The 57,671-nt window shown below is 58.9% G+C and carries 51 protein-coding genes and 1 other annotated feature (1 of these 52 running past the window's edge); of the genes, 42 read left to right on the forward strand and 9 right to left on the reverse strand.

Annotated features, from left to right (window positions below; translation table 11 throughout):
- Positions 1-282 precede the first annotated feature (282 nt).
- The 15 genes from GXN74_RS07425 (at position 283) to GXN74_RS07495 (ending at position 16,648) form a co-directional block, all read left to right on the forward strand.
- Positions 283-921 (forward strand): redox-sensing transcriptional repressor Rex, encoded by a 639-nt coding sequence (locus tag GXN74_RS07425; protein WP_162370303.1) that lies wholly within the window; start codon positions 283-285, stop codon positions 919-921.
- Positions 922-990: 69 nt separating this feature from the next.
- Complete coding sequence (gene acpS / locus GXN74_RS07430) at positions 991-1,368, forward strand: holo-ACP synthase (RefSeq protein WP_162370304.1); 378 nt, start codon at positions 991-993, stop codon at positions 1,366-1,368.
- Positions 1,368-2,930, forward strand: a complete 1,563-nt coding sequence (locus GXN74_RS07435) for an NAD(P)H-hydrate dehydratase (protein ID WP_162370305.1) — start codon at positions 1,368-1,370, stop codon at positions 2,928-2,930. Before acpS ends, GXN74_RS07435 begins: the two co-directional genes overlap by 1 nt.
- 9 nt (positions 2,931-2,939) lie before the next feature.
- Positions 2,940-4,097 carry an alanine racemase gene (gene alr, locus GXN74_RS07440; protein ID WP_162370306.1) on the forward strand — a complete coding sequence of 386 codons (1,158 nt, stop codon included), beginning with the start codon at positions 2,940-2,942 and terminating at the stop codon, positions 4,095-4,097.
- A gap of 27 nt (positions 4,098-4,124) precedes the next feature.
- Complete coding sequence (locus GXN74_RS07445) at positions 4,125-5,486, forward strand: MATE family efflux transporter (protein WP_162370307.1); 1,362 nt, start codon at positions 4,125-4,127, stop codon at positions 5,484-5,486.
- Positions 5,487-5,575: 89 nt separating this feature from the next.
- Entirely contained in the window at positions 5,576-6,307 is a 732-nt protein-coding gene (locus GXN74_RS07450) for a YebC/PmpR family DNA-binding transcriptional regulator (protein ID WP_162370308.1), read from the forward strand.
- 56 nt (positions 6,308-6,363) lie between these two features.
- The gene (gene ligA / locus GXN74_RS07455) at positions 6,364-8,346 is read left to right on the forward strand and encodes an NAD-dependent DNA ligase LigA (RefSeq protein ID WP_162370309.1); all 1,983 of its coding nucleotides are present in this window, start codon (positions 6,364-6,366) and stop codon (positions 8,344-8,346) included.
- 45 nt (positions 8,347-8,391) lie between these two features.
- A complete protein-coding gene (gene gatC, locus GXN74_RS07460; protein ID WP_162370310.1) occupies positions 8,392-8,679 on the forward strand; it encodes an Asp-tRNA(Asn)/Glu-tRNA(Gln) amidotransferase subunit GatC in 288 nt (95 codons plus the stop codon).
- 17 nt (positions 8,680-8,696) lie between these two features.
- Positions 8,697-10,157, forward strand: a complete 1,461-nt coding sequence (gatA, locus tag GXN74_RS07465) for an Asp-tRNA(Asn)/Glu-tRNA(Gln) amidotransferase subunit GatA (RefSeq protein ID WP_162370311.1) — start codon at positions 8,697-8,699, stop codon at positions 10,155-10,157.
- 10 nt (positions 10,158-10,167) lie between these two features.
- Positions 10,168-11,610, forward strand: coding sequence for an Asp-tRNA(Asn)/Glu-tRNA(Gln) amidotransferase subunit GatB (gatB, locus tag GXN74_RS07470; RefSeq protein WP_162370312.1), 1,443 nt, complete (start codon positions 10,168-10,170; stop codon positions 11,608-11,610).
- A gap of 101 nt (positions 11,611-11,711) precedes the next feature.
- Positions 11,712-11,873, forward strand: a complete 162-nt coding sequence (locus tag GXN74_RS07475) for a CDIF630_02480 family spore surface protein (RefSeq protein WP_162370313.1) — start codon at positions 11,712-11,714, stop codon at positions 11,871-11,873.
- Between the two features lie 215 nt (positions 11,874-12,088).
- Positions 12,089-13,174, forward strand: coding sequence for an aspartate-semialdehyde dehydrogenase (asd, locus tag GXN74_RS07480; RefSeq protein WP_162370353.1), 1,086 nt, complete (start codon positions 12,089-12,091; stop codon positions 13,172-13,174).
- Between the two features lie 54 nt (positions 13,175-13,228).
- Positions 13,229-13,475 (forward strand) — a binding site (T-box leader).
- A gap of 53 nt (positions 13,476-13,528) precedes the next feature.
- Positions 13,529-15,181 carry a biosynthetic-type acetolactate synthase large subunit gene (gene ilvB / locus GXN74_RS07485; RefSeq protein ID WP_162370314.1) on the forward strand — a complete coding sequence of 551 codons (1,653 nt, stop codon included), beginning with the start codon at positions 13,529-13,531 and terminating at the stop codon, positions 15,179-15,181.
- A gap of 77 nt (positions 15,182-15,258) precedes the next feature.
- The gene (metA, locus tag GXN74_RS07490) at positions 15,259-16,182 is read left to right on the forward strand and encodes a homoserine O-acetyltransferase MetA (RefSeq protein WP_162370315.1); all 924 of its coding nucleotides are present in this window, start codon (positions 15,259-15,261) and stop codon (positions 16,180-16,182) included.
- 16 nt (positions 16,183-16,198) lie between these two features.
- On the forward strand, positions 16,199-16,648 hold the full coding sequence (locus GXN74_RS07495) for a signal peptidase II (RefSeq protein WP_162370316.1): 450 nt from the start codon (positions 16,199-16,201) through the stop codon (positions 16,646-16,648).
- Positions 16,649-16,693: 45 nt separating this feature from the next.
- Here the strand turns inward: GXN74_RS07495 and aroC are convergent, their stop codons facing one another.
- Positions 16,694-17,806, reverse strand: a complete 1,113-nt coding sequence (aroC, locus tag GXN74_RS07500) for a chorismate synthase (RefSeq protein WP_162370317.1) — start codon at positions 17,804-17,806, stop codon at positions 16,694-16,696.
- A 205-nt stretch (positions 17,807-18,011) separates the two neighbouring features.
- Between aroC and tgt the strand changes: the two genes are divergently transcribed.
- Entirely contained in the window at positions 18,012-19,142 is a 1,131-nt protein-coding gene (gene tgt / locus GXN74_RS07505) for a tRNA guanosine(34) transglycosylase Tgt (RefSeq protein ID WP_162370318.1), read from the forward strand.
- 72 nt (positions 19,143-19,214) lie between these two features.
- Positions 19,215-19,568 carry a preprotein translocase subunit YajC gene (yajC, locus tag GXN74_RS07510; protein ID WP_212505733.1) on the forward strand — a complete coding sequence of 118 codons (354 nt, stop codon included), beginning with the start codon at positions 19,215-19,217 and terminating at the stop codon, positions 19,566-19,568.
- Between the two features lie 79 nt (positions 19,569-19,647).
- On the opposite strand, the gene GXN74_RS07515 is transcribed toward yajC, so the two are convergent.
- Complete coding sequence (locus tag GXN74_RS07515) at positions 19,648-20,526, reverse strand: PHP domain-containing protein (protein ID WP_162370319.1); 879 nt, start codon at positions 20,524-20,526, stop codon at positions 19,648-19,650.
- Between the two features lie 127 nt (positions 20,527-20,653).
- Between GXN74_RS07515 and scfA the strand changes: the two genes are divergently transcribed.
- Genes scfA through hemZ form a run of 8 tightly spaced genes read left to right on the forward strand, consistent with a single transcriptional unit; the run spans position 20,654 to position 31,347 of the window.
- Positions 20,654-20,797, forward strand: coding sequence for a six-cysteine ranthipeptide SCIFF (scfA, locus tag GXN74_RS07520; RefSeq protein WP_162370320.1), 144 nt, complete (start codon positions 20,654-20,656; stop codon positions 20,795-20,797).
- 53 nt (positions 20,798-20,850) lie between these two features.
- A complete protein-coding gene (gene scfB / locus GXN74_RS07525) occupies positions 20,851-22,218 on the forward strand; it encodes a thioether cross-link-forming SCIFF peptide maturase (RefSeq protein ID WP_162370321.1) in 1,368 nt (455 codons plus the stop codon).
- Positions 22,215-24,380: a protein translocase subunit SecD gene (gene secD / locus GXN74_RS07530; RefSeq protein ID WP_162370322.1), complete on the forward strand. Its 2,166-nt coding sequence runs from the start codon at positions 22,215-22,217 to the stop codon at positions 24,378-24,380. Before scfB ends, secD begins: the two co-directional genes overlap by 4 nt.
- Positions 24,381-24,383: 3 nt before the next feature.
- On the forward strand, positions 24,384-26,450 hold the full coding sequence (gene recJ, locus GXN74_RS07535; RefSeq protein WP_162370323.1) for a single-stranded-DNA-specific exonuclease RecJ: 2,067 nt from the start codon (positions 24,384-24,386) through the stop codon (positions 26,448-26,450).
- A 13-nt stretch (positions 26,451-26,463) separates the two neighbouring features.
- A complete protein-coding gene (locus tag GXN74_RS07540; protein WP_162370324.1) occupies positions 26,464-26,976 on the forward strand; it encodes an adenine phosphoribosyltransferase in 513 nt (170 codons plus the stop codon).
- 22 nt (positions 26,977-26,998) lie between these two features.
- Positions 26,999-29,215 (forward strand): RelA/SpoT family protein, encoded by a 2,217-nt coding sequence (locus GXN74_RS07545; RefSeq protein ID WP_162370325.1) that lies wholly within the window; start codon positions 26,999-27,001, stop codon positions 29,213-29,215.
- A gap of 19 nt (positions 29,216-29,234) precedes the next feature.
- A complete protein-coding gene (locus GXN74_RS07550) occupies positions 29,235-29,876 on the forward strand; it encodes an MBL fold metallo-hydrolase (protein WP_162370326.1) in 642 nt (213 codons plus the stop codon).
- 22 nt (positions 29,877-29,898) lie between these two features.
- A complete protein-coding gene (hemZ, locus tag GXN74_RS07555; RefSeq protein ID WP_162370327.1) occupies positions 29,899-31,347 on the forward strand; it encodes a coproporphyrinogen dehydrogenase HemZ in 1,449 nt (482 codons plus the stop codon).
- Positions 31,348-31,440: 93 nt separating this feature from the next.
- Here the strand turns inward: hemZ and GXN74_RS07560 are convergent, their stop codons facing one another.
- The 4 genes from GXN74_RS07560 to GXN74_RS07575 form a co-directional block, all read right to left on the reverse strand.
- Positions 31,441-32,202: an amino acid ABC transporter ATP-binding protein gene (locus GXN74_RS07560; RefSeq protein WP_281355215.1), complete on the reverse strand. Its 762-nt coding sequence runs from the start codon at positions 32,200-32,202 to the stop codon at positions 31,441-31,443.
- Positions 32,203-32,211: 9 nt separating this feature from the next.
- Positions 32,212-32,862 (reverse strand): amino acid ABC transporter permease, encoded by a 651-nt coding sequence (locus GXN74_RS07565; protein WP_162370328.1) that lies wholly within the window; start codon positions 32,860-32,862, stop codon positions 32,212-32,214.
- A 147-nt stretch (positions 32,863-33,009) separates the two neighbouring features.
- On the reverse strand, positions 33,010-33,798 hold the full coding sequence (locus GXN74_RS07570; RefSeq protein WP_162370329.1) for an ABC transporter substrate-binding protein: 789 nt from the start codon (positions 33,796-33,798) through the stop codon (positions 33,010-33,012).
- Positions 33,799-33,831: 33 nt separating this feature from the next.
- Positions 33,832-34,212: a hypothetical protein gene (locus GXN74_RS07575; RefSeq protein ID WP_162370330.1), complete on the reverse strand. Its 381-nt coding sequence runs from the start codon at positions 34,210-34,212 to the stop codon at positions 33,832-33,834.
- A gap of 192 nt (positions 34,213-34,404) precedes the next feature.
- Here GXN74_RS07575 and zwf point away from each other — a divergent pair, with 192 nt between their 5' ends.
- The 7 genes from zwf (at position 34,405) to glyA (ending at position 43,049) form a co-directional block, all read left to right on the forward strand.
- Positions 34,405-35,883, forward strand: coding sequence for a glucose-6-phosphate dehydrogenase (gene zwf / locus GXN74_RS07580; protein WP_162370331.1), 1,479 nt, complete (start codon positions 34,405-34,407; stop codon positions 35,881-35,883).
- A gap of 22 nt (positions 35,884-35,905) precedes the next feature.
- The gene (locus GXN74_RS07585; protein WP_162370332.1) at positions 35,906-36,550 is read left to right on the forward strand and encodes a cyclase family protein; all 645 of its coding nucleotides are present in this window, start codon (positions 35,906-35,908) and stop codon (positions 36,548-36,550) included.
- Between the two features lie 85 nt (positions 36,551-36,635).
- A complete protein-coding gene (locus GXN74_RS07590) occupies positions 36,636-37,709 on the forward strand; it encodes an NAD(P)H-dependent flavin oxidoreductase (protein ID WP_162370333.1) in 1,074 nt (357 codons plus the stop codon).
- 285 nt (positions 37,710-37,994) lie between these two features.
- Positions 37,995-39,275: a histidine--tRNA ligase gene (hisS, locus tag GXN74_RS07595; protein ID WP_162370334.1), complete on the forward strand. Its 1,281-nt coding sequence runs from the start codon at positions 37,995-37,997 to the stop codon at positions 39,273-39,275.
- Positions 39,276-41,072 carry an aspartate--tRNA ligase gene (gene aspS / locus GXN74_RS07600; RefSeq protein ID WP_162370335.1) on the forward strand — a complete coding sequence of 599 codons (1,797 nt, stop codon included), beginning with the start codon at positions 39,276-39,278 and terminating at the stop codon, positions 41,070-41,072.
- 110 nt (positions 41,073-41,182) lie between these two features.
- A complete protein-coding gene (locus tag GXN74_RS07605) occupies positions 41,183-41,650 on the forward strand; it encodes a SoxR reducing system RseC family protein (RefSeq protein ID WP_162370336.1) in 468 nt (155 codons plus the stop codon).
- Positions 41,651-41,813: 163 nt separating this feature from the next.
- Positions 41,814-43,049, forward strand: coding sequence for a serine hydroxymethyltransferase (gene glyA, locus GXN74_RS07610; protein ID WP_162370337.1), 1,236 nt, complete (start codon positions 41,814-41,816; stop codon positions 43,047-43,049).
- Between the two features lie 87 nt (positions 43,050-43,136).
- On the opposite strand, the gene GXN74_RS07615 is transcribed toward glyA, so the two are convergent.
- The 3 genes from GXN74_RS07615 to GXN74_RS07625 are packed head-to-tail and all read right to left on the reverse strand — an operon-like array spanning position 43,137 to position 44,822.
- Complete coding sequence (locus GXN74_RS07615) at positions 43,137-43,772, reverse strand: lactate utilization protein (protein WP_162370338.1); 636 nt, start codon at positions 43,770-43,772, stop codon at positions 43,137-43,139.
- Between the two features lie 44 nt (positions 43,773-43,816).
- Complete coding sequence (locus GXN74_RS07620) at positions 43,817-44,125, reverse strand: AzlD domain-containing protein (protein ID WP_281355216.1); 309 nt, start codon at positions 44,123-44,125, stop codon at positions 43,817-43,819.
- Positions 44,118-44,822, reverse strand: coding sequence for an AzlC family ABC transporter permease (locus tag GXN74_RS07625; protein WP_162370339.1), 705 nt, complete (start codon positions 44,820-44,822; stop codon positions 44,118-44,120). Before GXN74_RS07625 ends, GXN74_RS07620 begins: the two co-directional genes overlap by 8 nt.
- Before the next feature lie 173 nt (positions 44,823-44,995).
- Here GXN74_RS07625 and GXN74_RS07630 point away from each other — a divergent pair, with 173 nt between their 5' ends.
- The 10 genes from GXN74_RS07630 to GXN74_RS07675 all read left to right on the forward strand — a co-directional run.
- On the forward strand, positions 44,996-46,780 hold the full coding sequence (locus GXN74_RS07630) for a DNA topoisomerase III (RefSeq protein ID WP_162370340.1): 1,785 nt from the start codon (positions 44,996-44,998) through the stop codon (positions 46,778-46,780).
- A 94-nt stretch (positions 46,781-46,874) separates the two neighbouring features.
- Positions 46,875-47,387 (forward strand): acetolactate synthase small subunit, encoded by a 513-nt coding sequence (gene ilvN, locus GXN74_RS07635; protein ID WP_162370341.1) that lies wholly within the window; start codon positions 46,875-46,877, stop codon positions 47,385-47,387.
- 86 nt (positions 47,388-47,473) lie between these two features.
- Positions 47,474-48,463 (forward strand): ketol-acid reductoisomerase, encoded by a 990-nt coding sequence (ilvC, locus tag GXN74_RS07640; RefSeq protein WP_162370342.1) that lies wholly within the window; start codon positions 47,474-47,476, stop codon positions 48,461-48,463.
- Positions 48,464-48,550: 87 nt separating this feature from the next.
- Complete coding sequence (gene cimA, locus GXN74_RS07645) at positions 48,551-50,143, forward strand: citramalate synthase (protein WP_162370343.1); 1,593 nt, start codon at positions 48,551-48,553, stop codon at positions 50,141-50,143.
- Positions 50,144-50,162: 19 nt separating this feature from the next.
- Complete coding sequence (gene leuB, locus GXN74_RS07650; RefSeq protein WP_162370344.1) at positions 50,163-51,236, forward strand: 3-isopropylmalate dehydrogenase; 1,074 nt, start codon at positions 50,163-50,165, stop codon at positions 51,234-51,236.
- A gap of 51 nt (positions 51,237-51,287) precedes the next feature.
- A complete protein-coding gene (gene ilvD, locus GXN74_RS07655; RefSeq protein ID WP_162370345.1) occupies positions 51,288-52,946 on the forward strand; it encodes a dihydroxy-acid dehydratase in 1,659 nt (552 codons plus the stop codon).
- A gap of 17 nt (positions 52,947-52,963) precedes the next feature.
- On the forward strand, positions 52,964-54,628 hold the full coding sequence (gene ilvB / locus GXN74_RS07660; protein WP_162370346.1) for a biosynthetic-type acetolactate synthase large subunit: 1,665 nt from the start codon (positions 52,964-52,966) through the stop codon (positions 54,626-54,628).
- Positions 54,629-54,788: 160 nt separating this feature from the next.
- Entirely contained in the window at positions 54,789-55,970 is a 1,182-nt protein-coding gene (rpsA, locus tag GXN74_RS07665) for a 30S ribosomal protein S1 (protein ID WP_162370347.1), read from the forward strand.
- Between the two features lie 33 nt (positions 55,971-56,003).
- Positions 56,004-57,419 carry a hypothetical protein gene (locus GXN74_RS07670; RefSeq protein WP_162370348.1) on the forward strand — a complete coding sequence of 472 codons (1,416 nt, stop codon included), beginning with the start codon at positions 56,004-56,006 and terminating at the stop codon, positions 57,417-57,419.
- Positions 57,416-57,671 carry the 5' portion of a hypothetical protein gene (locus GXN74_RS07675; RefSeq protein ID WP_162370349.1) on the forward strand. 89 nt of this gene lie beyond the right edge of the window, so 256 of the gene's 345 nt are visible here — the first part of the coding sequence; its start codon is at positions 57,416-57,418; the stop codon falls past the right edge of the window. The genes GXN74_RS07670 and GXN74_RS07675 overlap by 4 nt, the downstream gene beginning before the upstream one ends.

Raw genomic sequence — 57,671 nt, forward strand, 5'->3', positions numbered from 1 at the left:
GATCACCGGCTAACATCCGCGAGTTGGTACAATCGTGAAGAACCACATTTGGAGCAACTGGAGTTCGTCTCTAGTTGCTCTTTTTTGATTGCTCCAAATGTGATACTTCACTTATGAATTATAGCACGACCAGGCGGTTTTTGAAAGTTCCAACCCCTTTTTCCGGGGGATTTTGAAAAAGAGAAGGCTTTAATTGACATTTATTTCACACGCAGATATAATAAAGTAAATATGGAAATGACAGTCAACACCAATAGAAGAACCAAGATCGGGGGCAAAAAAATGTCGGACAAGAAAATTTCATCAGCGGTCATCAAAAGATTGCCCAGGTATTACCGCTATTTGGGAGAGTTGCTGGAAAATGACGTGGTAAGGATTTCCTCAAAGGAGCTCAGCGAGAGGATGCACGTGACCGCATCCCAAATCCGTCAGGACTTGAACAATTTCGGCGGGTTCGGACAGCAAGGCTACGGATACAATGTGGAGCATCTGCACAAGGAAATAGAAAAGATCCTGGGACTGGAGAAGACCTACAATGTCATCATCGTAGGTGTGGGTAACCTGGGACAGGCCTTGGCCAACTACATCGATTTTGAGAGGAAGGGATTTGTGATCATCGGCCTCTTCGACGTGAACCCCCGCCTGGTGGGAATGACCGTGCGGGGGATTGAAGTCAAGGACATCGACGAGATGGAGGCCTTCGTTCGGGAGAATACGGTGGACATCGCCGTGCTGACCCTGCCGAAGGCCAAAGCCCCCAAGGTGGCGACGGACATCGTGTCCTACGGTGTGAAGGGGATCTGGAACTTCGCCCCCATCGACCTGCAGCTCCGGGATGCGGATGCTACCGTGGAGAACGTCCACCTTTCGGAGAGCCTCATGACACTGAGCTACCGCCTGAGCAACACGGACATGGAATGATCGAGGAAAGAGCGTAGGGCTGCGCTCTTTTCTTATTGTCCGAAATCATGTAAAATGGAGGGGTGCCTTATGATAATAGGAATCGGCACGGACCTGGTGGAAGTGGACAGGATGGAGAAGGCCGCGTCCCGGAAGAACTTTATGGAGAGCTACTTCACCGCTAGGGAACGGGAGCTTTTCGGGAGGCGCAATTGGAAAATCCAGACCATCGCCGGGAATTTTGCCGTGAAGGAAGCTGTCTCCAAGGCCTTGGGTACGGGAATCGGGAACGTGCGGCTGGTGGATGTGGAGGTCTTGCGGGACAGCCTGGGGAAGCCGGTTGTCCATCTGCACGGGTATGCGAAAAGCCATGCCCAGGCGCTGGGGGTGGACCGGATCCATGCCAGCATTTCCCACACCGGACAGCAGGCCATGGCGTTCGTTGTAGCAGAAGGGGGTGGCATGTGATGTATGCGTTGGATAGCGCACAGATACGGGCATTGGACCAGGAGACCATACAAGTGTTGGGGTTGCCCTCCGTGGTCCTGATGGACCAGGCCGCCCAGGCGGTGGCCCATCAGGTAATGGTTTGGGCGGACCGGAGCCGGAGGGACCGGAGGGGGACGGAAACGGTGGTCCTGTGCGGACCGGGGAACAATGGGGGGGACGGATTCTGCGCCGCCAGGCACCTGTTTTTGGAAGGGATGCCTGTCAGGGTTTTCCTGGTGGGCGGGAAGGATAAGATGACCCGGGACGCCAGGGTTTTCCACGACCACGCGCTGTGCCTGGGGGTACAGGTGGCGGAACTGGAGGAGGGCGGTGCCGCGTGGGACAGCCTGGGGCAGGCGCTTAAGCATGCCGACGTGGTGGTGGACGCCCTCTTCGGGATCGGTCTGAGCCGGCCGCCGGGAGGGGCGTTCGCCCGGGCCATCCGGGAGATGAACGGATGTGGCGCCTACAGGATTGCCGTGGACGTGCCCTCCGGCGTGGATGCGGACACGGGAGAGGTGCCGGGAATCTGCCTGCAGGCGGATGAGACGGTCACTTTCTGCATGCCCAAAAAGGGGATCCTGTTTTTCCCTGGAGCGGGAATGGCGGGAAAGGTGGAGGTGGCGCCCATCGGGATCCCTCCCTTCCTGGTGGAAAGGCTGGAGGGCAAGCTCCGGGTCCTGGACGGGTCCGCAGGCGCCTGGCTGCCCAAGAGGCCCAGGGATGCCCACAAGGGAAGCTGCGGCCGGGTGCTGGTGGTCGCCGGATCCCCGGGGATGCCGGGAGCGGCGGTCCTGGCCGCAAAAGCCGCCTGCCGGAGCGGAGCCGGACTGGTAAAGCTGTTCATGGACCGTTCCATTAGGGATGTGGTCCACATGTCCATTCCGGAGGTCCTTGGTACCTCCTATGACAGGGCGGAGGGGCTCGATTCCGGAGTGCTCCAGGAACTGGAGGAGGCATTGGGCTGGGCGGATGCGGTGCTGGCCGGTCCGGGACTGTCCCTGGACCCCTTCGCCGAAGGCCTGGTGCGCCAAGTGCTGGAAAAATCCAGGATACCAGTGGTGCTGGATGCGGACGCGCTGACCCTGGCCGCACGGAATCCGGATTGGCTAAGGGACAGGAAGGCCCCCGTGGTGCTCACCCCCCATGTGGGGGAGATGGCAAGGCTTTCGGGGATGTCCGGAGACGACGTAGCCCGGAGGATGGAGGCCACTGCCCGGGAGTATGCCCGTGCCCAAGGGGCAGTGATGGTCCTGAAGAGCGCCCGGACGGTGGTGGCGGACCCCCGGGGGGAAACCTGCCTGAGCTTGGGGGGCAACAACGGCATGGCCACCGCCGGTTCGGGGGACGTGCTGGCAGGCTTGGTGGCCGGACTTTTGGGCCAAGGGGCGGAACCCTTCGGCGGGGCCTGTCTGGGCGTCCATCTCCACGGCCTGGCGGGGGACCTGGCCAGGGATGCCCTAGGGGAGCGGAGCCTCCTCGCCACGGACCTGCTTTCCCACCTGCCCCAGGCCATGAAAAGAATATCGGAAGAAATGTGAGGAATCGTGATGAACCACCATAGGGTCTATGCGGAAATAAATTTGGACAACATCGTCCACAACCTGGGGCAGATCAAGGCCCATGTGCGTCCCGGATGCAAGGTGATGGGCGTCATCAAGGCGGACGGATACGGCCATGGGGCCATGGCGGTGGCCAATGTCCTGATGGAAGAGGGGGTGGACTATCTGGGGGTGGCCATGATCCACGAAGCGGTGGCCCTGCGCAAGTACAAGGTCCACCTGCCCATCCTGGTGCTTGGATACACGGTGGAAGAACACCTGCCTGACCTTGTGAAGTACGACATCATCCAGACGGTCTTCACCTACGGGATGGCGGAAAAGATCTCCCGCACCGCCGTGTCCATGAACAAGAAGGCGGTGATCCACCTGAAGGTGGACAGCGGCATGGGCAGGATCGGCTTCCTGCCGGACGCCTCCTCCCTGGAGGAGATCAAGCGGATCGCAGCCCTTCCCAATCTGGTCATCGAAGGGATCTTCACCCATTTTGCCAAGGCGGACGCCAGGGACAAAAGCTTCACCCTCCGGCAAAAAGAGGTTTTCGAAAACTTCCTCCAGGCCCTGGAAGAGGAGGGTGTCCGTATCCCCCTCCGGCATGCGTCCAACAGCGCCGGCGCCATGGAAGTGGAGGAAGCCCACTACGAACTGGTGCGTACGGGAATCGCCCTGTACGGGCTCTATCCTTCGGAGGAGGTGGACAGCGGGGTTCTGGACCTGAAACCGGCCCTTTCCCTGGTCAGCAGCGTGATTTTCGTGAAGGAGGTGGAAGCGGGGACGCCCATCAGCTACGGCGGGGACTTCGTCACCAGCAGGAGGACCAAGGTGGCCACCATCCCGGTGGGGTATGGGGACGGATACGCCCGTTCCCTGTCCTCCAAGGGAAGGGTGCTGATCCGCGGGGCCTACGCGCCCATCCTGGGGAGGGTCTGCATGGACCAGTTCATGGTGGATGTGACGGAAATCCCGGGCGTCGTGGAACGGGACGAGGCCGTCCTGATCGGCTCCAGGGGGGGGAACTCCATCACGGTGGAGGAGGTGGCCGCCCACATGCAGACCATCAATTACGAGGTCGTCTGCCAGATCGGGAAGAGGGTGCCGCGGGTCTTCCTCCGGCAGGGCAAACCCTTGTTTTCGATCGATTATTTCTAGGGAAATGGGAAAAAAGGAAGGAAAACCATGGAAAATAAAGGATTTTACAGGAAGCTGCTGGCCATCGCCATGCCGGTGGCGTTCCAGAATCTGATAACCTCTTTTGTGAACACCATCGACGTGTTCATGATCAGCTCCCTGGGGAGCGAATCCATTTCCGGCGTGGGGATCGCCAACCGGGTGTTTTTCCTGCTCCATCTCTTCCTCTTCGGGACGGCCAGCGGGTCCGCCATCCTGACCGCCCAGTTCTGGGGGGCGGGGGATGTGAAGAGCATCCGCAAGGCCCTGGGCATAAGCCTCACCCTGGGCATGGGTGGTGCGGCCCTATTCACCTTGGGGGCGGTGGCTTTTCCGGAATTCATCCTGGGGCTTTTCACCCGGGAGGCCGGGGTGGTCGCGGAAGGCGCAGGCTATCTGCGGATCGTGGGGGTCAGCTACGGATTCACGGCGGTGGCGTTCGCCTACATGTTCGTCCTGCGGAGCACCGGCGTGGTCAAGCTGCCGGTGGTGGTCACCGTCATAGCGGTGGTCCTGAACACCTTCTTCAACTATGTGCTGATTTTCGGGCATTTCGGCGCCCCCCGGCTGGGCGTCCAGGGGGCGGCGTACGCCACCGTGGCCGCCCGGGCCTTCGAATGCCTTCTCCTGCTGCATCTGAGCTACCGCTTCGCCTTTCCCACAGCGGGAAAAATCAGGGAGTTGTTTTCCTATTCCATGGAGTTTTTCCTGAAATACGTGAAAATCGTGCTGCCTGTAGTGGCGAACGAGCTGGCCTGGGCCCTGGGGGTGACCATGTATGCGGTGGTGTTCGGACGGATGGGCAAGGAGGTCATGGCCTCCATGACGATCACCCAGACCGTGGAGCAGTTCGCGTTCGTGTTGGCCTTCGGGGTCGCAAACGCCAGCGGGGTCATCCTGGGGAACTCCCTGGGGGCGGACCGGAAGGACGAGGCCATGGCCTACGCCAAGCGCTTCCTGAAGATCGGGGCAAGCATCGGCCTGGGCATGGGAGCCTTCATGTACCTTGCGGCCCCCTGGGTCACGGGAATCTTTAGGATAGAACCCCTGGTGGCCACCTACGTGCTGGGGACCTTGCGGGTGTTCAGCCTGTTCATGTTCTTCAAGGTGATGAACCTGGTGGCCATCGTAGGCATCCTGCGCAGCGGTGGGGACACCGCCTACACCATGCTGCTGGATGTGTTGGGCGTATGGGTGGTTGCGGTTCCCCTTGCCTTCTTCAGCGGTCTTGTGCTGGGCTTGGACATCCGGGTGGTGTACGCCCTGATCATGGTGGAGGAAGTCCTAAAGGTTGGATTCGCCATCCACAGGACCGTTTCCGGCAAGTGGCTCAAGAATCTGGCCAGCGACCCGGTGCATGCCCAGGTCTGACCGCGTGGGAAGCATGCGGTCCTTGCGGAACGGTGCAAATGATGGTAGAATATGGAAGAAAAATTTTCGAGCATTAAAGGAGCGATTCGATGTCAGGACATTCCAAGTTTGCAAACATCAAACATAAAAAGGAAAGAACGGATGTCCAGAGGGGCAAGATTTTCACCAAGCTGGGAAGGGAACTGGCGGTGGCGGTGAAGATGGGGGGCTCGGACCCTTCCACGAACACGAAGCTGAAGGACGTGGTGGCCAAGGCGAAGGCCAGCAACATGCCCAACGACACCATCGCCAGAAGCATCAAGAAGGCTGCCGGGGAACTGGATTCGGTGAACTACGAGACCATCGTCTATGAAGGCTATGGAATCAACGGCATCGCCGTCATCGTGGAGTGCCTCACGGACAACAAGAACCGCACCGCCGCCAATGTGCGACACGCCTTTTCCAAGAACGGCGGGAACATGGGAACCACGGGCTGCGTCTCCTTCCTTTTCGACCGGAAGGGGGAGATTGTGTTGGAGCGGAACGAGGACCTGGACGAGGACGCGGTCATGATGGCCGCCATAGAGGCCGGAGCAGAGGATGTCTACAGCGAGGAGGAGGGCCTGGAGGTCGTCACGGCGGTGGAGGATTTTTCCGCAGTCGTGGAGGCGGTGGAAGCGTTGGGGATAACCCCCATTTCCGCGGAAATCACCATGATCCCCCAGACCACCACAGACCTGGAAGATCCGGATGACCGGAAGAAGATGCGGAAAATCCTGGACCAGCTGGAAGACGACGACGACGTGCAGAACGTTTTCACCAATTGGGGCAACGAAGAATAAACAACGCAGGGCTGTCCAAGGGCAGCCTTTTTTGCAGGAAGGCAGGAAGAAGACCCATGGATGCGGATACCAAGAAGAGGATGTCGTGGCTCGTCAAGACCCTGAACCATGCGCTGCAGGAGTACCACCAGCACGACAGCGAGGTCATGTCCAACTACGAGTACGACCTGCTGTATGACGAGCTGCTGGAGCTGGAAAACCGGACCGGCCAGGTCCTGGCGGGCAGTCCCACCCAGAAGGTGGGGTATGCCGTGTCGGAATCCCTGCCCAAGGAAAGGCACGAAACCCCCATGCTTTCCCTGGACAAGACAAAGGACAGGGAAGCCCTGAAGGCCTGGCTGAAGGACCAGGAGGGGCTGCTCTCCTATAAGCTGGACGGCCTCACCATCGTGCTGACCTTCGAAGGGGGTGCCCTTGCCAAGGCGGTGACCAGAGGCAACGGGACCATCGGGGAAGTGGTGACAGGAAACGCCAGGACCTTCATCAACCTGCCCCTGCGGATCCCCTTCCAGGGGAAGCTGGTGGTCCGGGGGGAAGCGGTGATCGCCTACGGGGATTTCGAAAAGATCAACAGGAAGCTGCCCGTGGAAGCCCATTACAAGAACCCCCGGAACCTCTGCAGCGGCAGCATCCGGCAGTTGAACAGCCAAGTCACCGCGGAGCGGATGGTCAGATTCTACGGGTTCGAATTGGTGGACGCCCACGGGGAGGGCTTCACCCGCAGGGAAGACCAGCTGCATTTCCTGGAAAAGCAGGGGATTGAGACGGTGCCCTACAGGAAGGTGGTGGCGGAGGACCTGGAGGAGGCTTTGGACCGCTTTGCGGTGGACGCCAAGACCCATGAGATCGGTTCGGACGGACTGGTGCTGGCCTTCAACGACCTGGCGTACGGGACCGGTCTGGGAAGCACCTCCCGGTTCCCCAAACACTCCATCGCCTTCAAGTGGGAGGACGAAGTCCGGGAGACCACCTTGCAGGACATCGAATGGAGCGCCTCCAGGACGGGCCTCCTGAACCCCATCGCCCTCTTCGAACCCGTGGACCTGGAGGGAAGCAGGGTGGGAAGGGCGAGCCTCCACAACGTGAGCGTTCTGGAAGGGTTGGCGCTGGGACTGGGGGACCGGATCCTGGTGTACAAGGCCAACATGATCATTCCCCAAATCGCCGCCAACCTGACGAGGAGCGGTGGGGCCCCCCTGCCGGAGGCATGTCCCGTATGCGGTGGGGAAACCAGGATCCGGCAGGAGGGGGATGTCAGGGTCCTGACCTGCCCGAATGCCCTGTGCCCGGCCAAGCAGGTGAAGGCCTTCGCCCATTTCGTCTCCAGGGACGCGTTGAATGTGGAAGGGCTCAGCCAGGCGACGGTGGAGAAATTGGTACAGAAGGGGTTGGTCCAGGAGTATGCCGACTTCTTCCGGCTGGAGCCCTACGCCGACCAGATCCGGGAGCTGGAGGGGTTCGGGGAAAAGTCCTGCAGGAACCTGCTGGATGCCCTGGAGAAGGCCAGGAAGGTGCCGCTCCCCAACTTCCTCTATGCGTTGGGCATCCCCCATGTGGGCTTGAACAACGCGAAGCTGCTGGCAAAGCGCTTCAGGGGAAGCCTGGAAGCAATCCTGAAGGCTGACCTGGGGGACCTGGGGGCCATCGACGGCTTCGGACAGGTCCGCGCGGAAGCCGTCCACGGCTATTTCCATGACCCGGACAAGATGGCCAGGGTGGAACGGGTGCTGGAATTCCTGGAGCTGGAGGCGGAGGCGGAAGTTCCGGAGGCCGGGGAAGAAGCCAGCCCCCTGGCGGGGATGGCCTTCGTCATCACGGGAAGCCTGGAGCGCTTCAAGAACCGGAAGGAGCTGGAAGGGCTGATCGAGTCCCTGGGAGGCAAGGTCACGGGAAGCGTCACCAAAAAAACCGATTATCTGTTGAACAACGACACCCTGTCCGCTTCCGGCAAGAACAAGAAGGCCAAGGAGCTGGGAATACCAATCCTTTCGGAAGGGGACTTCCTGGAACGGTGGGTTCACAAAAATGGGGCCGTATGATAGAATGAGCATATTGCCAAGGTGTTGGAACAAGGAGGAACGACTTTGAAGATTACGAGAGAAGAAGTGGAAAGGGTGGCCCATCTGGCCAGACTCAACCTTACAGAGAAGGAAAAGGAACAGATGACCAGGGACATGGAGGCCATCATCGGATTTGCGGATCAGATCAACAGCTGCGACATCCACGACGTGAAACCCACAGCCCATATCATTCCCATCAACAATGTCTTCCGTGAGGACGTGGTGGTTGCCTCCATGGACCGGGAGCAGCTGCTGGAGAACGCCCCCAACCAGGAACAAGGTTGCTTCAGCGTGCCACAGGTTGTGGAATAAGGAAAAGGAGAAACGGCATGTCATATTACGATAAGACCGCCCATGCGTTGGCGGACCTTCTGGCGAAAAAAGAGGCCAGCAGTGTGGAAATAACAAAAAGTTGCCTGGAACGGATCGACATGGTGGATCCGAAGGTGAACGCATATATCACAGTGGATGCGGAAGGGGCCCTGGCGCAGGCCGCCAAGGCGGACGAGGCCAGAACCGCGGGGGAGGCCGTGCATCCCCTGGCAGGGGTGCCCATCGCGGTCAAGGACAACATCTGCACCAAAGGGCTTGCGACCACCTGCGCGTCCAGGATGCTGGAGCATTTCGTGCCGCCCTACGACGCCTTCGTGACGAGGCGGATCAGGGAGGCGGGCATGGTCATCTTGGGCAAGCTGAACATGGATGAGTTCGCCATGGGGTCCTCAACAGAGAATTCCAGCTTCTTCCAGACGAAGAACCCATGGAACCTGGACTATGTGCCCGGTGGAAGTTCCGGCGGGTCCGCGGCCTGCGTGGCCGCGGACATGGCGCCCCTGGCCCTGGGGTCGGACACCGGCGGATCCATCCGCCAGCCCGCCCATTATTGCGGGGTCGTGGGGATGAAACCGACCTATGGGAGGGTTTCCAGATACGGCCTGGTGGCCTTTGCCTCCTCCCTGGACCAGATCGGCCCGCTCACCAAGGATGTAAGGGATGCCGCACTGGCATTGAACCTGATCTGCGGCCATGATCCCATGGATTCCAGTTCGGCCCCTCTGGAGGTGCCGGACTTCACCGCAAGCCTCGGCCAGGATGTGGCTGGGATGCGCATCGCCCTGCCCAGAGCCTTCATGGGGGAAGGCATCCAGAGGGAGGTCAAGGAAGCGGTGCTTGCGGCAGCGGCCCGGTTCGAGGCCATGGGCGCCGTTGTGGAGGAAGTGGACCTGACCATGACGGACATGGCGCTTCCCGCCTACTACCTGATCTCCTCCGCGGAAGCGTCCTCCAACCTGGCCCGCTTCGACGGCATCAAGTACGGCCATAGGGCCAAATCCTACGACAACCTGCTGGACCTCTACAAGCAGACCAGGGAGGAAGGCTTCGGAACGGAAGTGAAACGCCGCATCATGCTGGGCACCTACGCCCTGAGCTCCGGCTACTACGACGCCTACTACAAGAAGGCACAGCAGGTGAGGACCCTGATCAAGGGCGGGTTCGACGAGATTTTTGCGGCCTACGACCTGATCCTCACCCCCACCGGCCCCACCACAGCCTTCAAGCTGGGCGCCAAAACGGCCGATCCGGTTGCCATGTACCTGAACGACATCTGCACGGTACCGGTGAACATCGCAGGGCTGCCGGCCATTTCCATGAACTGCGGTTTCGACGACCTGGGCCTGCCCATCGGCTTGCAGCTGGTTGGAAAGGCCTTCGACGAGCACAGCATCCTGAAGGCGGCGGACGCCTACGAAAAAGCGGGCGGATTGTCCCTGGACAAGCCCAGGTTATAGGAGGAGCAACATGGCATACCAAGATTACGAGATCGTCATCGGACTGGAAGTCCATTCCGAGTTGAAAACACATACGAAAATCTTCTGCGGCTGCACCACCGCCTTCGGAGGGGACCCCAACACCCATTGCTGCCCCATCTGCACAGGAATGCCGGGGACCTTGCCGGTGCTCAACGGGAAGGTGGTGGAGTACGCCATCCGGGCGGGTCTGGCCACCAACTGCAAGATCAACCAGTTCAGCAAGCAGGACAGGAAGAACTACTTCTATCCGGACCTGCCCAAGGCCTACCAGGTATCCCAGTACGACCTTCCCCTCTGTTACGAGGGCGCGGTGGACATCGAGCTGGGGGATGGGGTGAAGACCATCGGCATCACCCGGATCCACATCGAGGAGGATGCGGGAAAGCTCCTCCACGGGTCCGGAGAAGGCACCCTGGTGGACTACAACCGCTGCGGCGTTCCCTTGATCGAGATCGTCACGGAGCCCGACCTGCGGTCTCCGGAAGAGGTCCGGATTTTCATGGAGAAGCTTCGGACCATCCTCCTGTATTCGGACGTGTCGGATTGCAGGATGAACGAGGGGTCCCTCCGTTGCGACGTGAACCTCTCGGTCCGGAAGAAAGGTGCCAAGGAATTCGGAACCCGGACGGAGATGAAGAACATCAACTCCTTCAATTTCGCGACAAAAGCCGCGGAATACGAAGCCAAGCGCCAGATCAAGGTGCTGGAGGAGGGGGGGACCATCATCCAGGAGACCCGCCGCTGGGACGAGGAAAGGGGAATGACCGTTTCCATGCGCAGCAAGGAGGAGGCCCACGACTACAGGTACTTCCCGGAGCCGGACCTGATGCCCATCGTCACCACGGACGGGACGCTGGAAACCATCCGGAAGAGCCTTCCGGAGATGCCGGATGCCAGAAAATCCAGGTATCTGGAGAAGTACCAGCTGACCGCCTATGATGCGGACCTGATCGTGGCCTCCAGGAACATGGCGGACTTCTTCGAGACGGCGGCGGTGGCCTCCAAGAACCCCAAGCTGGTGGCGAACTGGATCATCTCGGAAGTCTTCAGCCGACTGAACGAAGACCAGAAGGAAGAAGGGGCCATCCCCTTCGGGCCGGACATGCTGGCGAAACTGGTGAACCTCATCGAGGGGGGGACCATCAGCAACAGCATCGGCAAGAAGGTGTTCGCCATCCTCTGGGATACGGGAAAGGATCCGGAAACCATCGTGCGGGAGGAAGGGCTGACACAGATCAGCGACGACTCCGCCCTAAGGGCCATGGCGCTGGAAGTGATCGCCGGCAACCCCAAGCCGGTGGCGGATTACCAAGGCGGCAAGGAAGCGGCCATCCAGTCTTTGGTGGGACAGATGATGAAGCGGACCAAGGGCAAGGCGAACCCCAAGATGGTCCTGGACCTTCTCAAGGAACTGCTGGCGGGACAACGCTAAAAAAACATTGACAATCCCTTCCGGTTCGGTCATAATAAAAACAAATACAAGAATAGAGAAAAATAATCCAAATATTCTGTAAAATGCAAGGAGGAAATCCTATGAGCGAAAAGGAAAAGAAATTGGATAGCGCGGTTCTTGGAACCGGCAAGACGGAAGCGTGGGCGGATGCTGAAAGCGTCGATCCCGACACCCATGTAGCGGTACCCAAGGAAGAAGCCATGGAGCGGGCCAAGGAATGGGTAGATGACAACGAAAAATAGACAAGGCGCACACTCCCGGACAGGAAACTGTTCCGGGAGTGTTTATTTTCGTGGGAAAGTTCGTCCAGGAAATTCGGACAAAAAGGTGGTTGCCTCCGGTGCCGGGCAACTTCCCAGGTATGCTTAAAAGAACTTGCTTTTGAAAATGAACTATGATAAAATACGCCTAGAAAAGACAAATGTATTTATAACAAAAACAGTTGAAGAGGTGCATGATGGATCAAAAGTTGAAAGTTGGAATCATTGGCGCGACCGGCATGGTCGGCCAGCGTTTTATCACATTGCTGCATGACCATCCCTGGTTTGAGGTCGTCTGCCTGGCGGCCAGCCCCCGTTCCGCGGGCAAGACCTACAGGGAAGCCTTGGACGGCCGCTGGTCCCAGGAGATGGAGCTGCCCAAAGAGGTGGCGTCCATGGTGGTCCTGGATGCCATGGAAGTGGAGAAGGTGGCTGGCCAGGTGGACTTCGTCTTCTGTGCCGTGGACATGGACAAGGAAGCGACCAAGAAGCTGGAGGAGGACTATGCCAAGGCGGAGGTTCCCGTGGTGTCCAACAACTCCGCCCACCGTTGGACCAAGGACGTGCCCATGGTGATTCCGGAAATCAACAACGGACATATCGAAATCATCGCCTCCCAGAAGAAGCGCCTTGGCACCAGCAGGGGATTCATCGCCGTCAAGCCCAACTGCTCCATCCAGAGCTATGTCCCCGCCTTGAGCGCACTGCAGTCCTTCGGACCCAAGGAAGTCCTGGCCTGCACCTACCAGGCGATTTCCGGCGCCGGAAAGACCTTCGAGACCTGGCCGGAGATGCTGGACAACGTGATCCCCTACATCGGAGGGGAAGAGGAGAAGAGCGAAAAGGAGCCGTTGAAGATCTGGGGGTCCATCCAGGGGGATGAAATCGTGCCGGCGACCCTGCCCGTGATTTCCGCCCAGTGCATCCGGGTGCCGGTGGCGGACGGCCATATGGCGGCTGTGTTCGTGGAATTCGAGGAAAAGCCGTCGAAAGAGGAAATCCTCAAGGCCTGGGCGGAGTTCGCGGGAAGACCCCAGGAACTGGGACTGCCCAGCGCCCCCAGGCAGTTCCTCCGGTACATGGAAGAGGACAACCGTCCCCAGACCCGTCTGGACAGGAACTACGAGAAGGGCATGGGCATCACCGTAGGCAGGTTGCGGGAAGACCACATCTACGACTACAAGTTCGTCTGCCTGTCCCACAACACGGTCCGTGGAGCTGCAGGCGGCGCCGTGCTGATTGCGGAGCTGCTCACCGCGGAAGGCCATATCGGCGCGAAATAGTGCTTGACAGAACAGGGTAAATCCATTATCATTTAAAAAAAGAAATTCCATAAACCAAATGCAATGAAAAGGAAGAGTACTGGGTGCACCGAAATCCAGAGAGGGGATGTTGCTGGGAATTCCCCATGAGGACGCACAGGAAGGTAGCCTTTGAGCAGTGGATTGAAATGGCGCCCGCCAGAGTAGACCCCACCGGATGCCCACCGTTACAGGGGCGGTCGTATCGGAGAATTCCCGTACGATGCAGAGTGTGCGCAAGCAAACATAGGTGGTACCGCGGAGACAACCCTTCGTCCTATACAGGACGAGGGGTTTTTATGATTTCCGGAAGCGGATGGATAAAGGAGGAAAAAGATGAAACTGAATGGAGCCCAAATCGTAATCGAATGCCTGCGGGAACAGGGAGTGGATACAATCTTCGGATATCCGGGGGCGGCAACAATCAACATCTACGACGAGCTGTACAGGAACGAGGACTGGCTGACCCATGTGCTCACCTCCCACGAGCAGGGGGCGGCCCACGCCGCCGACGGCTATGCCCGCGCAACCGGAAAAGTGGGGGTGGTGCTGGCCACCTCCGGTCCGGGCGCGACCAACCTTGTGACAGGGATCGCCACAGCCTATATGGATTCCGTTCCCATGGTCGCCATCACAGGAAACGTGACCCTGGCCCAGCTGGGAAAGGACAGCTTCCAGGAAGTGGACATCTTCGGCATCACCACACCGGTGGTCAAGCACAACTATATGGTCAAGGACATCCGGGAGCTGGCCCCCGCCCTGCGGGAAGCCTTCCAGATTGCCCGGAGCGGCCGTCCGGGTCCCGTGCTGGTGGACATCCCCAAAGACATCACCGTGGAGGAGACGGAATACGCACCCCATCGGCCTGTGTTCGATGTGAAGCGGCCGGTGGAGCATATCGACCCCGTGGTGCTGGAGCTTATCCGGGAAGCCAAAAAGCCCATGATCCTGGCGGGTGGCGGGGTCATCCGTTCCGGAGCCTCCCGGTCCCTCCAGGCCTTTGCGGAGAAGGTCCAGGCGGCGGTGGCCTGCACCCTCATGGGGATCGGCTGCATGCCCTATGACCATCCGCTCTATACGGGAAACATCGGCATGCATGGGTCCATGATCTCCAACATCAGCATCAACGAGTGCGACCTGCTGATTTCTGTGGGCGCCCGCTTCAGCGACCGGGTCATCGGCAAGGAGGGGAGTTTTGCGGCAAACGCCAGGAAGCTGCACTTCGACATCGACCCTGCGGAGGTCAACAAAAACGTGCTGGTGGACGGCCATGTGGTGGGGGACATCGACGAGATACTGAAGACCCTCCTTCCCCTGGTGGAGCAGAAGGACAACAGCCCCTGGCTGGCCCAGATCAACGAGCTGCGTCTGGAGAACAGCCATACCTACGACGAGGACGTGCTTTCCGTGCCGACGATCCTGAAGCGGATTGCAGCCCTTGGGTCGCCGGAGGACATCGTGGTCACGGACGTGGGCCAGCACCAGATGTGGACCGCGCAACATTACCCCTTTATGAAGCCCAACAAGTTCCTCACCTCCGGAGGCTTGGGGACCATGGGGTATGGCCTGGGAGCCGCCATCGGAGCCCAGTGGGCCTTCCGGGAAAACCGGGTGGTCATGATCACAGGGGACGGTTCCTTCCGGATGAACTTCAATGAGATCATCACCGCCGTCCGGAACAAGCTGCCCATCAAAATCTTCGTCATGAACAACTACGCCCTGGGCATGGTGCGTCAGTGGCAGAACCTGTTCTACGACGACCGGTTTTCGGCCACCAATTTCGACGACGACATCGATTACGTGGGCTTCGCCCGGTCCATGGGCGCCGACGGGTTCGTCATCCGGAATGTGGGGGAACTGGACGATGTGGTCCGGCAGGCCTTCGCCTCGCCCAAGGTCTGCGTGGTGAACTGCATAGTGGAGCAGGGAAGCAACGTCTATCCCATGGTGCCTCCGGGAAAAGCCATCCATGAGGCGATCAGCAAATAGAATTGAATTCACGGGTGAACGGGTGTATAATACATGGGAATCATCCGTTCATTCCATATTACGCAAGGGAGAGTGCCATGCCCATTAAAATCGACAGGAATCTGCCGGCCAAGCAGATTCTGGAACAGGAAAACATTTTTGTGATGGACGAGGACAGGGCTGTCTCCCAAGACATCCGTCCGCTGAAGATCGCCATCCTGAACCTGATGCCGCTGAAGCAGCAGACGGAAACCCAGCTCCTCAGGATGCTGAGCAACACCCCGTTGCAGGTGGAGGTCACCCTGCTGACACCCAAGTCCTACAAGGCGAAGAACACGCCGGAAGAACATATGAGCAGCTTCTACACCACCTTCGATTCGGTCAAGGACCATAAGTACGACGGCTTCATCATCACCGGAGCCCCGGTGGAGAACATGGCATTCGAGGACGTGATCTACTGGAAGGAACTGACCGAAATCATGGACTGGACCAGGAAGCACGTCACGTCCACCTTCCACATCTGCTGGGGGGCCCAGGCGGGGCTGTACCACCATTACGGAATCCGAAAGGTGCCCCTGGACCGGAAGATGTTCGGTGTTTTCAAGCACCATGTGGTGGTGGAGCACCACAACCTCCTCCGGGGGTTCGACCATGAGTTCATGGCACCCCATTCCAGGCACACCACCGTCCTCGCGGAGGACATCATCGCCCATCCGGAGCTGGAGCTCCTGTCCGTATCTCCGGAGGCGGGGGTCTACATCGCCATGTCCAAGGACGGGAAGCAGGTCTTCGTCACCGGGCATTCGGAATACGACCCCCTGACCCTTTACCAGGAGTACATGCGGGATAAGGAAAAGGGGTTGCCCATCGACATCCCCAAGAACTATTTCCCCCAAAACGACCCCAGCCTGACCCCGGAGTCGACCTGGAAAAGCCATGCCCATCTGTTGTATGCGAACTGGCTGAACTACTATGTGTACCAGGTCACCCCGTATCTGATCGATACCGTAGGCGACGATTGAAGAAGGGGGGATGGCGGTGAAGGAATTGCTTGCTGTGCCTGTCCTCTGGGGGTTGGACCGGTGCCTGAAAAAACTGGCGGTGGAACGGCTGGAGGGCAGGACGGTTTCCTGCTGCAGGGACAGGGTGCGCTTCTCCCTGGTCCGCAATGAGGGAGCCTTCCTGGGGTTCCTCAAGGAGAGGAAGGGGATGCTGCTGCTGCTGAACCTGTTCCTGTTCCAATGGATGCTTCTGTTCCTCCTGCCCCTGGCCCGTGCTTCGAAGGCCAAGGGAGTGAAATGGGGCGTCTCCCTGCTTCTGGGCGGCGGCTTGGGCAACCTGTGGGACCGGATCCGGGGAAGGGCCGTGGTGGACTACATCGCCTTCGCTCCCCGGTTCAAGGTCCACTTCAATCTTGCGGACTTCGCCATTTTCGCAGGAGGGATTCTGGTGTCCCTGGGAAGGCTGGAAGAAGCGGAACACAGATGAAAAGGCATGGAGCCCTGGGCTCCATGCCTTTTCATCTGTGGAAAACTATGCTCTGGGGCCCCCGTAGACCCTTTCCAGGTATTCCATCCGACTTCCCATGTTCAGCAGCATCAGGTCCAGGATGGTCAGCGCCACCATGGATTCCACCACGATCACCGCCCGGGGGACGATGATGGGGTCGTGCCGTCCACCGATCATCAGGTCGATGTCCCCGGATTCCTTGTCCACCGCATGCTGCATCTTGTGGATGGAGGGGGTTGGCTTCACGGCCGCCCGCAGCACCAGGGGGGAACCGTCACTGATGCCTCCGGTGGTGCCGCCCGCGTGGTTGGAGACCTTCTGGATCCCGCCCCCCGTCCCCATGCGGTAGAAGTCGTTGTTCTCGATGCCGGTGCGCTTGGCGGCTTCGAAGCCGGAACCGATCTCCACGCCCTTGACGGCGCCGATGGACATGACCGCCCGGGCCAGGGTGCCGTCAAGCTTATCGAAGACAGGCTCCCCGATGCCCGCGGGCATGCCGTCCACGCGGCACTCGATCAGGCCGCCGCTGGAATTCCCGTCCTTGATCAATCCCCGCAGGTACTCCTCGGTGGCGGGCACCACCCGGCTGTCGGGCATCCGCAGGGGATTGTTGTAGATTTCCTCCTTGTCGAAATTGCCCATGTCCACGGCAAAGGGGCCGATGGCTTTCGTGTAGGTGGTGATCTCCACACCGAAGGATGCCAGGATCTTCTTGGCGATGGCGCCTCCTGCGACTCTGCCGATGGTCTCCCTTCCGGAAGAACGTCCGCCCCCCCGGTGGTCCCGGAAGCCGTATTTCAAGTCGAAGGCATGGTCCGCATGGCCTGGCCTGTAGATGTTCTGCATTTCCGAGTAATCCTTGGAGCGCTGGTCCTTGTTGTAGACGATCAGGGAGATGGGGGTTCCGGTGGTCTTGTCCTCAAAGACGCCGGAGAGGATTTCCACCTTGTCGGACTCGTCCCTGGGGGAGCAATAGGGGGACTGTCCGGGCCTCCTTTTGTTCAGCTCGATCTGTATGTCCCGTTCACGCAAGTGGAGGCCGGCAGGACAACCGTCGACCACGACACCGATGGCCTTTCCGTGGGACTCGCCCCATGTGGTGATTCTGAAAACATTTCCAAAGCTTGATCCAGCCATATCTGATTCCTTTCTGTCTCCTGGTTTCCATGTGGGAGAGGTTTTTCCGTGTAATGGTTTCAATTATAACGAATTTGCACCTATAAAGCAAGAAGCGGCGGAAAGGTCTTTTTTTTCCCCCGGAAATCTGCTATCATTAGGCAAGCCGCGGATGCGCCGGAAGACGCAAGGCCGCAGGGAGTGAAGAAAAGGACAGGGTGATCGTATGTATACATTGTTGAAGACGGACGGAAAGGCGAAAAGGGGAAGGCTGGAAACGGTGCACGGCACCATCGAGACCCCGGTGTTCATGAATGTGGGGACGGCGGCGGCCATCAAGGGGGCTGTTTCCACAGAGGACCTGAAGGTTATCGGATGCCAGGTCCAGCTGACCAACACCTACCACATGCATGTGCGGACAGGGGACAGGATCGTGAAGCAGTTGGGGGGGCTCCACCGGTTCATGAACTGGGACCGGCCCATCCTGACGGACTCCGGCGGGTTCCAGGTTTTCTCCCTGGCGGAACTGCGGAAGATCAAGGAGGAGGGCGTCTATTTCGCCTCCCATCTCGACGGAAGCAAGATTTTCATGGGACCGGAGGAGAGCATGCAGATCCAGTCCAACCTGGGCTCCACCATCGCCATGGCCTTCGACGAATGCCCCCCCCATCCAGCCACGAAGGAATACATGCAAGCTTCCGTGGACAGGACCACACGCTGGCTGGACCGCTGTAGGGTGGAGCTGGACCGCCTGAACGGACTGGAAGGCACGGTGAACCCCAGGCAGATGCTTTTCGGCATCAACCAGGGAGGCACCTATGAGGACATCCGGATCCAGCATGCCAAGACCCTCCGGGATATGGATCTGGACGGATACGCCCTGGGAGGGCTGGCGGTGGGGGAATCCCACGAGGAAATGTACAGGATCCTGGACGCCACGGTGCCCCTCCTGCCCCAGGACAAGCCCACCTACCTGATGGGCGTGGGGACGCCCGCGAACATACTGGAGGCGGTGGACCGGGGAGTGGACTTCTTCGACTGCGTCTATCCCTCCAGGAACGGACGGCACGGGCATGTGTACACGAACCATGGAAAGATGAACATGCTCAACAAGCAGTATGAGCTGGATGAACAGCCCATCGAGCCCGGTTGCGGATGTCCGACCTGCACGCACTACAGCAGGGCCTACATCCGGCACCTGCTGAAAGCCAGGGAGATGCTTGGCATGCGGCTGTGCGTGCTCCACAACCTGTATTTCTACAACAGGATGATGGAGGAAATCCGGAACGCCATCGATGCGGGGGAATTCCAGGCCTACAAGAAAGAAAAGCTGGCTTCCATGGGAAGAAGCAATTGACATCCGGATGCGGATTGTGTTTAAATGAAAAAGGTTGGAAGAATGATGGATTCAAGAAAGTGAGGAAACCTTATGTTTGAGATCACAACCATTGCGGCAGCCCAGGCGAGCGGCGGAGAAAGCATGCTGTTCACCATCGGCTATCTGGTGCTGATTTTTGCGTTCATGTATTTTGTCATGATCCGCCCCCAGAAGAAGAAGCAGAAGGAAGTGGAGAGCATGCAGAACTCGGTGAAAATCGGGGACACGGTGCTCACCACCGGCGGCATGTATGGGAAAGTAGTGGACATCATGAACAACACATTGGTCCTGGAATTGGGCATGAACAAGGGGATCCGTGTGCCGATGGTGCGCAGCGCCGTGGCCAGTGTGGGCGAGCCCAACATGAGCCTGGTGAAGGAAGAGACAAAAGAAGACGCGAAATAGGATGGCTGAAGCATCTGAAGCCATGAGAAAACCCGCCGGTGTCCCGGCGGGTTTTCTCATGGCTTTGCAGGAAAGATGCCTAGCTGCCGAAGTAGCTTTCATGGTAGCGTTTGAGGGGTTCCAGGAGGGCATAGGGGATGGACATGTTGCCCCGTCCTGTGCCGAGTTTGATGTCCTCCTTGTTGGCTCCATGGAAATCCGACCCCCCGGTGATGAACAGGCCGTACTTCTGGGCCAGCTTGGCCATGAACCGCTCTTCCCTGTGGCCGTAGAGGGGGTACAGGCCTTCAATCCCCATCAGCCCCAGGTCCTTGAGACGGCCCACCAGACTGTCCAGGGAACTGTCGTCCAGTCCGTACAGGTTGGGATGGGCCAGCACCGGTATCCCTCCGCAGTTCAGGATCAGCCGGATGGCATCCTTGGGGGTGGTCTTCTCCCGGGGGATGAAGCCCGGTTGTCCGTTCCCGATCCAGACTTCGAATGCCTCCTCCATGGAGGAAACGACGCCCTTTTGGACCATGGCCTTGCCGAAATGCGCCCGTGTCACCACACCGTCGGTGGCGCATGCGACCACGTCCTCCATGGTCAAGGGGACCCCTAACCGCTGGAGCTTGTCCACCATCCTGTGGTTCCGTGCTTCCCTGCTGTCCACCAGGTCCTTCAACCTTTCCACAAAGGCCGGATCCTGTTCGTTGATGTAAAGCCCCAAAATGTGGATGTCCTGTCCAATATCGGGCAATACGGTGGAAAACTCGATGCCGGAGATGATTTCCAGGTTCCTGTAGCAGTGCAGGTTTTCTTCTTGGAATTTCCTTGCCTCTAGAAGCCCTTCGATGGTGTCGTGGTCGGTGATGGCCATGGCCGCCAGATTGTTCCTCTTGGCCAGCTTGACCAGCTCTGCAGGCGTCAGCGTGCCGTCAGAGGCGGTGGTATGGGTATGCAGATCGATGGTCTTCATATGCAGTCTCCTCGATTCCTATATATATATATGTTAGTTATACCCCATTTTTTTCACATTTGTCAAGGGGTATGAAATATGCTATAATATACGATGCTTAAATAAGCGGCAAAGGAGGTTTCTGAAGATGAAACATATTCAAACATTGAACGGTTCGGTTCTCAAGGAAAGTTTGAAGCATGGCGGTTGCGGCGAGTGCCAGACATCCTGCCAATCAGCATGCAAGACATCCTGCACAGTAGGAAATCAGGCGTGCGAAAATCAGAAATAATCCCAAACCTTACGGAACGTTTCATACGTTCCGTAACCATTGAAAGGAAAACCATGATCCATCAATATAAAATGAACGATTTGAACATCATCCTGGATGTGGACAGCGGCGCTGTGCATCTTGTGGACGAGGAAACCTATGCGGTGGTCGCCCTGCTGGACAAGGGAATGGGGAAAGAGGCTGTCGTGCAGGAACTCAAGGACCGCCACGGGGAGGAAAAACTCCTTGAAGTGCTGGAAGAGGTGGAGGAACTGAAGGACAAGGGCCAGCTCTTCTCCGAGGAAGACTATAGCCAGGTCCTGGCCGGATTCGGGGACAGGCAGACGGTGGTGAAGGCCATGTGCCTGCACATCGCCCATGACTGCAACCTCCGGTGCGGATACTGTTTCGCCGGCGAGGGGGAATACCATGGGGACCGCTCCATGATGTCGGCGGAAGTCGGCAGGAAAGCGGTGGATTTCCTGGTGGAGAACTCCGGCAGCCGGAGGAATCTGGAGATCGACTTCTTCGGCGGGGAGCCCCTCATGAACTTCGGCGTGGTGAAGGAAATCGTAGCCTATGCCAAGTCCGTCGAAAAGGAGCACAACAAGAACTTCCGCTTCACCATCACCACCAACGGCGTGCTGTTGGATGAGGAGAAGCTGGCCTTCATCAACGAGCACATGTACAACGTCGTCCTGAGCATCGACGGGAGGAAGGAAGTGCACGACCGGATGCGCCCCGCCCCAAACGGCAAGGGAAGCTACGACCTGATCCTGCCGAAATTCAAGGAGGTGGCGGAAAGCCGGGGACAGAAGAACTACTATGTCCGGGGCACCTTCACCAGGCACAACCTGGACTTCTCCAAGGATGTGATGGACCTTGCGGAACAGGGGTTCCGGCAGATTTCCGTGGAACCGGTGGTGGCGGACGAGGCCTTCGACTACGCGCTGCGGGAAGAGGACCTGGGGGCGCTGCAGGACGAATACGAGCTTCTGGCCGAAAGGATGCTGGAAAGCCGGAAGGCGGGGAAGGATTTCAACTTCTTCCATTTCTTCATCGACCTGAACCAGGGGCCCTGCATCTCGAAACGCATCACCGGATGTGGCGCCGGATTCGAGTATCTGGCGGTGACCCCCTGGGGCGACCTGTATCCCTGCCACCAGTTCGTAGGCATGGAGGAATTCAAGATGGGAAGCCTGGAGGAAGGCGTGCGGAACAAGCAGCTGGAAAAGGAATTCAAGGGCTGCAATGTCTATGAGAAACCCGCCTGCACCCGGTGCTGGGCGAAGTTCTACTGCAGCGGTGGATGCAACGCCAACTCCTACAATTTCCATGGAAGCATCCGGGAGGTCTACGGGACCGGTTGCGTCCTGGAGAAGAAGCGCGTGGAATGCGCGATTTACCTGAAGGCAAAGAGCATACTGGAGGAACAGGAATGAAAGGGAAAATAATAGCGGCTTTTGCGGCAACCTTGCTGGTCATCGCTGCGGTGATCGGGGTAGCGCTCGCCGGTGTCGGGAGCGAAGGGGCCGGAAGCGCCAGGGACATCAATTTGGGCTTGGACCTGGCCGGGGGTGTGAGCATCACCTATACGGCGGACAAGGCGGATCCTACGGAGCAGGAGATTTCGGACACCATCTACAAGCTCCAACGCAGGATCAGCGAGCAGGGCTACACGGAAGGGGAGGTCTACAGGGAAGGCAGCGACCGGATCAATGTGGACATCCCCAACGTATCCGACCCCAACCAGGTGCTTGCGGACCTTGGGAAGCCGGGAAACCTGACTTTTGTGGACCAGTCGGGTAACGTGGTCATCACCGGGGAAGATGTGGTGGACGCAAACCCGGTGCGTGACAGCCAAAGCCTGGGAGGCGGCTTCTACGTCCGCCTGGAGCTGAACGCGGAAGGTGCGGAGAAGTTCGCCCAGGGCACCAGGGCCAATGTGAACAAGGTCATCCACATCCTTTACAACGACGAGGTCCTCATGTCCCCGGTGGTTTCCGAGGAAATCAGGGACGGCGTCGCCTCCATCTCCGGACTGGGAACGCTGGAGGAGGCCAGCGAGCTCGCCACCAGCATCCGGATCGGTGCCCTGCCCTTGAAGCTGGTGGAGCTGCGCTCCACGGTGGTGGGAGCCAAGATGGGCTACGACGCCATCCAGACCAGCCTCAAGGCCGGAACGGTGGGCCTGCTGCTTCTCTTCGCGTTCCTGCTGCTGGTCTACCGGGTGCCGGGGCTGGTGGCTACGGTGGCCCTGTCCTTCTATGCGGCGCTGATGGTGGCGGTCCTGAGCCTGGGAGGCATCACCCTGACCCTGCCGGGAATCGCCGGGATCATCCTCTCCATCGGCATGGCGGTGGACGCCAATGTGATCGTGTTCGCCAGGATCAAGGAGGAGCTGGCCATGGAGAAGACCCTCCGGGCGTCCATCAAGGCAGGTTTCAAGAAAGCCAGTTCCGCCATCGTGGACGGCAACGTGACTACCTTGATTGCGGCGGGGGTGCTTTTTGCCATGGGCACGGGAACCATCAAGGGCTTTGCCACCACCCTGGCGATCGGCATCATCATCTCCCTGTTCACCGCGCTGGTGGTCACCCGGATCCTCCTTGTGGCCATGGTGGAGATCGGATTCAAGAAGAAAACGCTGTACGGACACTTCCACGTGAACAGGAAGCTTCCCATCATCGACCGGAGGAAGTTGTGGCTGGCCGTTTCCGCAGTGGCCATCTCCGTGGGCCTTGTGGCGCTGCCGGTGAACATGGCGTCCATGGGGAGCCCCTTCAACTTCGACATCGAATTCGTGGGAGGAACGTCCACGCTGGTGACCATCGACAGGCCCTATGCCAGCTTCGAGGAGCTCCAGGAGGATGTCCGGGACCTGGTGGTGGAAGCCACGGGAGACCAGACGCCCCGCTTCAACAATGTGGAAGGGGTGAACGGCCAGGGACAGTTCGTCATCCGGACCAAGGCGCTGGATACGGACACGAGGATTGCCCTGGAAGAAGCCCTGGCAGGCAAGTACGGCATCACCAGCGCGGAAATCCAGAGCGAGAGCATCAGCGCCACCATCGGTTCGGAAATGCAGCGGGACGCCGTCCTTGCGGTGCTGATTGCGGCCCTGGGAATCCTTGTGTACATCACCTTCCGTTTCCGGGACTACCGGTTCGGCCTTGCGGCGGTCATCGCCCTTGTCCACGACGTGCTGGTGATGCTGGCGGTCTATGCGGTCCTGCGGATTCCGGTGAACAACTCCTTCATCGCAGCCATGCTGACCATCATCGGTTACTCCATCAACGACACCATCGTGGTCTTCGACAGGGTCAGGGAAAACCAGAGGCATATGAAGAAGGGGGACTACCAAGGTCTTGTGGACTCCAGCGTTGCCCAGACCCTGGCCCGTTCCGTGAACACCTCCTTCACCACCTTCATCATGATCCTTTCCCTGTATGTGCTGGGTGTGGCCTCCATCCGTGAGTTCGCGCTTCCGCTGATGGTGGGGATCCTGAGCGGAACCTACTCCTCCATCTTCGTGGCCAGCCCCCTGTGGTACCTGTTCAAGAAGAGGGAAGAGGCCAAGCTGGGCGCAAGCCCCGGCAACTGACCCATGCGGGAAACGATCAGACGCTACAAGCCTTTGGACCCTGGGGAGGTGGAGGCCTACCGTACGGAGTTCGGGATTGCCGACCCACTGGTGGCACGGATGCTCATGCGCAGGCAGGTCCATGGGGAGCACGGGGTCCGGTGTTTCCTCAAGCCGGATGTGGAGGGATTCTACGACCCTTACGGGCTGAAGGACATGGACAAGGCTGTGGAACGGATAGAAGCCGCCGTGGGGCGCAAGGAAAAAATCGTCATCTACGGGGATTATGATGTGGACGGAATAACCAGCACTTCGCTCCTGTTCCTGTTCCTTCGTTCCAAGGGCGCCCGGGTGGACTACTATCTCCCGGACCGCCTGGAGGAGGGGTACGGACTCCACACGGAGGCGCTGGAAAGGCTCCGGAGGGAGGGGGCGGACCTGGTGGTGACCGTGGACACGGGAATCACCGCCTTCAAGGAGGCCGAAGCGGCGAAAAGCCTGGGGCTGGACCTGGTGGTCACAGACCACCACGAATGCCAGGACGGCCTGCCGGAAGCCGTTGCTGTGGTGAACCCCAAAAGGCCGGATTGCACCTACCCCTTCAAGGAACTGGCAGGCGTGGGCGTGGCCTTCAAGCTGGTCCATGCCCTGGCCATCCGTTGGGGTGGGACGGAAGGGATCTGGAAGTACCTGGAGATAGCAGCCGTAGGCACCGTTGCGGATGTGGTCCCGCTGGTGGACGAGAACAGGATCATCGTCCATGTGGCCTTCCGGACCATTCTGGACACTTGGAATCCAGGGCTGAAAGCCCTGCTGGAGGTGTCTGGGGCCATGGATGGACGGCCGACGGCCTCCATGGTGGGATTCCGGCTGGGCCCCAGGCTGAATGCGGCCGGACGCATGGGGGATGCCAAGCGGGGGGTCCGGCTGTTCCTGTCGGAGGACATGGAGACGGCCAAACCCATTGCGGAGTCCCTGGACGAGGAGAACAGGAAGCGGCAACAGCGGGAGATGGAGATTCTGGAAGAGGCGGTCTCCTTGATCGAAGGGGATTCCGGAAACCGGGACCGGCGGATCCTGGTGGTGGCCCAGGAGGGCTGGCACCACGGAGTCATCGGCATCGTCGCTTCCAGGATCACCGAGCGGTACACGAAACCGTGCATCCTGCTGGCTGTCGAGGAGGGAAGGGCCTCCGGTTCCGCCCGGAGCGTGGAGGGCTTCAGCATCTTCGAAGCCCTTCTTTCGGTAAAGGACCTATTCGACAAGTTCGGCGGCCACGAGATGGCCGCGGGCATGTCCCTGGAAGCCGGAAAGGTGGAAGACCTGCGGGATAGGCTGAACCGTTATGCAAAGGTGCATATGACACCGGAGATGCTGCTGCCGAAAATCAGGGTGGAAGAAACGCTGGCGCTGGAGGCTGTGGACATTTCCCTGGTGGAGAGGATCCAAATCCTGGAACCCTTCGGACCGGGCAATGAGGAGCCCGCCTTCGAAATACAGGCAACGGTGGAATCCGCCCAGCTCCTGGGCAAGGACAAGACCCACCTGAAGCTCCTGCTGGGAGATGGCGGCCGTGTGATGGAAGGGCTGGCCTTCTCCAAAGGGGAATGGCTGGAGGAGATCGGCGCACACGCACCGGTCTCGGTTGTGGGGAACCTTTCCATCAACCAGTGGAGGGGAACGAAGAAAGCCCAGGTCCTCATCCGGGACCTGCAGCACGAAAGCGGCTTCCAACGGGAACTGCAGGCGTTCGCCCGCTGCCTGGTGGAGGACCCTGTCCGGGGGGCCAAACTGCTCCTGGCGAAGGGGCGGCATCTCCAGAAGGAGGACTGCGTCCGCATGTACAGAACCCTGCAGACCCTGGACAAGAAGGGGGTCAGGAGGGTGGCCCTGGGGAAGTGGATGGAGCATCTGGAACTGACCGGGCAGGAGGACCTTTTCAAACACCTCTTCTGCCTGGCGGTCTTCAAGGAGCTGGAGCTGGTGGAATTCACCCTGGGGGAACAGGCCGTGGAATTCGCTTTCGGTACAATTAAAAAAGTTGAATTGCAGCATTCAAAGTTGTATAATATAGTACACTCAAGGAGTTAGAGGAGAAAAAGCCATGGATTTGAAAAAATTGGTCAGAGACATCAAGGATTTCCCCAAGGAAGGGATCGTCTTCAAGGACATCACAACGATCCTAAAGGACCCGGAAGGCCTGTGCTCTTCCATCGAGCAGATGCAGGCGAGCCTTGCGGGTCTGGAGTTCGACTACATTGTGGGACCGGAATCCCGCGGGTTCATCTACGGGGTGCCGCTGGCCTACAACATGCGGAAGGGATTCCTGCCAGTGCGCAAGGAAGGCAAGCTTCCCTACAGGACCAAGTCGAAGTCCTACACGCTGGAATACGGGACAGCCACCATTGAGATGCACGAGGACGCCATCAGCCCCGGTGACCGGGTGGTGATTGTGGATGACCTGCTGGCCACGGGAGGGACCTCCAGGGCCATGGTGGAACTGATCGAGGAAATGGGCGGCACGGTGGAAAAGCTGGTGTACCTCATCGAATTGGAATTCCTGGAAGGCAGGTCCATTCTGGAAGGCTATGCGGTTGACGCGGTCATGAAATACTAAGAATCGGAAAGTGGTGGGTCCTATGCCTGAAAAGCTGTACGACGAGTTGATCGAGAAAATCAAGAGGTACCATCCGTCGGAAGATTTCACCTTGGTGGAAAAAGCCTACAATATAGCAAAGACGGCCCATGGCAGCCAGGTCCGGAAATCGGGTGAACCATATTTGATTCACCCTGTTTCAGTTGCCAACATCCTGGCGGACCTGGAACTGGACAAGGAATCCATCGTGGCGGGCATGCTCCACGACGTGGTGGAGGACACGGACTACACCACCGAGGACATCGCCCGGGAATTCAACGAGGAAATCGCCATACTGGTGGATGGGGTGACGAAACTCACCGCGATCAACTACAGTACGGAAAAGGAAGAGGTACAGGCGGAGAACTACCGGAAGATGTTTCTGGCCATGGCCAAGGACATCCGGGTCATCCTGATCAAGCTGGCGGACAGGCTCCACAACATGCGGACCCTGAAGTACATGCCGGAGAACAAGCAGAGGGAAAAGGCCAAGGAGACCCTGGACATCTACGCCCCCCTGGCCCACAGGCTGGGGATTTCCACCATCAAGGCGGAACTGGAGGATTTGTCCCTCCGGTATCTGGACAAGGACGCCTATTACGACATCTACGAGAAGATCGCCCGGAAACGGAACGAGCGGGAGGCCTACGTGGAGGAGATCGTCAAGGAAGTGAAGACGGCTCTGGACCAGGTGGGCATCCAGGCGGAAGTGGACGGAAGGCCGAAGCATTTCTTCAGCATCTACAAGAAGATGGTGAACCAGAACAAGAGCATCGACCAAATCTACGACCTTTTCGCCGTACGGGCCATCGTGGAATCCGTGAAGGACTGCTATGGGGTCCTGGGGATCATCCATGAGCTGTACAAGCCTGTGCCCGGTAGGTTCAAGGACTACATCGCCATGCCGAAGCCGAACATGTACCAGTCCCTGCACACGACGCTGATCGACAAGGACGGGGAACCCTTCGAGATGCAGATCCGGACCTTCGAGATGCATAGGACCGCTGAATTCGGGATTGCCGCCCACTGGAAGTACAAGGAGGGCAAGACCTCCCAGTCCATCGAGGAGAGCGCGGAGAAGAAGCTGAACTGGCTTCGGCAGATCCTGGAGTGGCAGAGGGACATGTCCGACAACAAGGAGTTCATGGACGTTCTCAAGAGCGACCTGGACGTGTTCAACGAGCAGGTCTACGCCTTCACCCCCACAGGGGATGTGGTGGACCTGCCCATGGGCAGCACCCCCATCGACTTCGCCTACCATATCCACAGCGCCGTGGGCAACAAAATGGTGGGGGCAAGGGTCAACGGAAAAATCGTGACCTTCGACTACAGGATCAGGAACGGGGACCGGGTGGAGATCATCACCTCCCAGAATTCAAAGGGGCCCAGCCGGGATTGGCTGCACATTGTGAAGAGCTCCCAGGCCAAGAACAAGATCAACCAGTGGTTCCGGAAGGAGTTCAAGGAGGAGAACATCATCCGTGGCAAGGAAATGCTGGAGAAGTATGTGAAGGCCAAGGGCATGGTGCTCTCGGAGCTGATGCGGCCCGAGTTCCAGCGGATCGTGCAGGCGAAGTACGGATTCAAAGACTGGGATTCCGTCACGGCCGCCATCGGCCATGGGGGCCTGAAGGAAGGCCAGGTGGTCAACCGGCTCCATGAGGAGCTCCAGAAGCTGCAGAAAAGCAAGGTGACGGCGGAGGACATCCTGCAGGAGATCAGCACCAGGACGGCGGAGAAGCCGGAGGTGAAGCGGTCCAAAAGCGGCATCATGGTGAAGGGGATCGAGGACCTGGCGGTGCGCTTCTCCAGATGCTGCACACCCGTGCCCGGCGACGAGATTATCGGCTTCATCACGAGAGGCCGGGGGGTCTCCATCCACCGTACGGATTGCGTGAACATCATCAACCTGAACGACGAGGAAAGGCACCGGCTGATCGAAGCGGAATGGCATCCCTTGGACGCCGCGGACGCCAAGACACGCTACACCGTGGAGATCCAGGTGGTGGGCTACGACCGGGTGGGCCTGCTGGTGGACATCTCCAAGACCCTGACCGACGCCGAGATTCCGGTGAAGTCCCTGAATGCCAGGACGAACAACGACCAGCGGTCCGTGTTCAACATTTCTGTGGAAATCAGCAGCGTGGAGCAGTTGAAGAAGCTGACCAAGAAGTTGCGGCACATCGAGGGCGTGGTGGACATCATCCGGTCCAACAATTGAGCGAAGGGGGAGGACGGGCATGAAGGTGTTGAAGCTTGTGTTGGGGGAACTGCAGACCAACTGCTACATCGCATACGACGAGGAAACGAAGAAGGCGGTGCTGGTGGACGCGCCGGCGGAAGCGGAACGCATCGTGGAGAATCTGGCGTCCCTGGGACTGGACCTCCAGGCGGTGCTGCTGACCCACGGGCATTTCGACCATGTGTCCGCCGTCCCCGACCTGATGCGGCACCTCCATCCCCAGGTGGTGGCCCACAAGGAAGAGGCGCTGGTCATGGAAGACCCGAAACAGAACCTCTCCCTGTATTTTCTAGGAAGGGAATTGTCGGCCCAGGCGGACACCCTGGTGGAGGATGGGGACGTGCTGGATTTCGGTGGAGAGCTGGTTTTCGACTGCTTCGTGGTGGAGGGCCATTCCAAGAAGGACACCTGCTTCTACAACAGGGCCCAGGGGGTCGTGTTCACAGGGGACACCCTGATGGCCGGATGCATGGGACGTACGGATTTCTATCCGGGGAAGGCCAACGCCCTGAAGGAGAACATCAAGGGCAGGCTCCTGCTGCTGCCGCCGGAGACGAAGGTGCATGCGGGGCATGGTTTTGAAACCACCATCGGAGTGGAAAAGAGGAGCAACCCCTACCTGAACAACAACGGATGGTAGGTACCGAAGGAAAGGGACAAGAATGAAGATATGGATCAGTGAACCTGCATACGCTTACGACGCGAAGACGCTGCTGCATGCGCTGTACAAGGGCCAGGAGATTCTGGTGGATATGGTAAAGGAATCATCCGACTGGTCGATCGACTGCAGGGATGATTTTTTATTGGTGGAGAGTCCCTGGGGGAGCAGGGAAGTCCGCTGGAACGAAGAGGGGAGCTGTTTCTACCGCTCCTTCTCCGGGGACCGGAAGAAGCGGGAGAAGTTCGCCTTCAAGCACCTGGTCTACAACCTGTATTTGGAAGGGGGAGGTGCCCCCCTGCCCTGGGGGGTGCTTACGGGCATCCGGCCCACCAAGATCGTGCTGGAGCACCTCCGGGAGGGGAGCCTGGACACCCTGGGGGAGGTCCTGGCCAGGAACTACCGGATCTCCCCAGAGAAGATCCGCCTGCTGGAGGAGATTGCGGCGGCGGAGCAGGAGGTGCTCCAGGGCGGGGAACCGGAAGACATGAGCGTGTACGTGGGAATCCCCTTCTGTCCCACCCGCTGCCTCTACTGTTCCTTCACCGCCTATCCCATGGCCAAGAACAGGCATCTGGCCAGGCCCTACGTGGACGCCCTGGTCAGGGAAGTGGGGGAGACCAGAGAGCTCTGGTCGGGGAAGGCGGGGAAACGGATCCGCTCCCTCTACATCGGCGGCGGGACCCCCACCGCTCTGGATGAAGAAGACCTGGAACATCTGCTGGAAAAGCTGTCGGCGCTCCTGCCCTGGGAGGGGCTGGAGGAGATCACCGTGGAGGCGGGAAGGCCCGACACCATCACCCGGGAGAAGCTGGAAATCCTCCGGAAGTACGGCATCCACAGGATTTCCATCAACCCCCAGACCATGAACCAGAAGACCCTGGACAGGATCGGCAGGGAGCATACGGTCCGGGATGTGGAGGAAACCTTCCGCATGGCCCGGGAGATGGGCTTCGACCGCATCAACATGGACCTGATCCTGGGACTCTCCGGGGAAGGGTTGGAAGAGGTCCGGCACACCTTCCGGGAGGTGGAGAAATTGGCCCCCGACAACCTGACGGTGCACACCCTGGCGGTGAAGCGGGCCTCCCGGCTGAAGGAAGAGGAGGACCTGCAGGAATTCCCCGGGGAGGACAAGGTGGCGGCAATGGTGGAAATCGCCCGGGAAGCGGCCCGGGAGATGGGGCTGGCGCCCTACTACATGTACCGGCAGAAGAACATGGTGGGGAGCCACGAGAACATCGGCTACGCCCGGCCGGGTACTGCCTGCGTCTACAACGTGGTGGTCATGGAGGAGGTCCAGACCGTGCTGGCCTACGGGGCCGGAGCCATCACCAAGGTGGTGCATCCCAGGGAGAACCGGATCGAGCGGATCGAGAACGTGAAGAACCTGGAACAGTACCTGGAGCGGATCCAGGAGATGATCGACCGGAAGATGGAATATTTCCTGTGACCCACAGCCTGCTGGAAAGCATGCTTTCCAAGTGCACAAAAGGGGATGCGGCAAACCGTCCATATGGTTTGCCGCATCCCCTTTCTCCGTCCCCTACAGGACCTTGTTCAGGAATTCCCGGGTCCGCTCGTTCCTGGGGTTGGTGAAGATCTCTTCCGGGGTGGTGTCCTCCACCACATAGCCGTTGTCCATGAAGATGACCCGGTCCGCCACCTCTTTGGCGAAGCCCATCTCGTGGGTAACCACCAGCATGGTCATGCCGTCCTCGGCCAGTTTCTTCATGACCTCCAGCACCTCGCCCACCAGCTCCGGGTCCAGAGCGGAGGTGGGCTCGTCGAAGAGCATGAGCTCCGGCCGCATGGCCAGGGCCCGGGCGATGGCCACCCGCTGCTGCTGGCCACCGGAGAGGCGGGCGGGATATTCGTGCACTTTGTCCGTCAGCCCCACCAGCTCCAGCAAGGAGAGGGCGGACTCCCGGGTGGCCGCCTTGTCCTCCTTCTTCACCACCAGCGGGGCTTCCATGATGTTCTCCAGGACCGTCTTGTGAGGGAAAAGGTTGAAGCGCTGGAAGACCATGCCGACTTCGCTGCAGAGCTGATGGATGTCCTTGTGGGAGAACTTCACCATGTCCCTGTCGTTCTCCCGGTGGTCCGCAAGCTTGCCGTCCACCCAAATCCTGCCGGAGGTGATCCGCTCCAGGTGGTTGATGCACCGCAGGAGGGTGCTTTTTCCGGAGCCGCTGGGGCCGATGATGCAGACCACCTCCCCCTTCTCCACGGACAGGTTGATGTCCTTCAGCACTTCCAGGGTGCCGAAGGATTTTTTGATGTTTTCCATGCGGATCATGTTGCTCATAGGTCACCTCTATTCATAGACGGAGTACTTGGCTTCCAGCCGTTGGAAGACCAAGGTGAAGATGCTGGTCAGGGTCAGGTAGATGGCCGCCGCCGGCAGGTAGAACAGGGCGCTGGCGTTGTTGTTCACCAGTTGGTTGGTGGTGCGCAGCAGTTCCGTAAGGGCGATGGAGGAGACCAGGGCGGAGTCCTTCAGCAGCATGATGAATTCGTTCCCAACGGGGGGGATCAGCCTGCGGTAGGACTGGGGGATGATGATCCTGGCCATGGCCTGCTTGTAGCTCATGCCTAGGGCCTTGGCGGCCTCCATCTGCCCCTTGTCGATGGAGAGGATGGCCGCCCGGATGATTTCCGCCAGATAGGCGCCGGAGTTCAGGCCCAGGGCCGCGATGGCGCTGGCCAGCTTGGGGAACTTCAAGGCGGGGGATATCAGGGGCAGGGCATAGTAGATGAAGAAGATCTGCATGAGCAGGGGGGTTCCGCGGAAGAGCCAGATGTAGAACCAGGATAAGCCGCCGACCAGCTTGTTCTTGGACAAGCGTCCGATGGCCAGCAGCAGTCCCAGGACCATGCCGATGGCGATGCCCCCCAAGGTAAGCTCCAAGGTAAGGACCGAGTTCTTCAGCATGACGGGCAGGGCGCCGATGAGTTTATCCAACATAGTTTTCACTCCCAATGGGTCTGATTTTTGTTGCAGGGCCTGCCGGGGTCGGCAGGGGGTGGCGGAGGGCCCGGACAGGAAAAAGGGGGCAAGCGGGATTTCCCGGTTTACCCCCTCCGCTCCCTGGCGGTTTGCCTGCAGGGCATCCTACCACAAGGTCGAATCGATTTCCGTCGTATAGTCCGCGCCCAGCCATTCCATGGAGATTTCGGCAAGCCGGCCGTTCTCCCGGAGGGTCGCGATTGCGTTGTTAAGGTTCTCAAGAAGCTCCGGATTGGCGCCCTTCTTCAGGCAGACGCCGATGGGCTCGTTGGAAAGCTTGGCGCTGGTGACCCGGTAACTCCCCGGATCGCTGCTGATGTATTCCGCCGCCACCATGCCGTCCACCACGATGGCGTCCAGGCGGTCCGCTTTCAGGTCCATGAAGGTCTGGATGATTTGGTCGTAGGAATCCAGCTGGAAGTCGAATTCCTCCTGGTATTTCCTGGCGGATGCATGGGAAGTGGTCTCGATCTGCACGCCCACCGTCTTGCCGGCCAGTCCGGAAGGGTCCGTGATGTCCTGGGCGTCCGAACGGACGACGATGACCTGGCCGTTGGCCAGATAGGGGTCTGTCATGTCGTACTCGGCCATCCGGTCCGGGGTGATGCTGACGGAAGAGATGACCACGTCATAGCTGCCGGAGACCAGGGCCGTGAAGATGCCGTCCCAGGCGGTAGGGATGAATTCGACTTCCATGCCCAGCTCCTCGCCCAGGGCATGGGCGAAGTCCACGTCGAAGCCCACCAGTTCGTCGGCGTCGTTGCGGAATTCCATGGGGGGATAGGCGTCGTCCACACCGATCCGCAAGACGTTTCCGTCGGTTTCAGCGGCGCCGCCGCAGGCTGCGAGTGTCAAGACGGCGGCCATGACCGCCACCAATAGTGCTTTTTTCATAAGGTGTCCTCCTGATTGTCGTTTGTGCTGTTGTCATCCGTTCAATTTGCGGAAGATGGTGTCCCTGACCGAAGTGCGCATAGCCAGCATGTTGGCGTCCTCGTTGATCAGCGCCCTGCGGATGTACTCGATTTCGGCCTCCGTGAGATAGACCGCCTTGCCCCGCTCGTCCAAGGGTACCTGGGAGAGGATCTCCTGGATGGCCATCTTGGCATCGGCAGGGGTAGTGAAATAATAGACCTGGCTCCCCAAATCCAGCGTTGCATTGTGTTTCTCAAAAATGGAATGCAGACGGCCTTCGGGAAGCTGGGTTTCCTTGGCAAGGTCACTGACCAGATAGCTGCCGGCGCAGTCGATGTAATATCCTTTTCCCAGTCCGGATTTCCGGGGAATGAAACTGGATTCGATGATCATGGGGTACCCTCCCTTTCCATAGGTATAAACGGAGCCCGCCAGGGGCGGCAGGCTGCACAAATATTTTCAATTATACAATATGCGTATAATGAATACAAGCGTGACCGGACAATATTTCCTGAAAAGGCAAATGATGTCTTCTAAATGAAAAACAATGGTGCTATAATTATGACTTACGGAAGGAGTGGTGAAATGGAATTATCCAATTTGATGGTCATCTTCGGAGGCACCGGTGACCTGACATACAGAAAACTTATTCCGGCCCTGTACAACCTCCAGCACGAGGGGCTTCTGCCCGAGAATTTCGTGCTGGTGTCCGTGGGGCGCCGGGACAAGACCACCGAGGAATATCTGGTGGGAATCGAGGAGGGGATCCGGGGCAACGCCCGTTTCCCATTCGAGGAAGAGCAGTGGAACCGGCTTAAGGCGAGGATCCACTACTACCGGCTGCCCTTCGAGGACGACGAGGCCTATCCGGAGTTCGACAACTATCTCTGCACCTTGGAGCACAAGTACGCCACCCGGGGGAACAGGATGTTCTATCTGGCGGTGGCACCGGAGTACTTCTCCGTCATTGTGGACAAACTGCAGAAAAACGGTCTTGTCCGGGAAGTGGGGGCCTGGAGCAGGGTGGTGATCGAGAAGCCTTTCGGCAAGGACTTCGCCTCCGCAAAGGAGCTTTCCCGGCACATCACCCATGTGTTCGGCGAGGAGAACACCTACAGGATCGACCATTACCTGGGCAAGGAAATGCTCCAGAACATCATGGTCATCCGCTTCGCCAACGCCTTTTTCGAGCCGGTCTGGAACAACAAGCACATCGACCACATACAGATCTCCTCCACTGAAACCCTGGGCGTGGGTGACCGGGGGGGCTACTACGAGAATTCCGGGGCCCTGAAGGACATGGTCCAGAACCACCTGCTCCAGCTGCTGGCGGTGACCACCATGGAGCCGCCAATCCGTTTGGATACGGAATCCATCCGGGACGAGAAGGTTAAGGTCTTCAAAGGGCTGAAGGAACTGGACGAGGACCTGGTGGTCCATAACGTGGTCCGGGGACAATACGTCAGGGGGATCGTGGACGGCCAGGAGGTTCCGGGATACAGGGAGGAGGACCGGGTGGCGGACGGCTCCGACACGGAGACCTTCGTGGCACTGAAGGTGGAAATCCAGAATTTCCGCTGGTCCGGCGTCCCCATCTATATCCGGACGGGAAAGCGCATGCACCACAAATCCATCGAGGTGAGCGTCCAGTTCAAGGAAATGGCGGACCTTTTATATATGAAGGGATACCAGTCCACGGCCCCCAACATGCTTGTCATCCGGATCCAGCCCTATGAAGGGGTCTCCCTGCAGTTCAACGCGAAAAAGCCGGGAACCACCAACGAGATGGTGCCGGTGAAGATGGATTTCTGCCAAAACTGCGAAATCGGATACAGTTCCCCGGAAGCCTACGAGCGCCTCCTGTTCGATGTGATGAAGGGGGATTCCACCCTCTTCACCCGCTGGGACGAGGTGGAGTACAGCTGGCGGTATGTGGACAGGATCACCCAGGCATGGGCCAAGAATAAGCCGGCCTTCCCCAACTACCAGGCGGGAAGCGAGGGACCCCGGGAAGCGATGGACCTGCTGGCCAGGGACGGACGGAAGTGGTGGACATCCAACTAGGAGGAACAGGAGGCGAGGAGCGATGAAGTTCTACGATGTATCCATGACCATAGAGGAAGGCATGCAGGTGTACAAGAACAAGCCGGAAAAGCAACCCCGGTTCGCCAACCTGGCGAACCATCCCCAGAACCATCTCCATGAGACCCAGCTGACCATGGAGATGCACTGCGGAACCCACATCGACATGCCCCTGCACATGATCCCCGGGGGAGACGTGCTGGACAGTTTCGACATCAGGACCATGCTGTCCAGATGCAAGGTGTTCGACATGACAGGGCTTGCGGAGCCGAAAATCACCGCTGAGGACCTCCGGGGGCTGGAAATCCGGGAGGGGGACTTCCTGCTGTTCAAGACGACCAACTCCCTGGTGGAAACCTTTGTGGACGACTTCGTCTATCTGGAAACCTCCGGAGCCGCCTATCTCAAGGAGAAGGGGATCAAAGGCGTGGGGATCGACGGGCTGGGCATCGAAAGGGCCCAGAAGGACCACAGCACCCACATCCAGCTGCTGGAGGACGGCATCGTGATCCTGGAAGGGTTGCGTCTGAAGGAGGTCCCTCCAGGAGAATACCGTCTGATGGCCCTGCCCTTGAAAATCCGGAGCGTGGAAGGCGCACCGGTCCGGGCGGTGCTGGTGGAAGGGGACCTGCTGGAACTGTTTGCCTGAAAAAATGTACTGGATTTTCACAAGCATTTATGGTATGCTGAAAATACTTTGAATATCAAAATACTTTTTAATGAGGAGCATGACCATGAGTATACCTTCCCTTACAATAAGAGACTTGACGATTCCCGTGCCGATCATCCAAGGCGGCATGGGCGTGGGCGTATCCGGCTGGAGGCTGGCGGCGGCTGTGGCCAACGAAGGCGGTGTGGGTGTCATATCCGGCGCCCAGATCGGCTACCAGGAAGAGGATTTTGAAAAGAATCCCCTGGCTGCCAACATCCGCGCCCTCCGCAAACAGATCCGGCTGGCAAGGGAACATTGCCCCACGGGAGCCATCGGCGTGAACCTGATGGTCGCCATGCGGAATTATGCGGAGTATGCCAAGGTCGCGGTGGAGGAAAAGGTGGACATGATCATCTCCGGTGCGGGACTGCCCATCGAATTACCGGAGTACGCCAAGGGAACGGGAACCAAAATGGTGCCCATCGTCAGTTCCCTCCGGGCGGCCCAGCTTATCATCCGCCAATGGAACAAGAAGTACGATGTGGATCCGGACGCCATCATTGTGGAGGGCTCCGAGGCGGGGGGACACCTGGGATTCAGGCGGGATGAGCTGGAGGAAGGGAAGTCCCCCCAGCTGAAGGAGATCGTCTCCGAGCTGATCGCCCATTTCGATGCCCTGAAGAAGAACATCCCCGTCATCGCCGCCGGAGGCATCTTCGACGGCAAGGACATCGCCCAGTACCTGAAGCTGGGAGCCAAGGGAGTCCAGATGGCCACCCGGTTCGTGGCCACCCACGAGTGCGACGCCAGCGACGCTTACAAGCAGGCTTACCTGGACAGCAAGCAGGAGGATATCGGCATCATGCTGAGCCCCGTGGGGCTGCCTGGCAGGGCCATCATGAACGATTTCATCCAGCGGGTGGAGCAGGGGGAGAAGGTCAAGGTGACCAAGTGCTACCAATGCGTGCACAAATGCGACCCCAAGACCACACCCTTCTGCATCACGAAGGCCCTGGTGAACGCGGTCAAGGGGGACACGGAGGAAGGGCTGGTGTTTGTGGGCAGCAATGCCTACAAGCTGGACAAGATCGTTTCCGTCAAAGAACTGATGGACACTTTGAAGGACGAATTGGATGTTGCGTTGTCCGTGCAATGAAATTTCGCTTGACAAAGCTACGGGAGTTGCATAAAATATTAACTATTGCAGCAGTATGCCATACGTTGATGAAGAGAGTAGACCAGGGAACTCTTCGGAGTGTTGTGTTGAAGCGGTAGGCCGCGGGGGGCAATTGTCTGGTCCGCGTTTTTGGACCCTGGATGCAGGGAGCAGGACGCTCCTTGGGGTGGCACCGCGGGTAAACGTCCCGTCCCTTGATCATCAAGGGACGGGACGTTTTTATGTGATGGAAAGTTTTTCTTAAATAGGAAAAGGAGTGGAACTATGTTGACGAAAGCACCCAGAGGGACAAGCGACCTCTACGGCAGCGCCATGGAGGCATGGCAGGGGCTGGAGGAAAAGATCCGGATCCAGTGCGCCGCCTATGGCTTCAAGGAAATCAGAACACCTGTTTTCGAGCATACCGAGCTTTTCCAGCGGGGGGTCGGGGAAACCACAGACATCGTGCAGAAGGAGATGTACACCTTCCAGGACAAGAAGGGGAGGAGCCTGACCCTGAAGCCCGAAGGGACCGCTGGGGTGGTCCGGGCGTATCTGGAGCAGAAGATGTATGCGGACACCCAGCCCACCAAGCTCTTTTACTTCACACCGGCCTTCAGGTACGAGAAGCCCCAGGCGGGCAGGATGCGCCAGTTCCATCAGTTCGGGGTGGAGCTGTTCGGGTCCGGGGAGCCGGCGGCGGATGCGGAGGTCATCGCCCTGGCCAGCCAGATGCTGGACCGGCTGGGGATCCGGAATGTGGAGCTGCAGGTCAACAGCCTGGGAGGCGGTGCCTGCAGACAGAACTACAACAGAATGCTGGAAGGTTTCCTGCAGGAGCATCGGGAAGGCCTCTGCGAGACATGCAGGGAGCGGATGGAGCGCAACCCGCTCCGGGTGCTGGACTGCAAGGTTCCCAGCTGCCAGGAGGTCATGAAGGACGCGCCCCTGATCATCGACAACCTGGGACCGGAATGCAGGGAGCATTTCGAAAAGACCCTGGGCCTTTTGGACGCCATGGGGATTCCCTATGCGGTGAACCCCTGGATCGTCCGGGGGTTGGACTATTACACCAAGACGGTCTTCGAGTTCGTCTCCAAGGAGATCGGCGCCCAGGGAACCGTCTGCGGCGGAGGCAGGTACGACAACCTGATCCAGGAATGTGGAGGGGACCCCACGCCAGCGGTGGGCTTCGGCGCCGGCATCGAACGGCTGCTGATGACCATGGAGAAGTCGGGAGCCATCACCCATAAGGCCCCCGGCGTGGACCTCTACATCGCCCACATGGGACCCCAGGCCCAGGCGAAGGCCTTCGCACTGGCCCAGAGCCTGCGGGGGCAGGACCACCATGTGGAAACGGACCTGCTGGGGAAAAGCGTGAAGGCCCAGATGAAGCAGGCGAACCGGCTGGGAGCCAGGCGCTCCATGGTCGTCGGGGATACGGAGCTTGCGCAGGGCGCCGCCCAGGTCAAGGACATGGAAACGGGAGCCCAGGAAACGGTGGCTTTTGACGGATTGGCAAACTATTTGATGCGACAGAAAAGCATAGAACCAGGAGGAAATTAAATGAGCGAATCGATGGCTGGGTTGAAGAGAACCCGATATTGTGCGAATGTAGGAGAAGAACTGATTGGAAGCCAGGTGACAGTCATGGGATGGGTCCAGAAACGCAGGGACCTGGGAGGCGTGGTGTTCGTCGACCTTAGGGACAGGACCGGCCTTCTGCAGATCGTGTTCGACATGGAGACCATCGGCGCCGAGGGATTCAAGAAGGCGGAACACATCCGCAGCGAATTTGTCATCGCCGTAGAAGGCATGGTGGAAAAAAGGGATCCGGAGACGGTCAATCCCAACATTCCCACGGGCATCCTGGAAGTGCGGGCATCGGGCCTCAGGATCCTTTCCGAAGCGGAGACGCCTCCCTTCATGATCGAGGAGAATTCCAAGGTCAAGGAGGAGCTTCGCCTGAAGTACCGGTACCTGGACCTGCGCAGACCCGACCTGCAGCGGAACATGATGCTGCGGCACCAGGTGGCCAACTTGTCCAGGAATTTCCTCAACGACCAGGGGTTCCTGGACATCGAGACGCCCATGCTGACGAAGAGCACGCCGGAAGGCGCCAGGGACTATCTGGTGCCCAGCCGTGTCCATGGCGGGCATTTCTATGCCCTGCCCCAGTCCCCCCAGATCTTCAAGCAGCTGCTGATGCTCTCCGGTTACGACAAGTATTACCAGATCACCAAATGCTTCCGGGATGAGGACCTGCGTGCGGACCGGCAGCCTGAATTCACCCAGATCGACATGGAGCTCTCCTTCGTGGATGTGGACGACGTCATCGGTGTGAATGAAGCCCTTCTCCAGAAGATGTTCAAGGACGCCATCGGTGTGGAGGTGCCCCTTCCCATCGAGAGGCTCACCTACCAGGACGCCATGGACCGGTTCGGCAGCGACAAGCCTGACCTGCGCTTCGGCATGGAGCTGGTGGATGTTTCCGATGTGGTCAGGGACTGCGGCTTCAAGGTCTTCGACGGAGCCATCGGTGCCGGCGGAAGTGTGCGCGGCATCAACGCCAAGGGATGCGGCGACTTCCCCAGAAGGCAGATCGACGCCCTGGGGGAAGCGGCCGTGGAGTATGGCGCCAAGGGGATGGCCTGGATTGCGATCAACGAGGACGGCACCTACAAGTCCGCCATCACCAAATTCCTCCGGGAGGAGACCGTGGAGGCCATCGTTGCCAAGCTGGAAGGAAAGCCCGGCGACCTGCTGCTCTTCTGTGCGGACAACAACGAAGTTGTGTACAACACCTTGGGCAACCTCCGTCTGGACCTGGCCGAGAAACTGGAGCTTCTGGACAAGAACACCTTCAAGTTCGTCTGGGTCACGGATTTTCCCCTGTTGGAGTACAACAAGGAGCACAAGCGCTATGTGGCAAAACACCATCCCTTCACCATGCCCATGGAAGAGGACCTGCATCTCCTGGAGACGGCGCCGGAAATGGTCCGCGCCAAAGCCTATGACATCGTTCTGAACGGAAACGAAATCGGCGGCGGAAGCATCCGGATCCACCAGAGGGACATCCAGGAGAAGATGTTCGCGGCCCTTGGATTCAGCAAGGAGGAGGCCTATGAACGCTTCGGCTTCCTGCTGAACGCCTTCAAGTACGGCGTGCCCCCCCATGGAGGACTGGCCTATGGGCTGGACAGGATCGTGATGCTCATGTGCGGATCGGACAGCATCCGCGAGGTCATCGCATTCCCCAAGATCAAGGACGCATCCTGTCCCATGACGGAAGCCCCGGGCACGGTGGAGAAGAAACAGCTGGAAGAGCTCTCAATCAAAGTGGACATTCTTGAGTTGACGTAGTATAATTATAAGAGAGCTATAAATGCTCCATGTGAAGCAAAAGCCCTCATCCCAGAGGGCTTTTGCCATCCAGGGAAACGGGTGTCGCATCGTGAAAAGGAGATGGTCATATGGCAGAACTGGGACAAGTGATGGAGATCAAGGGCAACCATGCCATAGTGCGCCTGGAGAGGCAGGAAGCCTGCGCCAAGTGCCAAGCCTGCACCCTAGGTACGGAAGTGAAGGACATGATTCTGGAGACGGAGAACCTCTGCGGGGCAAAGGTGAACGACATTGTGGAAGTGTCTTTGGACGAAGGCAACTTCATCAAGGCGGTCGCCATCATGTACGTCCTGCCCTTCCTTGGTTTGGTCGCCGGTTTGGGATTGGGCTATCTGATCGGTCAAGGGATCAACCCCGGCTTGGTGGAGATCATAGCCGTGATCGGGGGATTCCTGCTGATGGCGGTTGTCTTCCTGGTCATCCGGGCCAACGAACCGAAATTCCGGACCAAGAAATACAGGCCTTCGGCCGTCAGGGTGGCCTTCGACGGATACGAGGACCTGGGCGTCAAGGAAACGGAACAGCAGAGCGAATGATGAAGCGGACTTCCGGTTCGCCCCTTCCCAGGGGCGAACTTTTCTGTGGAACAAAAAAAGATTGTTCGAATATTCCCGGTATGCTATAATGTTTTTTAAATCCGCGGCTTTACACGCATGCGGCGGCATCGACAATGAAGACGCTAAGTATGGAGGAAATCAAATGTATTCTTTTGAAGAAGTGAAGCTGGTTGATCCCGCGTTGGCGGAAGCCATGCATAAAGAAATCAACCGTCAGCAATCCAACATCGAACTGATCGCATCGGAGAATTTCGTGTCCAAAGCGGTCATGGCAGCCATGGGAAGTCCTTTGACCAACAAGTACGCGGAAGGCTATCCGGGCAAAAGGTATTATGGCGGTTGCGAATTTGTGGACATCGCCGAGGACCTGGCCAGGGACCGCGCAAAAGAGATATTTGGTGCCGACCACGCCAATGTCCAACCCCATTCTGGCGCCCAGGCAAATATGGCCGTGTTCTTCGCGGTACTCAACCCCGGCGACACCATCATGGGCATGAACCTGAGCCACGGCGGACATCTGACCCACGGCAGCCCGGTGAACATTTCGGGCAAGGAATACAAGGTGGTTCCCTATGGCGTGAACAAGGATGGGTACATCGACTACGACGAACTGATGAAGATCGCACAGGAGACCAGGCCCAAGCTGATCATCGCAGGGGCCAGCGCCTATTCCAGGACCATCGATTTCGCCAAATTCAGGGAAGCGGCGGATGCCGTGGGCGCCTACCTGATGGTGGACATGGCCCACATCGCCGGCCTGGTTGCGGCGGGCCTCCATCCCAATCCGGTACCGTATGCGGATTTCGTCACCACCACCACCCACAAGACCCTCCGGGGTCCCCGTGGAGGCATGATCCTGTGCAGGGAAGAGTATGCAAAAATGATCGACAAGGCCGTGTTCCCAGGCATCCAGGGCGGTCCCCTGATGCACGTGATTGCAGCCAAGGCCGTGAACTTCAAGGAAGCCCTCACGGAGGAGTTCAAGCAGTACCAGAAGCAGATCGTGGCCAATGCGGCCGCCCTCGCCAAGGCGCTGATGGCAAAAGGCTTCAACCTGGTGTCCGGAGGCACGGACAACCATCTGATGCTGGTGGACCTGCAGAACATGGACATCACCGGAAAGGAGGCGGAAAAGCTTCTGGATGCGGTGGGTGTCACCTGCAACAAGAACACCATACCCTTCGACCCCCAGAGTCCCTTCGTGACCAGCGGAATCCGCCTGGGCACACCGGCCGTCACCTCCAGAGGCATGCTGGAAGCGGACATGGAAGTGGTGGCGGAAGTCATCCGTCTGGCCATCACGGATTTCGAGAACAGCCAGGAGAAGGCAAGAGCCATGGTCAAAGAGCTCACCGCCAAGTATCCCTTGGACATCTGACCAAGCTTTCCTGCCCTATAGAAAAAGGAGTTCCGCAACCACCGTCAGGCCGGTTGCGGAACTCCTTTTCAATTGGGGACGGATGTCCTAGAATCCCAGCTCTTCCCCCACAAGGACCACATGGATCCGGTCCTTGGGTTTGGACATGCGGGTGACCACCGTCTGGCAGCAGATGCAGTCCTCCGCAAGGCAGTGGTGGCATTTGCCGGTTTCCACGCAAGGGGTGTTTTTGCCCAGCCGCATGGTGTTGGGGGGGGCGGCGAAGGTCCGCACCCGTTGGATGGCGCTTGCCTCGTCCGGGGCGACCTTGTTCATGCCGGCAACGATGATGACTTTCCGGGGACCGTAAATCATGGCCGCCACCCGGTTTCCCGTACCATCCACGTTCACCAGCTTCCCGTCCAGGGTGATGGCGTTGCTGCCCATAAGATAGTAGTCCACGGAGAAGGTGTCCCGGTGGAACTGTTCCATGGCCACAGGGGTCTTTGCCTGGCTGCGCTCCATCAGGGTCAGGTCCCGCTCCCGCAGGACATCCAGGATGCCGGTTTGGGTCAGGGTCATGGAGCCGCCGGAGCCGACTGTCGTCCCATCCGGAATCATGGAGGAAACCAGCTCCCTCGCCTCGTCGGCGGTCTCCACATAATGTCCGGTGATGTTCCTCTTCTCCATGGCTTTGATGACGGTATGGGCTTGTTTGGCGTAGAATTCCTTCTTTGGATGCATGGGTGCTCCTTTCGCAGTGTTGCAGGGTCGGAAGGGTGGGCAGGTTACAGGAGAAGCCTTTCGGCCAGGTATACGGCGCCGACGGCCGCCAGGGTAACGGTGAGCAGGCTTTTCTCCCGATAGGCCAGGAGGAAGGCCACGGCGCATCCGGCGGCCGCGGAGAGGGTGCTTCCCGTGGACTCGAAGATGCCCGGGAAGGTCATGGCTCCCAGGACGGTGAAGGGGATGTAGTCCAGGAAGCTGCGGATCCGCCGGTTTTTCAGGTGCCGCCGGAAGAAGGTGAGGGGGGCCATCCGGATGAGGTAGGTGGAAAGGGCCATCAGCAGGATGCCCCCCAGATAGTAGCTAGGCAACTTCCTCCACCTCCTTCGGGAAAAGCCAGGCGCCTGCCAGGGAGGCTCCGGCGGCCGACAGGATCATGCTGTAGCCGCCGCCCAGTCCCTGGAGGAAGGGGGCGTACCGGAAGAAGGTGCTGAAGGCGACCGCCAGAAGCACCACCAGGAGCACGTCCCGGGAGCGTTTGGCCACGGGCAGCACCAGGGCGATGAACATGCCGTAGAGCGCGATGCCGGCCGCACTCTGCATCCGGGGGGTGAGCAGGGCGTCGGCGGCGGCACCCAGGAAAGTGCCCAAGGCCCAGCCCAGGTAGGGGATGGACATGAGGCCGGCCATATAGGGGAAGGTCACTTCCTTTTCCTCCAGGGACGCCACCGTGAAGGTCTCGTCCGTGATCCCGAAGGACATCAGGGCCCTGTGGGGTCTGGAAAGGCCGGCGGAGACCTTCTGGGCCAGGGAAAGGGACATCAGGGCGTAGCGGCTGTTGATCACCATGGTGGCCAGAAGGAGTTCAAGATATCCTGCGGAACTGAACAGCAGGAGGGTGCCGGCGAATTGTCCGGCGGAGGTCAGGTTCGTCATGGACATGAGCACCACCAAGCCGATGGGCATGCCGCCTCCAGCGGCCAGGATGCCATAGGTGAAGGATACGGAAATGTACCCCAGGCCGATGGGCACCCCATGGCGCAATCCGGTGGAAAAATCGTTTTTCATGTTGGGTCCTGGCTTTCTATGGATATTGGGCGATGGGGAAGTGCCCCCGGACGCCAAGTCCCATTATACCATCGATGGAGAGGGGCTGCCAAGGGTTTTGCCCTTTTCCGCTTTGACAGGGGAGGACAACCGGTGGTACAATGCAATACGAAGAGAAGCAGGAGGAGGGAAAGATGGGAAAACAATTGATTGTCGCGGAAAAGCCTTCGGTGGCCAGGGACATCGGAAGGGTTCTGGGGTGCCGGAGCAACAAAGACGGCTACATGGAAAGCGGAAAATATCTGGTGACCTACGCCATTGGCCACCTGATCGCCCTGTGGGACCCCGAGGACTATGACCCTGCCCTCAAGCGATGGAACTACCAGACGCTTCCCATCATTCCGGAGCCGATCCGCACCAAACCCTATCCCAAGACCAAGAAACAGCTGGACCTGGTGGGCAGGCTGATGGAGCGGGAGGACGTGGAAAGCCTCATCTGCGCTACGGACAGCGGAAGGGAAGGGGAACTGATCTTCCGCTACATCTACGGATATCTGGGATGCCGCAAGCCGTTCTACCGGCTCTGGATCTCCAGCATGACCGACGAGGCCATCCGGCAGGGGTTCGAAAAGCTGAAGCCCGGGGAGGCCTACGACAACCTGTACCATTCGGCCAGGTGCCGGTCGGAGGCGGACTGGCTGGTGGGGATCAACGCCACCCGGGCCTTCACCACCCGCTACGGAGACCTCTACAGTGTGGGAAGGGTCCAGACGCCCACGCTGGCACTGATCGTCCAAAGGCAGTTGGAGATCGAGGGGTTCAAGCCGGAGGACTACTACGAGGTGGAGGCGGACTACGGGGATTTCAAGGGAACCTGGTTCTGGAAGAAGCAGAGCGCCACCCGGATGGACCGGGAGGAAAAGGCGCGGGAGGTGGCGGACCGCTGCCTGGGGAAGGAAGTCCAGGTGCTGGAGCTGGAGAAGAAGAAGAACCGCCAGCCTCCCCCGTTCCTCTATGACCTGACCGAGCTCCAAAGGGACGGCAACAAGGAGCATGGCTTCACCGCCCAACAGGTCCTCACCATTGCCCAGGAGCTTTATGAAAAGAGGAAGCTGATCACCTATCCCCGGACGGACAGCCGCTTCCTCAGCGACGACATGAAGCCGGTGGCCCAGAAGACCATGGAAAGCATCAACGTCCACCCCTACAGCAAAGCCATCGGGCCGCTGCTGGCGAAAGGCCCCTTGAAATTCAGCAAGCGGATCGTGGACAACGGGAAGGTCACGGACCACCACGCCATCATTCCCACCAACCGCCGGCCTGACCCGGGAAGCCTTCCCCCCGACCTGCTGAAAATCTACCAGCTGGTGGTGAAGCGTTTCATCGCCGTGTTCTGCGAGCCCTTCGAGTTCGAGACCACCAAGGTTGTGATGGGCACGGAGGAAGACACCTTCCTGTCCAAGGGCAAGACGGTGCTGGCCATGGGATGGAAGGGGCTGTACCAGAACAGGAACGAGGAAGGGGACCAGCTGCTGCCCCCCCTGAAGAAGGGGGAGAAGAGGACCATCCAGGACTGCAACCTGCTGACCAAGCAGACCAGTCCCCCCAAACCGTTCACGGAGGCCACTTTGCTCAGCGCCATGGAGAACGCCGGACGCTTCGTGGAGGACGAGGACCTGAAGGAGCAGCTCAAAGCCTCCGGTTTCGGGACGCCGGCCACCCGCGCGGGCATCATCGAACGGCTGCTGCAAGTGGAGTACATCGTCCGGAAGGGGAAGGCCCTTGTGCCCACGGAAAAAGGGCGGCGCCTTGTGGCCCTTGTGCCGGAGGAGCTGAAATCCCCCGTCACCACCGGAAAATGGGAAAAGGGATTGGGCAGGATCAGCCAGGGTGCCCTGGACCCCCAAAGGTTCATGGACAGCATCGGCCGTTTCGTGCGCTACATCGTGCAGGAGGCCGGGAATCCCCAAGGAAGATAAGAACTTTTCCATGTCAAATTAAATTTTGACTAGGAAAAGTTACGGACCTTGTGTTATAATGTTCTTTGTATATTATAGATAAAGGAGGCAGGCTATGAAAAGACATGTATTGTCTGTGCTGGTGAGCAACCACTCCGGCGTATTAAGCCGCGTGGCGGGGCTCTTTTCAAGGAGAGGATACAACATCGACAGTCTGTCCGTAGGGGAGACGGAGAACCCGGACATCTCACGGATGACCATTGTAGCCCAGGGGGACGATCTGATCATCGAGCAGATCATGAAGCAGCTGGACAAGCTCCACGATGTGTATTATATAAAGCAACTTCCCCAGCCTGAAGCGGTCTGCAAGGAGATGGCACTGATCAAAGTATCCGCCAACAACACCAACCGCGTGGAGATCATCGGGATCATCGACATCTTTGAGGCGTCCATCGTGGATGCGGCAACGGAGGCGCTGACCATCGAGGTGACCGGAGACAAGAACGACATCGACACCTTCATCACCATGATCGAACCCTACGGCATCAAGGAAATGACACGGACAGGCATCATCGCGCTGCAGAAGGGCAACAGGGACATCAAAGAGGACCTGCCCGAAGAGGAATAAGGGAATCGTCAACATGCAATCATGAAGGGAACCGCCGCCCGACGGGCAGGAGGTCCCTATCATTTATAAAATGGAGGAATTTTCAAATGGCAAAGATGTTTTATGAAAAAGACTGCAATCTGTCCCTGCTGGACGGAAAGACCGTTGCGATCATCGGATACGGATCACAAGGACATGCACACGCATTGAACCTGCACGACTCGGGCGTCAACGTGGTCGTAGGCCTTTATGAAGGCAGCAAATCCTGGAAGGAAGCGGAAGCTGCGGGGCTGAAAGTGGCTGTAGCCGCGGAAGCCGCAAAGATGGCCGACGTGATCATGATCCTTCTCCCGGATGAGAAACAAGGGGATGTCTACAGAGAAAGCATCGCGCCAAACCTGGAGGCCGGAAACGCATTGGCCTTCGCCCACGGCTTCAACATCCACTACGGACAGATCCAGCCTCCGGCGGATGTGGACGTGTTCATGATCGCCCCCAAAGGCCCCGGACATACGGTGCGGTACCAGTATGAGGAAGGCAAAGGCGTACCTTGCCTGATCGCCGTCCATCAGGACGCCACAGGACAGGCGGAAGCAAAAGGACTGGCCTATGCGGCAGGAATCGGCGGAGCCCGTGCCGGCATCCTGGAGACCACCTTCAAGGAAGAGACCGAGACCGACCTGTTCGGCGAGCAGGCCATCCTTTGCGGAGGCGTTTCCGAGCTGATGAAAGCAGGATTCGAGACCCTGGTGGAAGCCGGATACCAGCCGGAAAGCGCATATTTCGAATGCGTCCATGAAATGAAACTGATCATCGACCTTGTGAACAAAGGCGGCCTCAGCTTCATGCGCTACTCCATCAGCGACACGGCGGAGTTTGGAGACTACTCCATCGGCAAGCGGATCATCACGGAAGAAACGAAGAAGGAAATGAAGAAGGTCCTGGGAGAGATCCAAGACGGAACTTTCGCCAAGAACTGGATTCTGGAGAACAAGGCCAACAGGCCCGCGTTCAACGCAAGAAGAAGGATCGAAGCGGAGCACCAGGTGGAGACGGTCGGTAAAGAGCTTAGAAAAATGATGAGCTGGATGAAGTAAGAGCTGGATACAGCAAGAGCCAAAAGGCCGGTGAAGACCGGCCTTTTGTCAACAAATAAACGGGAAAGAGGATAAGGAGCCCAGGCGATGCATAGAAGGATAGACATTTATGATTCTACGCTCCGGGATGGAGCGCAAGGTGAAGGGATCTCCTTCTCCGTACTGGACAAGATCAACATTGTGAAGGCTTTGGATGAGATCGGTGTTGCGTTCATCGAGGCGGGAAATCCGGGCTCCAATCCGAAGGACCTGGAATTCTTTGAGGAAGTCAAGCATCTGGAGCTGAAGAACGCCAAGCTGGTGGCCTTTGGAGCCACCCGGAGGCGGGACATCCGCCCGGAAGAGGATGCCAACCTCCAGTCCCTGCTGATTGCCGATACGGAACATGTGGCCATTTTCGGAAAAAGCTGGGACTTCCATGTGACGGAAATCATCAACACCACCCTGGAAGAAAATCTACGCATGATCCAGGACACCATCCGCTACATGCAGGAGAAGGGGAAGAAGGTCGTCTTCGACGCGGAGCACTTCTACGACGGATACAAGAACAACAGGGAGTACGCGCTGGCCACCGTGCGGGCCGCGGCGGAAATGGATGTACACAGCGTGGTCCTCTGCGACACCAACGGAGGAACCACGCCCATGGAGATCTACAGCATCACCAGGGAGGTCTGCGAGCAGCTTGACGTGCCTGTGGGCATCCATTGCCACGACGATTCGGGGACGGCGGTGGCCAACTCCCTGCTGGCGGTGGAGGCCGGCGCACAGCAGGTCCAGGGAACCTTCGTGGGTTTCGGCGAGCGCTGCGGAAACGCAAACCTGGCCATCATCATCGGCGGTCTGCAGCTGAAGAAGAAGTTCCAGTGCATACCGGAGGAGAACATGGAACTTCTCACCCCCACCGCCAGGTTGATTGCGGAAATCGCCAACATCCGGCTGCAGGATGGCATGGCCTTCGTCGGCAAGAACGCTTTCGCCCACAAGGGAGGCATGCACATCGACGGGGTCAACAAGGCCTCCCACAGCTTTGAGCACATCCCCCCCGAGGCCGTGGGGAACGAGCGGCGCTTCCTTATGTCCGAAGTGTCGGGCAGGAGCACCATCCTGAAGAAGATCAACAAGATTGCGCCTGAAATCCAGAAGGACTCCCCGGAGACCATCGCCATCATCAACCGCTTGAAGGAACTGGAGCATGAAGGCTACCAGTTCGAGGGGGCGGAAAGCACTTTCGAGCTGGTGATCCGGAAGCATCTGGGAAAATACAAGCCGTTCTTCGAATTGGAGAACTTCAAGATCATGAACGAAAAGCCTGCTGCGGGAGACCAGTTCAGCGCCTACGCCATGGTGAAGGTGCGGGTGGAGGATGCCGTGAAGATGACGGCCGCGGAAGGCGACGGCCCGGTGAACGCCTTGGACAAGGCCCTGCGGGAAGCGTTGGAAGGGTTCTATCCCATCCTCTCCAAAGTGGCCTTGACGGATTACAAGGTACGGGTGCTGGACACCAAGGAAGCCACAGCCGCCAAAGTGCGGGTCCTGATCACCTCCTCCGACGGGGAACGGTCCTGGACCACCGTGGGGGTTTCCACGGACATCATCGAAGCCAGTTTGACGGCGTTGGTGGATTCCATCGAAATCAAGCTCATCCGGGACATTGAAGAGAAAATGAAATACTACCTATAAGAAAAGGAGATGGAGAAGCATGGACTATAGATTGGCGGTCATCAAGGGAGACGGGATCGGTCCCGACATCGTAGAGGAAGGGCTTAAGGTTCTGGAAATCATCAGCCAAAAATTCGGACACACCTTCACCTGCAAGGAGGTGCTGGCGGGAGGCGCAGCCATCGACGCCACAGGGAAGTCCCTGCCGGAAGAGACGGTGGAAGTCTGCAAGGCATCCGATTCCGTGATCCTGGGAGCCATGGGGGGACCCCAATGGGACAACCTGGCCAATGGAGACCGTCCGGAGAAGGCGCTGCTGGGACTGCGTGCAGCCCTGGGGCTCTTCGGGAACATCCGTCCCGCGGTGCTGTATCCCCAGCTGAAGGACGCCTGCCCCCTGAAGGACAGGATCATCGGGGAAGGCGGCATCGACATCGTGGTCGTCCGGGAACTGACCGGCGGAATCTACTTCGGCGAACGGGGCGAGGGTGTGGGCGAGCTGGGTGCCTACAAGTACGACACGCTGAAATACAGCGAGGTCGAAGTGGAGCGGATCGCCCGGAGGGCCTTTGAAATCGCCATGAAGCGCGGCAAGAAGGTCACCAGCGTGGACAAGGCCAACGTCCTGGACAGCTCCAAATTGTGGAGAAGGGTCGTGGAAGAGGTGGCCAGGGAGTTCCCGGAAGTGGAGCTCAACCACCTTTATGTGGACAATGCCGCCATGCAGCTGGTCATCAACCCCAAGCAGTTCGATGTGATCGTGACCGGAAACATGTTCGGCGACATCCTCTCCGATGAGGCCAGCATGATTACCGGATCCATCGGCATGCTGCCTTCCGCCAGCCTGGGAACCGGGAAGCTGGGCATGTATGAGCCCATCCATGGTTCCGCTCCGGACATCGCCGGACAGGACAAGGCCAACCCCATCGCCACCATCCTCTCCATCGCCATGATGCTGCGCTACTCCTTCGACTTGGAGAACGAGGCGAAGGCCATCGAAGACGCCATCGAGAAGGTGCTGGAGGCGGGCTACAGGACCGGGGACATCTACAGCGAAGGGACCACATTGGTCGGAACGAAGGAAATGGGCCGTCTGATCCGGGGACAGCTGTAACGATACGACAAGCCAGGAGGCGCCTGCACAGGTGCCGGAAAGGATTTTCATATGAGAAGCGACAGAGTTAAGGCCGGCATAGAAAGGGCACCCCACCGTTCCTTGTTCAAGGCCATGGGGTACACCGATGAAGAAATAAGACGTCCCATGATCGGGATTGTCAACTCCAAGAACGACATCATTCCCGGGCACATCCATCTGGACACCATCGCCGAAGCGGTCAGGACGGGGGTCCTGATGGCGGGAGGGACGCCCATGGAGTTTCCGGCCATCGGCGTTTGCGACGGCATCGCCATGGGACATGAGGGAATGCACTATTCCCTGGTGACACGGGAACTTATTGCGGATTCCATCGAAGCGGTGGCCAACGCCCATGCCTTCGATGCGCTGGTGCTGATCCCCAACTGCGACAAGATCGTCCCCGGCATGCTCATGGCTGCGGCCCGGTTGAACATCCCGGCCGTCGTCGTCAGCGGGGGCGCCATGCTCTCCATCAACAGCATGAACAAGGACCTGGACCTGAACAGCGCCTTTGAGGCCGTGGGCGCCTACAAGGCCGGGAAGATGACGGAAGAGGATGTGCTGACCTGCGAGAACAACGCATGTCCCACCTGCGGCTCCTGTTCGGGCATGTTCACCGCCAACAGCATGAACTGCCTCAGCGAAGTGCTGGGCATCGCCCTTCCCGGCAACGGAACCATCCCTGCGGTGTTCTCCGAAAGGATCCGCCTGGCCAAGCAGGCCGGCATGAAGGTCATGGAGATGCTGGAGAAGGGCATCCGCCCCAGGGACATCATGACCCCGGAAGCGTTCGAAAACGCCTTGACGGTGGACATGGCCCTGGGATGCAGCACCAACAGCATGCTCCACCTCCCTGCCATCGCCTATGAGGCCGAGGTGCCCTTGAACCTGGAGATGGCGAACGCCATCAGCGCCAAGACACCCAACCTCTGCAAGCTCGCACCCGCGGGGGAACACCATGTCCAGGACCTGTATTTCGCAGGCGGCGTCCAGGCGGTGATGATGGAGCTGGACAAGGCCAGCCTCCTCCATACGGACCTGATGACGGTCACCGGCAAGACGATCAAGGAGAACATCGCTTCCGCAGTCAACAGGAATACGAACGTGATCCGAAGCATCGGGGATCCCTATTCCCCCACAGGCGGCATCGCCGTGCTGAAGGGGAACATCGCTCCAGACGCCTGCGTAGTCAAGAGGTCCGCGGTTGCGCCCGAGATGCTGGTGCATGAAGGGCCGGCCAGGGTGTTCGATTCCGAAGAGAAGGCCATCGAGGCCATCTACCAGGGAGGGATCAAAGCCGGGGACGTGGTGGTCATCCGATACGAAGGACCTAAAGGCGGTCCCGGCATGCGGGAAATGCTGTCCCCCACCTCCGCTTTGGCGGGCATGGGACTGGACAAGCAGGTGGCCCTCATCACCGACGGAAGGTTCAGCGGCGCCACCAGAGGCGCGGCCATCGGTCATGTCTCGCCGGAGGCCGCGGAAGGCGGTCCCATCGGACTCCTGAAGGAAGGGGATGTGGTGAGCGTCAACATTCCGGAAGGAACCATCAACGCAAAGGTATCGGAAGAGGAATTCGCCAAAAGGCGGGAGACATTTGAACCGCTGCCCCCCAAGATCACAAAAGGCTATGTGGCCAGATACGCCAAATTGGTCACGTCCGCCAGTACGGGAGCGGTATTGAAATAGGGAAAGGAGCACAAAGCATGCAAATGACTGGAGCTCAAATACTCGTGGAGTGTTTGCTTGAACAGGGTGTGGATACGATCTTCGGCTTTCCCGGCGGGGCCGTTCTGCACATCTATGATGAATTGTATAGACAGCACGACAGGATCCGCCACATCCTGACCTCCCATGAACAGGGGGCGTCCCATATGGCGGACGGTTACGCCCGGGCCACCGGAAAAGTGGGCGTGTGCCTTGCGACCTCCGGTCCGGGAGCGACCAACCTGGTGACGGGGATCGCCACCGCCTACATGGACTCCATCCCCATGGTGGCCATCACCGGAAACGTCCCCTTGTCCCTGCTGGGCAAGGACAGCTTCCAGGAGGTGGACATCGCAGGCATCACCATGCCGGTGACGAAACACAACTACATCGTCAAGGATGTCAAGGACCTGGCGAGGATCCTCCGGGAGGCTTTCTATGTGGCCCAGGAGGGACGTCCCGGTCCGGTCCTGGTGGACATCCCCAAGGACGTGACCGCCCACAAGGCGGAGTATGTCCGTGAGGAACCCCGGAAGGTGGAACGGCGATGCAAGGGGATTACGGACGAATCCATCCGGGAAGCCCTGGAGGTGATCGGAAGATCCAGGAAGCCCTACATCCTGGTGGGCGGCGGGGTCGTCCTGTCGGACGCCAAGGACCAGATCGTGGAGCTCGCGGATAAGTTGGATGCGCCGGTTACCTGCAGCCTCATGGGCATGGGAGGTTTCCCGACCAACCATCCCCGGTATACGGGGATGCTGGGGATGCACGGCACCAAAGCCTCCAACATCGGCGTGACCCATTGCGACCTTCTGGTTGTGGTGGGGGCCAGGTTCAGCGACCGGGTGACCGGGGACACGGCCAAGTTCGCCAGAGGGGCCCAGGTCCTGCACATCGACATCGATCCGGCGGAAATCAACAAGAATGTTGCCGCCTACCACCATATCATCGGGGACGTGAAGATGGTGCTGGAAGCCCTGAACAGCCGGCTGGAGCAGCAGCAGCATGCGGCCTGGATGGAGGAAGTGGCGAAGATCCAAAAGGATAATCCCCTGCGCTACAAGCCGGGCCTGACCGGCCAGTACGTCATCGAACGGCTGTACGCCTACACCAAGGGGAACGCCATCATCGCCACGGAAGTGGGGCAGCACCAGATGTGGGCGGCCCAATTCTACAAGTTCCATGAACCCAGGCTATTCCTCACTTCCGGGGGGCTGGGAACCATGGGATACGGCATGGGCGCCGCCATCGGCGCAAAGGTGGCCCGGCCGGACATGCGGGTGGTCAACATAGCCGGAGACGGAAGTTTCCGGATGAACATGAACGAGATCATGACCGCGGTCCGCTACAAGATCCCCATTGTGGTACTGGTGATCAACAACAGCGTGCTGGGCATGGTCCGCCAGTGGCAGACCATCTTCTATGACGAACGCTACTCCTTCACCCATCTGAATCCGGACCTGGACTACGTGAAGCTCTGCGAGGCTTTCGGAGCCCAGGGGTACAACCTGGACAAGGTGGAGGACATCGATGCGGTATTCGACAAGGCCTTTGCAAGCGACGTCCCTGTGGTGATCAACTGCATCGTGGACAAGGACGACATGGTGTATCCCATGGTTGCACCAGGCAAGCCCATCGACGAGCTGGTCGAGGAAAAATACTAGAACCAACCTTCAGGGACGGGAGGAGCCGGTAAGGTGCCTTCCGTCCTTTCAATTTGACCTTTTCAAAGAGGGCAGAATATTGTATGATATTGACAGGGAGCCTGCTTTGCGGTCTCCGAGCACGAAAGAAACCGAATCAACCGACAGGGAGGATACAACAATGGAAGAAAACACGAACAGGGAAGAAACGATGGCGGATTTCGAGAAGGAGCTTCAGGCGTCCTTCAGGAAAATACGGGAAGGGGAACAGGTAAAGGGGGAAGTCATTTCCGTCACGGACCAGGAGTTGCTGGTGAACATCGGATATGTGGCCGACGGCATCATCCCCAAGGAGGAGACGCTGCTGAAGGCGGAGGACGTCCTGGCGGACAACTACAAGCCGGGGGACCAGGTGACCGCGGAAGTGCTCAGCAAGAACGACGGGGACGGCAATGTGCTGCTCTCCATCAAGAAGGCCGTCTCCTTCCTGGTATGGGAAGAGCTGGAAAGCGCCTTCGAACGCAAAGGGGACATCTCCGTCACCGTCAAGAGCGCGGTCAAGGGCGGCGTGGTCTGCGACATCCAGGGGGTGCGCGGCTTCATCCCCGCATCTCAGCTGTCCGTCGGCTATGTGGAGAACCTGGAGGATTATGTGGGGGTCACTTTCGACGTGCGCGTGATCGAGCTGGACGAGGCTACAGACAAGGTGATCCTTTCCAGGAAGGTCGTGGAAGAAGAGGAGCGGGCCGAGGCAAGGGGAAAACTCATGGACACCATACAGAAGGGGGACCGCTTCACTGGAAAGGTGAAGAAGGTGCTTGACTTCGGAGCCTTCGTGGACCTGGGCGGCGTGGACGGACTGGTCCACATCGGCGAGCTTTCCTGGACCAAGATCAAGCATCCCAGCGAAGTGGTCAAGGAAGGGGAGACCGTGGACGTGGTCGTACTGGACGTGGACAAGAAGCGGGGAAGGATCTCCCTGGGATACAAGGCACTGCAGCAAGACCCCTGGGCGGCATCGGCGGAAGCCATGAAGGTCGGTTCCGTGCAGGCGGGCACCGTCACCAGGATTGCGGATTTCGGAGCGTTCGTGCAGATCGCCGACGGCGTGGAAGGACTGGTGCACATATCCGAAATCAGCGACGACCGGGTGAACAAGGTGGAAGACGTGCTTTCCGTGGGGCAGCAGGTCAAGGTGAAGGTGCTGGAAAAGGACCTGGCCAAAAAGAAGATCCGCCTCAGCATGAAGGGTGCGGAAGCATCGGAGAACAGGGCGGACCTGGACGCCTACATCGGGCAGCAGGAGGAGGCAACCACGAACCTGGAAAGCGTGTTCAAGAAATTCCTGAAGGATTTGGAATAAACGAAAGATCCCTACCGCAAAGGAGCATGAGCCATGGCAGATTTCAGGAAGATCAGGAAAGACCTGGAAAGGGAAGGGAAGCCGGAAGAGGCACTGAACCAGCTGGTGCGTACGTATCAGAAATCTTTTGGGGAATTCCTTTTGGCGGCGGGCGCCCTGCAGACCCTCTTTTTGAGGGAGTTGCTGGAGGAAGCCGGGGAGGCCGGAGGCGTCCTTCCCGAATGCATGGGGAGCATGGACCGGATGGCATCCTATGGCGCCCGTCTGGGCCGTTTGGGGAAGCTTGGCCAGGAGGAGCAGCGGCTCCTCCTGGAGGAACTGAAGGGGGAGCGGGACAGGCTTGAACGCTGCGGCCGTGTGCTCTCCGCCGTGACCGACCAGCTGAGCCAAGGCGCCTACATGCTGGAGCGCCTCCCCGGGCCGGGAAGCGAAGGCATCCGGACCATGGAGACGGACGAGGACTTCGTGCAGGAGGTCCTCGCCGGACTGTTCTCCAATCCGGACCGGAATGCCCAAAGGGAGCTCCTGAAATACATCTACAGCGTGCTGCCGGTGCGGATGACGGCCAGCCGGTTCCATCATATGACAGACCAGTATTTCGAACGGTTCAAGGGATTGGACCGGAAGAACGTGTCGGCGCACAAGGAACTGCTTTGGGAGGTGTTCCATCCCGAAGGGCTCTGGGAGGAGGCTGGGGAAATCGGGGGGATGGCCCGGGAACTCCAGGACATCATGGGGGAATTGGATGCCCCCCCATTGAAGCACAAGGAAGCGCTGCTTGCACGGATGGAAAGGCTGACGGAAGAGAAAGACCGCTGGCTGGACTTGTGCGTGGAAGCGGCGAAGACGTTGAACGGTTGGATCGGGTTGTTGCAGGTCCTGGATCCCTCCATGGAATCCGTCCTGGGAGACCTCCTGGACCGGTACGGGGATTTTTATGCCCGCCTGGACTGGAAGGCACCTGGGGATACGGAGGGGGAAAGGGAGTTCCTGGAGAGCCTGGAGGGGATCCAGGAGCAAAGGATGGAAGAGGTCGGCACCCTCCTGGGGATCTTCGAGGAGACCGGGGAACGGCATAAATCCGCAATCCTTGCGGCAGGCCTTTCCAAGTACTTCAGGGAGATCCGTTGGCTGGCGGGATTCACCGGAAACAGCGCTTTTCCCCCCTATGAGGAACCGGGAAGCGAGGAGGAGGTCCAATGCGACGATTTCCACCTGGCCACGCTGAAGAGGGACCTGTCCCGCGCCATGGAGGAAGTCTTCCGGGGCGACAGCCGGATGCGGAAAAGGGCCAGGATGGCCGCCCTGCTAGGGTACTTCAACATCCTGCATAAGACGCCCCAGGAGATCCACGACTTCCTTCTGGAGAGCATGCAGGGCTGTGGGAATCCCCAGGAAAAAGTGGCCAGCATGATGGCCATCAGGGAAGGATTGAGGCATTTGCAATGATACCGCTGAAGAAAGTCTACTTTGACCCATGGATCCTGCCGCGCAGCTATGGGGACATCCTGCGGCAGATCCGCAACGGGTCCCCCAGGGCCCGGAGGTACATCCGCATCGTGGTGCGCGGAACGGGGAAGAACCTGATGGAAATGGTCTCCTACAGGGAAGTCCGGAGGCTGGAGGAACAGGGGGAAGACATCTATCTCCTGGGGGTCCTGCTGCCCAGGCCGGGGGATTCCGCCCACCGTCTGGTGGAGC

Origin of the sequence: Anaerotalea alkaliphila (assembly GCF_010179735.1) — a bacterium.
In the GTDB taxonomy this organism is placed as follows: domain Bacteria; phylum Bacillota; class Clostridia; order Lachnospirales; family Vallitaleaceae; genus Anaerotalea; species Anaerotalea alkaliphila.

Bases quoted from the DNA above. Each gene is read 5' to 3' on its own strand.
- GXN74_RS07425 (WP_162370303.1), top strand. From the start codon at position 283: ATGTCGGACAAGAAAATTTCATCAGCGGTCATCAAAAGATTGCCCAGG.
- acpS (WP_162370304.1), top strand. From the start codon at position 991: ATGATAATAGGAATCGGCACGGACCTGGTGGAAGTGGACAGGATGGAG.
- GXN74_RS07435 (WP_162370305.1), top strand. From the start codon at position 1,368: ATGTATGCGTTGGATAGCGCACAGATACGGGCATTGGACCAGGAGACC.
- alr (WP_162370306.1), top strand. From the start codon at position 2,940: ATGAACCACCATAGGGTCTATGCGGAAATAAATTTGGACAACATCGTC.
- GXN74_RS07445 (WP_162370307.1), top strand. From the start codon at position 4,125: ATGGAAAATAAAGGATTTTACAGGAAGCTGCTGGCCATCGCCATGCCG.
- GXN74_RS07450 (WP_162370308.1), top strand. From the start codon at position 5,576: ATGTCAGGACATTCCAAGTTTGCAAACATCAAACATAAAAAGGAAAGA.
- ligA (WP_162370309.1), top strand. From the start codon at position 6,364: ATGGATGCGGATACCAAGAAGAGGATGTCGTGGCTCGTCAAGACCCTG.
- gatA (WP_162370311.1), top strand. From the start codon at position 8,697: ATGTCATATTACGATAAGACCGCCCATGCGTTGGCGGACCTTCTGGCG.
- gatB (WP_162370312.1), top strand. From the start codon at position 10,168: ATGGCATACCAAGATTACGAGATCGTCATCGGACTGGAAGTCCATTCC.
- GXN74_RS07475 (WP_162370313.1), top strand. From the start codon at position 11,712: ATGAGCGAAAAGGAAAAGAAATTGGATAGCGCGGTTCTTGGAACCGGC.
- asd (WP_162370353.1), top strand. From the start codon at position 12,089: ATGGATCAAAAGTTGAAAGTTGGAATCATTGGCGCGACCGGCATGGTC.
- ilvB (WP_162370314.1), top strand. From the start codon at position 13,529: ATGAAACTGAATGGAGCCCAAATCGTAATCGAATGCCTGCGGGAACAG.
- metA (WP_162370315.1), top strand. From the start codon at position 15,259: ATGCCCATTAAAATCGACAGGAATCTGCCGGCCAAGCAGATTCTGGAA.
- aroC (WP_162370317.1), bottom strand. From the start codon at position 17,806: ATGGCTGGATCAAGCTTTGGAAATGTTTTCAGAATCACCACATGGGGC.
- tgt (WP_162370318.1), top strand. From the start codon at position 18,012: ATGTATACATTGTTGAAGACGGACGGAAAGGCGAAAAGGGGAAGGCTG.
- yajC (WP_212505733.1), top strand. From the start codon at position 19,215: ATGTTTGAGATCACAACCATTGCGGCAGCCCAGGCGAGCGGCGGAGAA.
- GXN74_RS07515 (WP_162370319.1), bottom strand. From the start codon at position 20,526: ATGAAGACCATCGATCTGCATACCCATACCACCGCCTCTGACGGCACG.
- scfA (WP_162370320.1), top strand. From the start codon at position 20,654: ATGAAACATATTCAAACATTGAACGGTTCGGTTCTCAAGGAAAGTTTG.
- scfB (WP_162370321.1), top strand. From the start codon at position 20,851: ATGATCCATCAATATAAAATGAACGATTTGAACATCATCCTGGATGTG.
- secD (WP_162370322.1), top strand. From the start codon at position 22,215: ATGAAAGGGAAAATAATAGCGGCTTTTGCGGCAACCTTGCTGGTCATC.
- recJ (WP_162370323.1), top strand. From the start codon at position 24,384: ATGCGGGAAACGATCAGACGCTACAAGCCTTTGGACCCTGGGGAGGTG.
- GXN74_RS07540 (WP_162370324.1), top strand. From the start codon at position 26,464: ATGGATTTGAAAAAATTGGTCAGAGACATCAAGGATTTCCCCAAGGAA.
- GXN74_RS07545 (WP_162370325.1), top strand. From the start codon at position 26,999: ATGCCTGAAAAGCTGTACGACGAGTTGATCGAGAAAATCAAGAGGTAC.
- GXN74_RS07550 (WP_162370326.1), top strand. From the start codon at position 29,235: ATGAAGGTGTTGAAGCTTGTGTTGGGGGAACTGCAGACCAACTGCTAC.
- hemZ (WP_162370327.1), top strand. From the start codon at position 29,899: ATGAAGATATGGATCAGTGAACCTGCATACGCTTACGACGCGAAGACG.
- GXN74_RS07560 (WP_281355215.1), bottom strand. From the start codon at position 32,202: ATGAGCAACATGATCCGCATGGAAAACATCAAAAAATCCTTCGGCACC.
- GXN74_RS07565 (WP_162370328.1), bottom strand. From the start codon at position 32,862: ATGTTGGATAAACTCATCGGCGCCCTGCCCGTCATGCTGAAGAACTCG.
- GXN74_RS07570 (WP_162370329.1), bottom strand. From the start codon at position 33,798: ATGAAAAAAGCACTATTGGTGGCGGTCATGGCCGCCGTCTTGACACTC.
- GXN74_RS07575 (WP_162370330.1), bottom strand. From the start codon at position 34,212: ATGATCATCGAATCCAGTTTCATTCCCCGGAAATCCGGACTGGGAAAA.
- zwf (WP_162370331.1), top strand. From the start codon at position 34,405: ATGGAATTATCCAATTTGATGGTCATCTTCGGAGGCACCGGTGACCTG.
- GXN74_RS07585 (WP_162370332.1), top strand. From the start codon at position 35,906: ATGAAGTTCTACGATGTATCCATGACCATAGAGGAAGGCATGCAGGTG.
- GXN74_RS07590 (WP_162370333.1), top strand. From the start codon at position 36,636: ATGAGTATACCTTCCCTTACAATAAGAGACTTGACGATTCCCGTGCCG.
- hisS (WP_162370334.1), top strand. From the start codon at position 37,995: ATGTTGACGAAAGCACCCAGAGGGACAAGCGACCTCTACGGCAGCGCC.
- aspS (WP_162370335.1), top strand. From the start codon at position 39,276: ATGAGCGAATCGATGGCTGGGTTGAAGAGAACCCGATATTGTGCGAAT.
- GXN74_RS07605 (WP_162370336.1), top strand. From the start codon at position 41,183: ATGGCAGAACTGGGACAAGTGATGGAGATCAAGGGCAACCATGCCATA.
- glyA (WP_162370337.1), top strand. From the start codon at position 41,814: ATGTATTCTTTTGAAGAAGTGAAGCTGGTTGATCCCGCGTTGGCGGAA.
- GXN74_RS07615 (WP_162370338.1), bottom strand. From the start codon at position 43,772: ATGCATCCAAAGAAGGAATTCTACGCCAAACAAGCCCATACCGTCATC.
- GXN74_RS07625 (WP_162370339.1), bottom strand. From the start codon at position 44,822: ATGAAAAACGATTTTTCCACCGGATTGCGCCATGGGGTGCCCATCGGC.
- GXN74_RS07630 (WP_162370340.1), top strand. From the start codon at position 44,996: ATGGGAAAACAATTGATTGTCGCGGAAAAGCCTTCGGTGGCCAGGGAC.
- ilvN (WP_162370341.1), top strand. From the start codon at position 46,875: ATGAAAAGACATGTATTGTCTGTGCTGGTGAGCAACCACTCCGGCGTA.
- ilvC (WP_162370342.1), top strand. From the start codon at position 47,474: ATGGCAAAGATGTTTTATGAAAAAGACTGCAATCTGTCCCTGCTGGAC.
- cimA (WP_162370343.1), top strand. From the start codon at position 48,551: ATGCATAGAAGGATAGACATTTATGATTCTACGCTCCGGGATGGAGCG.
- leuB (WP_162370344.1), top strand. From the start codon at position 50,163: ATGGACTATAGATTGGCGGTCATCAAGGGAGACGGGATCGGTCCCGAC.
- ilvD (WP_162370345.1), top strand. From the start codon at position 51,288: ATGAGAAGCGACAGAGTTAAGGCCGGCATAGAAAGGGCACCCCACCGT.
- ilvB (WP_162370346.1), top strand. From the start codon at position 52,964: ATGCAAATGACTGGAGCTCAAATACTCGTGGAGTGTTTGCTTGAACAG.
- rpsA (WP_162370347.1), top strand. From the start codon at position 54,789: ATGGAAGAAAACACGAACAGGGAAGAAACGATGGCGGATTTCGAGAAG.
- GXN74_RS07670 (WP_162370348.1), top strand. From the start codon at position 56,004: ATGGCAGATTTCAGGAAGATCAGGAAAGACCTGGAAAGGGAAGGGAAG.